Origin of the sequence: Hydrocarboniphaga effusa AP103 (assembly GCF_000271305.1) — a bacterium.
Lineage (GTDB): Bacteria > Pseudomonadota > Gammaproteobacteria > Nevskiales > Nevskiaceae > Hydrocarboniphaga > Hydrocarboniphaga effusa.
The window spans coordinates 849486-907156 of record NZ_AKGD01000001.1 but is presented as its reverse complement, the minus strand read 5'-3'; the positions used below and the strand labels follow the sequence as shown (position 1 = coordinate 907156).

The following is a 57671-nucleotide window of genomic DNA, read 5'->3' as shown; positions in this document are numbered from 1 at the left end:
GAGATCAACCACGCCTATCGCGATTCGATCTGCGCGCTCGATCCGTTTCTGCTGCTCGCAGCCGACCGGCTTGCGCAGGCGCCCGCGGACCTGCACGTCTTCGATCAGGCGGAAGTCGAAAGCTGGGACCAGAGCCGGCGAACCCGGCCGTACTGGGAATTCATGCGGCGCCAGGGTTATTGCGAGAGCGCCGCATCCGTGCACGAAGTGGGCGACGGTCTTTGGCTGGTGCTCGGGCTCATGCGACAGGGTCGCGAGCGCGCGCATCTTTCGGCTCAGCCGGTGCGCGATTCGACGCGACGCCTGTTCCGGCGAACGGCTTCCGCGATCGTGCGCTCCGCGTTCCCGCCGCAAACCAGTGTGCGCCCCGATGTGGCCTTGACCGGGCGCGAGCAGGACGTCGTCGATGCGCTGTGCTGTGGCCGCAGCAACAAGCAGATCGCGGCTCAGCTGAGGCTCTCCGAGTTCACCGTCGAAAACCATTTGCGTCGCATCTACCGCAAGCACGCGGTGCGCAACCGAACCTCGCTGATGGCCGTGCTCGGCTCGCGATCGCCTCAGGCCGCGCCGAGCTGAGACTTGATGAGCCGCTTGAGCAGCTTGCCGTTGGGCATGCGCGGCAGGGCTTCATCGAACACGAAGCGGCGAGGGCACTTGAAGCCGGCGAGCTGATCGCGGCAGAACTGCGCGAGTTCCTGCTTGAGCGCTTCGCTCGCAGCCGAAGGATCGCGCAGCTGCACGACCGCGACGACTTCTTCTCCGAACTCCGCATGCGGAACGCCGACCACGGCCACGTCCATCACGCTCGGATGCGTGACGAGCAGGTTTTCGATCTCCTGCGGGTAGATGTTCACACCACCGGAGATGATCATGAAAGCCTGGCGATCGGTGAGGAACAGATAGCCGTCCGCATCGACGTAGCCGATGTCTCCGAGCGTGCTCCAGCCGTGGCGGTTATAGGCCGCGCGGGTCTTCTCGGGATCCTTGTGATAGTGGAAATCCGGCATGCCCGAGAAGTAGACGTCGCCGATCTCGCCGGCGGGCAGTTCGTTTCCGTCCGCATCGCAGATATGCAACTGGCCGAGCACCGCGCGACCGACCGAGCCGGGCTTGGCGATCCAGTCTTCGGGGCCCAGCGCGGTGACGCCGTTGCTCTCGCTGCCACCGTAGTACTCGTGAATGACCGGCCCCCACCAGCGCAGCATGTCGCGCTTGACCTCGGGCGGGCATGGAGCGGCGGCATGAACGGCGACGCGCAGGCTCGCAAAATCGTGGCCTTCACGATCTTCGGGCTGCAGCTTGAGCATGCGCACGAACATCGTCGGCACGAACTGCGCATGCGTGACCCGGTGTTCGCGGATCAGCTGCAGCACGCGCACCGGATCGAACTTGCGCATCACCACCAGCGCGCCGCCACTGCGTTGCACCGCGAGACACCAGTTCAATGGCGCCGCGTGATACTGCGGGGCCGGCGACAGATAAACGGTGTCGGGTCCGACGCCGTAGGCCGTGCGGATGTAGGCCTCGACGGGCGCCGGCGTGCCGAGCGGCGGAAACAGCATCTTGCGCTTGATGCCCTTGGGCTTTCCGGTCGTGCCCGAGGAGTAGTACATGATGAGGCCTTCGGTCTCATCGAACCGCGCAGCGACCGGCGCCGGCCCATGCATGGCCTCGACGATCGACTGCCAAATTGCGTTGTCGCCGACGCTGACCCTGAGCGCACAGCCGGTATTCGCGCAGACCTCGTCGGCGAGTGCGTCGAGCGCTTCGGAACTCACGAGCAGCTTCGAATCGGAGTCGTCGATGATGTGCCGGACTTCGTCGCGCTTGAGATGCCAGTTGATCGGCGTCAGGTAGAGGCCGTAGCGCAGCGCGGCCCAGACGACGACGAAATACTCGGGCCGGTTCTCCATGACGATCGAGACGACGTCGCCGCGTTGCAGGCCGAGCGCCATGAAGTGATTCGCGAGCGCGATCGAGCCGCGATCGAGTGCGCGAAAGCTCAGCGCCTCGCCGTCGTCCATGACGACCGCCGGGGCTTCGGGCTTCGCGAGGGCGTGATCGTGAATGTGCATGGACGTGATCCGATCCAGACTCAGGGAATCATCAGGGAATCAGCACGGCCTTGATGCAGTCGCCGCGATGCTGCGCGGCCACCGCCTCGTTGATGCGCGAGAGCGGAAAGGTCTGGATCACCCGATCGAGCGGGAAGCGCTGCTCGCGATAGTGGTGGATGAGCTCCGGAATCAGCTCGTCGGGGTCGCTGTCGCCTTCGAGAATCGCCTTGATGGTCCAGCCGCCGATGACTGCCGCGGTCAAGTTGAGCGCGATGCTGGTGTCGGGCGTCGCGGCCGCGACGACGCCGAGCGTGCCGTGCAGGGCCAGAGCGCCCAGCGCGGTTTCGATCACGGGCCCGATACCCGTGCTGTCGAAGGCATAGCGAACGCCGGCCGCTGCGATTTCGCGAATGCGCGCCGCGGTGTCCTCATGGATCGGATCGATCGCATGCGTGGCGCCGAGTTCGAGCGCGAGCTTGCGACGCGCGGCCTGCGGCTCGACGACGATGATGGTCTTGCAGCGCTGGATCGCTGCGCCCATCACGGCCGCGATGCCGACGGCCCCGCAACCGAAGATCGCGACCGACGAACCCGCCTCGCAGGCCAGCGACCGCATGATCGCGCCGGCCCCGGTCTGGAAGCCGCAGCCGAGCGGCCCCAGCAGTTCGAGCGCGACCTCGTCCGTCACCTTGACCACGTTGCGCTCGAGCGCGAGCGCATGCGTCGCGAACGAGGACTGGCCGAAGAACCGTCCCGAAACGCTTTGCCCGCCGATGCGCATGCCGGAGCTGCCGTCCGCGCGAACACCCGGAAAATTGAGTGCGACGAACGAATGGCAGTAGCTGGGCTCGCGGTGTTCGCAGCGCTCGCAATGGCCGCAGGACAAAAAGCTCAGCACCACGCGATCACCGGCCTTGACCTTGCGAACCCGAGCACCGACGCGCTCGACGACGCCCGAAGCCTCATGCCCCAGCACGGCCGGAAGCGGAACCGGAATGTGCTGGTCGCGTGCGATCAGATCGGTGTGGCAGATGCCGACACCGGCGATGCGCACGAGCACTTCGTCGTCGCGCGGATCGTCGAGTTCCACCGGCTCGATCGTGAAGTCGGCGTTCGCTGCGCGCGCGACGGCGGCGGTGATTTTCATTTTGTTGTTCTCCTCTCGCGGCGGCTCAGTTCAGCGCGATGACGACCGACTTGGTTTCGAGATAGGCATCGAAGACCTCGGCTCCGTTCTCGCGGCCGATGCCGGATTTCTTCATGCCGCCGAACGGAAACGACGGATCGGCCAGCAACATGCAGTTGACGAACACGGTCCCGGCTTCGAGCCGGGCCGACGCATGATGGGCGATGCGCAAATCACGCGTCCAGACGTGGGCGGCCAAGCCGTAGACGCTGTCGTTGGCCATCGCGATGGCCTCGTCGACGTCGTCGAAAGCCGTCACCGCGAGCACCGGGCCGAACACTTCTTCGCGTGCGATCTCGGCTTCGGGCGGTACGTCGCGCAGGATCGTCGGTGCGTAGTAGTGACCGTGCTCGGGCGCCGCACCGCGCGGCCCGGCTTCGGCGATGCCCGAGGCACGCGCGCGGCTGACCAGGCCATCGACCTTGTCGCGCTGGCGCGCGCTGATCAGCGGGCCGAGCGCGCTGTCGCGCGACCAGCTCGGGCCGAGTTTCAGCGTGCCGGCGACCTCGGCGAGCCCCTGCAGCACGGCTTCGTATTGCGAGCGATGCACATAGAGCCGCGTGCCCGCGTAGCAGACCTGGCCGGAGTTGAAGAAGCAGGCCATCGCCGCTTCGGGAATCGCGCGTGCCAGATCGGCATCGGCGCAGATGATCGAGGGCGATTTGCCGCCGAGTTCGAGCGTCACGCGCTTGAGCTCGGGCACCGAGGAGCGAAGGATCGCCTGCCCGGTGGCGGTCGAGCCCGTGAACGCGATCTTCGCCACGTCCGGATGCGTGACCAGCGCGGCGCCGGTGCTCGCTCCATCGCCGAGCACCACGTTGAGCACGCCGGGCGGAAAGCCGACCTGCAGCGCGAGTTCGGCCAGGCGCAGTGCGGTCAGCGGCGTTTCGGGCGCCGGCTTGAGCACCACCGTGCAGCCGGCCGCGAGTGCGGGCGCGATCTTGAACAGGCTCAGGATCAGCGGGAAATTCCACGGCGTGATCGCGGCGACCACGCCGACCGGCTCGCGTCGCACGTAGGCGTGATGCGGAATCGTCGCCGCGGCCAGCGAGCCCGCGCGGCCGTGCAGCTTGGTCGGCCAGCCCGCGTAGGTGCGCAGCCAGGCGCAGGCGCCCGGAATGTCGACCGTCTCGGTCAGCGCGATCGGGCGTCCGGTGTCGAGCGCTTCGAGCGCGGCCATGCGCGGCGCATCGGCCTCGATCGCATCGGCGAGCTTGTGCAGCAGGCGCTCCCGCGCGAGCGGTGCGAGCTGGCGCCAGGCCGGGGCGCGGAACGCGGCCTTGGCGGCGGCGACGGCGGCATCGACCTCGGCCGCCGAAGCGATCGGAATCTCGCCATAGGGCCGCGCGCTGCACGGGTCTTCGACCGCCAGCGCGCCCTCGCCACGCATGACGACGTGACCGCCGATGCGATGCCCGAGGACGGGTCGTTCGATCTGCTCCCAACTCATGGCGCATGCTCCAGGCGACGATGTCCGGATGCTAGGCGCCGAAGGGCCGCATGACGATGGACGGAAATCCGTCATCCGTGGACCGTCGTCGGCATCGAAGCCGCATTGAAATCACAGCTTCTTCGCCGATGGCGTAATGTCGCGCGACAAGACAATACGCCCCGCACCATGTCGAACCCTTCGAGCCCGCCCGCCGGCTCCGCTCGCCTGCAATCGCCCACGTTCCGCCAAGCCTTGCTGGTCTGGCTCAAGATCGGCTTCATCAATTTCGGCGGCCCGGCCGGGCAGATCGCGCTGATGCATCGCATCGTCGTCGAGGAGAAGCGCTGGGTTTCCGAGACGCGTTTCCTGCATGCGCTGAACTACTGCATGTTGCTGCCCGGGCCGGAGGCCCAGCAGCTTGCGACCTACATCGGCTGGCTGCTGCACAAGACCGCGGGCGGGCTCGCCGCGGGCCTGCTGTTCGTGCTGCCCGGTTTCGTGCTGATGACGCTGATCGCCATCGCCTACGTGAGCTTCGGCGAGCTGGGCTGGATGCAGGGCCTGCTGCTCGGCATGCAGGCGGCGACGCTCGCGATCGTCGTCGAGGCGGTGTTCCGGGTCGGGCGCAAGGCGCTCAAGCATCGGGCCCTGTACGGGCTGGCGCTCGCCGCCTTTGTCGCGATCTTTGCGTTCGGTGTTCCGTTTCCGCTGATCATCCTCGCCGCCGGTGCGCTCGGCCTGCTCGCGGCGCGCTACGCGCCGAAGGTGGTCCTGTCGGCCGGGCGTGCCCATGACGACGAGGACGAAGATCTGGTCACGCCGCGGGCCGCGACGCCGTGGACGCTGCGGGTGCTGCTCTCCGGTGTGCTGCTCTGGTTGCTGCCGGTCGCGCTGCTGCTGATCGTGCTCGGAGCGCGCAACGTCTACACGCAGGAGGCCTTGTTCTTCAGCAAGATGGCCGTGGTGACGTTCGGCGGCGCGTATGCCGTGCTGGCCTATGTGACGCAGCAGGCGGTCGAACGCTACGGCTGGTTGCAGCCCGGCGAGATGGTCCACGGGCTCGCGCTCGCCGAAACCACGCCGGGGCCGCTGATCCTCGTGCTGACCTACGTCGGCTTTCTGGGGGCTTATCGCAACCCGGGCTCGATCGATCCGCTGCTGGCCGGCGTGCTGGGTGGCAGCCTGTCGACCTGGGTCACCTTCGTGCCGTGTTTCCTGTGGATCTTCCTCGGCGCCCCGCACATCGAGCGCCTGCGCTGCAACGTCTGGATGAACGCCGCGCTGACCGCGATCACCGCCGCCGTCGTCGGCGTGATCCTCAACCTGTCGATCTGGTTCTCGCTGCACGTGCTGTTCGGCGAGGTCGGACGTTACACGCAGTTCGGCCTGCAGCTGCCGGTTCCGGACGTCGCCACGATCGAGCTGCCGGCGCTGGCCTTGAGCGCCGGCGCGATGATCGCGCTGCTCGTGCTGCGCGTGAACCTGCTGCTGACGCTGGCGGTCTGCGCAGGAATCGGCTTGGCGCTGGAAGTGGGGGGCTGGAGCTGAGGCTTTCACCGCAGGTTTGCTCCGCGCAGCTACTGCCGATCGGCTCCTCGATGGGCGCGAGTCCCCCTGAACCTGCAAGCGTGCACTCTTGAGTTGCATGGGCGTGGGTCACCACCTGCGCCGTTGAATCTCCACAGGTTCAGCCGCGCACTCATTTGCTGCATGCATGAAGGTCCAGGCTAGAGAACAGCGGCTGTAGATCTGCTCGCGTACAGCTGCGGAACTGCAATGCCACAGGTCTTGAGCTGCAAGCGTGCAGCTTGGTGGTGCGTCGGTGCAGCTTTCACTTTCAAGCGAGCACCGGAGAAGTGCGCTGATGAAGGTTATGGGCTTCGCGGGTGCAGGCGTGGGGCTATTCCCGGGAATTCACCATCGCCGCGAGCTGTTCAGCGCGCTCGCGCTTGCGCGAGGTCTTCCGCAAGACCGGCGCCCGGCGCCAGGCCGAACTCGTCCGCCTGGTCGAAAGATTGCCGGTAGGCCGGCCGGCCTGAGCCTGCCGCAGGGCAGGCCCCCACCCCCGGCCAGCCCCATAACTACCCGTACGGGTGGCGTCCAGGCACCGGGCGCAAACGTGTAATCCCTCCACACAACATGAAGATCGTCTCGCGTCCGGGCCTCGCGCCCGAGCTCGGAGTGCGATCCAGGCGCCCTCGGCGGAGGGCAGGTGGAGGAGAGCAGTGAGCAGAATCGACCTCAGGGATTCTTGCGCCCGTCGTTCTCGCGGATGCACCCACTTGCCTGCCGCGAGCCCATCCGTGGGCTCTTCCGCGAGTGCCGTGGCGGCGCCCTGACGCGCTTCCCAACCGACCGAAAACCCGGACAGCGGCGCGCGCCGCGACCGACTGCAAATAGAGGAGCGCCATGTACTCCCTGCGTCAACGTCTCGCGATGTGGATCATTGGTCACCAGAAGACCAGCTGGGCGGTGTTCATCGTGATCACCGCGTTCTTTGCGGTGGGGCTGAGGAATGTCGAGCTCAAGACGATCTTCTCGGACCTGCTGCCGAAGGACGATCCGTTCGTGCAGGTGTTCAAGGATCACCCGAACTTCGGCAACCCGCTGACCGTGACCCTGATGGTCAAGCGCAAGAACGGCGACATCTTCAATGCCGAGACCCTGAACAAGGTCTGGCAGATGACGCGCGACATCGACCTGGCGCCGGGCGTCGACCACGACCAGATCCTGTCGATCGCGACCGAGAAGGCGCGCTATGCCGAGGCGACGCCCTACGGTATCGACATGCGGCCGCTGATGGGTGATTCGGTGCCCAAGACGCAGGAAGACATCGATGCCTTCCGCAACAACCTCGACAAATCGCCGAACGCGCGCACCTTCCTGGTCTCGCAGGACCAGAGCAGCACGCTGATCAACGCCACCTTCATCGAATCGCGGCTCGACTACGGCGAAGCGTTCCAGTACGTGCAGAACCTCGTTAACAAGAACCGCGACGCCGACCACGACATCTACCTGGCGGGCCAGCCGGCGCTGACAGGCTGGGTCTACGAATACGAAAGCCAGATGATCGGCATCTTCGCGGTCACGCTGAGCCTGCTCGTGATCGCATTGACGCTGTACATGCGCAACGTGGTCGGCGTGGTGACGCCGATCGTGACGAGCCTGGTGGCGGCGGTGTGGGGTTTCGGATTCGTCGGCTGGCTCAAGTCGCCGATCGAACCGCTGCTGATGATCGTGCCGCTGCTGCTGGTGGCGCGCAGCTTTTCCCACTGCGTGCAGTTCACCGAGCGGTACTACGAAATCTACGCGCACGTGCGCGACAAGCAGAAGGCAGCCGAGATCACCATGGGCGTGATGATGGCGCCGTCGGTGCTCGGCATCTTCACCGACATCGTCGGCATCTTCCTGATCGCGCTGGCGCCGATTCCGGCGATGGAGCGCTTCGCGCTGTTCTGCGGCTTCTGGGCGATCTGGCTGATCCCGACCGGCGTGGTGCTGATCTCGCTGCTGCTGGCGGCGCTGCCGGCACCGAAGAATATCGAGAAGCTGGTGGGTGCCGAAGCGGCGCAGACGCCGTTCAACCGCGGGTTCAAGAAGCTGCTCGAATCGATCGCCAACGTCACCTACGGCAAGCGCGGCAAGGTCACCGCGGTGATCGTGGCGGTGTGCGGAGCGGCGGCGATCATCACCGGCCTGCAGATCAAGATCGGCAACCCGGTGGAGGGCAGCAACCTGCTCTGGGACGATTCGGAATACAACGAAGCGGTGCGCCAGATCAACGGCAATTTCCCGGGTGTGAACACACTGGAGATCGTGCTCGAAGCCAAGGACCAGCGAAACCCGGATCGCGTCGGCCGCCAGGCCGAGACGATCATGACGATGCTGCAGCTGCAGAACATCATGGAGAACGGCGGCGAGCCGCCGCGCGCGACGCTGTCGTTCGCGGATTATTTGATGGAAGGCAACCGCCTGTTCTCGGGCGGCAACCCGAAGTGGCTGCCGCTGGACCCGACCAATGAAATGGTCGGAGCGGCCTCGATCGCGGTGATGCTCGGCTCGAGCCCGAAAGCGTTCTCGCACGTCATCAACTTCGACATCCAGAACGGCACCGTCTCGCTCTGGTACAAGGACAACAAGCAGGAGACGGTCGATTCGGCGCTCGCCGCAGCCAAGAAAGCGGTCGAAACCGTCGGCGCCGATCACGACGCGTTCACGGTGCGCCTGGGCACCGGCACCATCGCGCTGCAGCAGGCGATGAACGACGTGGTCGAGCGCTACCACTGGGTCATCATCGGCCTGCTGAATTTCACGATCCTGCTGGGCTGCAGCTACGCATACAAATCGATCGTGGCCGGCCTGATCCTGCTGGTGCCGGTGAACCTGTCGAACTTCGTGCTGCTGTCCTCGATGCATTTGATGGGCATCGGCCTGGACATCAACTCGCTGATGGTGGCGTCGATCGGCGTCGGCGTGGGCATCGACTACGGCATCTACCTGCTGAGCCGCATCTGCGAGGAGTATCACGCGCAGGGCCGCGACATCGGACGCGCGAACACGGCGGCGCTGAGCACGACGGGCAAGGCGATCATGTTCACGGCGTCGATCATGCTGCTGGGGATCACGCCCTGGTACTTCCTGTCGGACCTGAAGTTTTTGGCCGACATGGGCCTGCTGCTCGACCTGCTGATGCTGATCAACATGGTGCTGGCGCTGGTGGTGCTGCCGCTGCTGGTCTGGCTGATCAATCCGCGCTTCCTGCGGCGCGAAGACCTGCTGGTGGGCGAAGGCGTCGATCTGTCGCAGTACACGGCCAGCCATGGCGCAGGTCACGGTAATTCGTTGGCCGGCGCAACCTGAAGTCCTACTCGTTTCAATCAACCATGAAAGCGGCAGGGCGAGTCGCTACGGCGATGGGCTATCCGCACCAGAGGAGATGACCGATGCATATCCGCAAGTTCGATTTCAACTACAGCCGCCGCATGTTCCTCGAGAAGACCATGATGGGAGCTGCGACGGCCGGCGTACTCGCGCCGATGTGGCCGGAGCTGGCGCACTCGGCCGATGTGTCGAAGGCCTATCCGGACGAGCTGCTGTCGATCGAGATGTACACCAAGGGCAAGATCAAGCCCGGTGACGTGCTGACGGCCGACAACGTCGATGCGGTGAAGGATCTGCTCGATCCGGTGGCGTACAAGCAGGTCAAGACGATGGGACGTCGCATCAACATCGTCGAGTCGACGCGCGACGTGACCAAGCTGTTTCCGGCGAAGTATCTCGAAGCGACCCTGAAGAACAAGGGCAAGGCCAAGTTCGGAGAGGACGGCAACGTCTACAACGCCGACGGCAAGCCGTGGATCGGCGGCAGCCCGTTCCCGGATGCCAAGGAAGCCAACGAATTCACCGCGAATCTCACGCTGAGCTGGGGCCGCCACGACTATTCGCAGTACGCGGTGCGCGACTGGGACATCGGTCCCGACGGTGAAGTCTCCTACCAGTACGACTTCGTCTGGGCCGAGCTCAATGCGACCGCGCGCGTCGACGGCACGACCTGGAACAACCGTGCCGACCTGCTGCGCCTGCAGTCGGTCTGGTTCACCTCGCCGAACGACGTGAAGGGCAGCTCGTTCCTCAACACCTGGTACTACGACCAGCGCAAGTTCCCCGACCTGATCGGCTATCTGCCCGCGTTCAAGCGCGTGCGCCAGTTCCCGACCAACCAGCGCTTCGAGCCGCTGGTGCCGGGCATCACGCTGTTCCTGTCGGACGCCTGGGCGGCCGGCGACCCGATGCAGACCTGGGGCAACTACAAGATCGTCGGTCGTGGCCCGATGCTCGGTGCCATCGGCAACAAGAACTTCATGGGCGGCTCGCATCCGAACTACGAGCGTCCCGTTCACGGTGGACCGAAGGGCAAGACCTTCCATGACACCTACATGGAACTGATCCCCGAGTGCGTGATCATCGAAGCCGAGCCGACGGGTTATCCGCGTGCGCCGGTCGGCAAGAAGCGCACCTGGATCGATGTGCGCAACGGCATGTACGTCGCGTACGTGACCTACGATCGCCGCGGTGAAATCTGGAAGTCGTTCGAACCGCATTACGCGCAGTACAGCAACGACAAGCTGACGATCAAGGATGTCGACGGCAAGCCGGCGTGGTCGTGGGTCAGCGTTTGTTGGCCCTGATGATGATCTTGTTTTCGAAACGATCATCTCCACGATCGACTACGCCGACGAACTCGGCATCCGCCTGGGTTATCAGTTCTGATGAGGATCGGATGCCCGCTTCAGTAAAGAATCTCTCGTTGTACTTCTTGTAGTCTGGCTCCTGCCGGCATGGCTCCTCCAGCTTGCCGGCAGTTTTTTTTGGAGGCACCGTTTCAAGGAGTCACGAGATGCACCCGATACGCTTCGATCGCGGCTACAGCCGTCGTCACTTCATCGGACAGATGGGGCGCGGTGTGCTCGCGACCGGGGTGCTCGCGCCGCTGGCCGACGTGCTCGCGGCGACGGGCTCGATCGAGAAGGCGTATCCGGACGAGTTGCTGTCGATCGAGAACTACACCAAAGGAAAGCTCAAGGTCGGCGATTTCATCACGGCCGACAACGTCGAGAGCGTCAAGGAGCTGCTGACGCCGATCGTCTACACGCAGGTCGCCAAGATGGGCCGCAAGCTCAAGCTCGCCGCAACCACCACCGACATCATGCGGCTGAGCCCTTGGGAATATCTCGAGGCGACGTTCTCGAACAAGGGCAAGGCGCGCTTCGACGAGCGCGGCAATGTCGTCACCGACCAGGGCAAGCCCTGGATCGGCGGCAATCCGTTTCCGGATCCGAAATCCGCGATCGAACTGTTCGCCGGGCTCACGCTGAGCTGGGGCCGTCACGACGCTTCGTTCTACACCACGCGCGAATACGACATCTCCGAACGCGGCGAACTGCAGTACGAGTACGAATCGGGCTGGGCCGAGATGTCGCCGGTCGCGCGCACGGTGCTCGATCCCAAGCCCTACTGGCCCGAGCAGATCGACAAGCTGCGCTTCCAGTGCGCCTTCTTCACGGCCCCGAATTCGGTGCGCGGCACTTCGTTTCCTCAACATCTGGGCTTACGATCAGCACACGTTCCCGGAGCTCTACGGCTACGTGCCGGAGTTCAAGCGCGTGCGCCAGTTTCCGACCGATCAACGCTTCGAACCGCTGGTGCCGGGCTCCGCGTTCTACCTGTCCGATGCCTGGGCCGCGGGCGATCCGCTCTACACCTGGGGCGAGTACCAGATCGTCAGCCGCGGGCCGATGCTCGGCGCGGTGTCGGGCGGCTGGAACGCGGCGCATCCGAACTGGCAGCACACCACGCATGGCGGACCCAAGGGCCTCACGTTCTGGGATACCACCGTCGAACTCGTGCCCGAAGCGATCGTCGTCGAAGCCAAGCCGGTGAAGTTTCCGCGTGCGCCGGTGGGTAAGAAGCGCGTCTGGTTCGATGCGCGCACCCAACTGCCGTTGGCGATGGTCTCGTTCGATCGTCGTGGCGAAGCCTTCCGCTCGTTCGACGGTGCATTCGCACTCTACGAATCGGGCAACCAGCGCGTGATGGACGGCCAGCATCCGCTGTGGAGCTGGGGGCACGTGCACGCCTTCGATCTGCAGAGCGGGCGCATGACGCGACTCGAACAGGTGCGCACGATCGCGGGCGGCCATCAATCCAGCGCGAACGATCCGCAGATCTACGATCGCTACCTGACGCGATCCGCGCTCATGCGGCTGGGCAAGTAGTGACCTATGTCGAGGCGGCGATGGGATCGCATGGTGGCTCGCGCAACTTCGTGCTCGGAGCGAAGCCGGCCGTCGATGCCGCCGCGCGTTACGGCATTGCGATCTCGATCGCCCTGCATCTGGCGCTGCTGATCGTGTTCGCGCTCCTGCTGAGTTCCGGGCCGATCGAAATGCGCAGGCCACCGACGCGGATGATTCGTGCCGAACTCATCGCACCGGTCGCGCGCCAGGCGCAGCCGGCCAGCAGTGCGCCGGCGCCGGCTGCACCCGCAGCGCCCGAGCTTGCGCAAAAGCCGACACCGACACCCAAGCCGAAGCCCAGGCCGGCGCCGCCGAAGGCCCAGCCGCCCGCGCCTGCGCAAAAGGCGCAAAGCGATCGGTCGCCTGCGACGCAAGCCGCATCGCCGGTTGCCAAGGAACAGCAGGGCATCGAACCCGAAAGCGCCGAGAACCAGCTGCTCGGCCGTTTGCGCACGAACTGGCTCGCGCCGCCACGCACGGCCGCGAGTTTCAGTTGCCGCCTGCGCATCGACTACCGGCCCGGCGGCATGATCAGCAAGGTCACGGTGCAGCAGGGTTGCGGCGAGCCGGGCCTGGGCGATTCGATCGAACGCGCGGTGTGGAAATCGCAGCCGCTGCCGTTGGCGCCCGACGCGCCGCCGAGCGGCAGCATCGAACTGGATTTCAGCCCATGACGGCTCGTGCATGGCTGCAATGGGGCTTGGCGCTCTGCGCTGTCGCGTTCGCCGAAGCCGCATCGGCGCAGCACGAAGCCTGCGTACCGACGCGTGTCGATCCGACGCCGCCCGGCGCGCCCGTGGCGTTTCGCGATTGCCCCGACACGCCGGTGCTGGTGACGATTCCGGCCGGACGTTTCCGCATGGGCGATCTGCTCGACAACGGCGCGTCCTACGAAAAGCCTGTGCATGAAGTGAGCGTGCGGCGCTACGCGCTCGGACGCTACGAAATCACGCGCGCCGAATGGGCCGCTTGCGCGCTCGCCAAAGGCTGCGACGAACTCCCGGCGGGCGCTGCGGATCCGCAGCTGCCGGTGACCGACGTGAGCTGGGACCAGGCGCAACGCTACGTCGCCTGGCTCACGCAACGCACGCATCAGCCGTATCGGCTGCCGAGCGAAGCCGAGTGGGAATACGCGGTGCGTGCGGGCAGCGAGACGCAGTACAGCTGGGGCAACGTCGTCGAATTCGCCTGCCAGAACGCGAACGGCTTCGATCGCGCCGGCCGCAAGGCGCATCCGCAATGGGACTGGCAGATCGAATGCGACGACGGCTACGGCGAAGCCGCGCCGGTCGGCCGCTACGCGCCGAACGCCTGGGGTCTGCACGACATGCTCGGCAACGTCTGGGAATGGGTCGCCGACTGCTGGCACGCCGATTACACGGGCGCTCCGGCCGATGGCCGTGCCTGGGTCGAGGACGGCTGCGCCAAGCGCGTCAATCGTGGCGGCGGCTGGGGCAATCACCCGCGCTCGCTGCGCGTTTCGAATCGCGATGGAGATCCCGCCGGCTCGCGCAGCGACGGCCTTGGCTTTCGCGTCGCGCGCGATCTACCTTGAGGGAGCGAAGCCGTGCGCAAACTGTTCACCGTCTTGATGCTGTTGCTGCCGATCGAGCTGCAAGCTGCCGGAAGCTTTCAACCGACCGAACGGCAGCTGCGCTACACGCTCGACATCGACGCCCAGCAGCAATGGCGCAACGACAAGCAGTGGAGCAAATCCACGAGCCGGCAGCGCTACGAGATCGCGACACGACTGCGCTCGGACGGGCGGCTCTACTCCGACAACCTGCTCGATCCGGACACCGAGCAGCGCACGCGCATCAAGAGCGAGTACTACATCTACCAGGGCCTGCTCAAGCTCAGGAGTGAATACGGCGGCCGCCTGCCGAGTCTCGCCGAACTCGGAACCCGGGCGCCGACCAAGCCGCCGCAGGCCGACGGACGTTGCATGGAAGCCATGAGCTGCGGCGCCGAAACCGCCGAGCGCTACGCGGCGCTGACGGCGATGCAGCACAACACGGCCGAGGAGCTCGAAGCCTTCATCGCCTCGTACGACGAACCCGGCGGACGCTATCGCTATTTCCGCGGTTATCCGGGCTGCCCGAACACGCTCAAGCTCACGCATGCGGCGCACTTCGAAGGCGAGCAGGCCTTCGATCGCGAGAAAAAGAAGCTGCAGCCGTTCACGCTCGACTGGAAGGCAGAATCGCGCGGCAACGCCATCGAGCAGCGTGCGCTCTGCGAGCACTACGTGGTGGTCGTCGACGAGCAGACCAAGGCGGTCTACGTCGAGAACCTGTTCATCCCGTCCGCGCGCGGAAGCTCGGTGCTGACCGTCTCGGGCAAGTCCGAGAGCCGCGAGGCCGATCTGCCGGTGCCGAGCGAGGTGCTGGCCTGGACGCAGGAGCAGATCGGCCTGAGCCGCGATCGCGTCAGCAAGCAGGCCAGCCTGCGCATCACCCGGCCGCTCGACGGCAACGCCACCGTGCTCGGCGCCTTCGACGGCGTCGCCAAGGTGAAGCTCGATTGGGCGTTCGAACCTGCGAATTAGCTTCGAAAGCGAGGCTGGAAAACTACCCGACAGGGTAGCGAAGGGCCGGTAAGCCGTCGCTAATCTGGTGCCATATCAAGGGCGCGCCGAAGCCGCGCGCCGATCATCCGTGCAGCGACGACAGAGGAGAGAAGTCATGGCCAGAGCCTCGGCGGATGCCGGCCTCGCGCTGCGTCCCCATCCGCTTCCCCCATTCGAAACCGAAGCGGTGGAACTCGAGGCGCTGGCGACCGGCCGATGAACCGACTGCTCGATCGACTCGATGTGCCGGCGCCGCTGCTCTGGATCGACGCCGACGATTACTGCGAACGGCTGCTCGCAAACGGCCGGGCGCCGTGGACCGATGCGGCCGCGTGGCTGGCTTGGCAGCGCAAGGGACAAGGCTTGCTGCGCAGCGATGTGGTGGCCTTGCCGGTGGCGCGCGTGATCGACGCCTGGCTCGCGGCGCAGCCCACCGTGCGCTCGACCATGGGGCTCAAGAATCGCCTGCTGCTGCCCTTGCGCACGCTGCTCGCGAACGAGGCCTTGCGCGTGCACCTGGTCGAAATGATCGGCGGCCTGCGGTCGAGCCAGGCCAGCACGCCGGTGGTGCTCGTGCTGCCGTCTCCGCGCGCCTGGGTGGCGATCGCCTACCGGCAGGCTTTTGCGGACGAACCCGAGCCCGAAGTCGGTGCGGACGACGCGGACTCCGCGGCCGTCTACATCGCCGATTTTCTGCGCGCCTTCGGCGAAGCCGGGCTCGATGGCGTGCTGCTCGTCGAATCGGCCGAAACCGTGCCGGCCAGCGATGACGATCTGTCCTGCTACGGCGCCGTGTTCAATCTCGCGGCGCATTACCGGTGGGCTTGCGGTATCGAGCTGCCGAAGACCGGCGACTTCGATGCCTCCGCGCTCGATTTCGTCATCAGCGACGAGCCGCAGACCGGCGCCCGGCGTCATGGGCATCGCATCGCCTGGCAATCGGAAACCGCCCGGGCCGTGCATTTCAGCTTCATCACCGTGCCTGCGGACGGCGAGCCCGAGCAGGTGCTCGAGCGCCTGCGTCGCTTGCGCGAAAGCGCCTGAGGCATGGCCAAGCACGACGACGTCTGCGCCATGCGCGAGAAAGGAAGACCGGAATGACCCAAACGATGGAAGCGGGCGGCGTGCGCGAAGGCGAGCTGCTGTGGACGCCGCGCCCCGAATATGCGGCGGCCTCGAACGTGGCGAAGTTCGTCGATTGGCTGCGCAGTGAAAAGGGCGTGGAACTCGCGGACTACAACGAGCTGCATCGTTGGTCGGTGAGCGACATCGAAGGCTTCTGGTCTTCGATCTGGGCCTATTTCGACGTTCAATCGGATACCCCGTACACGAGCGTGATCGATCGCAAGGTCATGCCGGGCGCGCGCTGGTTCGACGGCAGCCGCGTGAACTACGCCGAGCATCTGCTGCGCCACGAAGGCGACGGCCGGAAGACGGCGTTCCATCATCTGTCGGAGACGCGCGAGCTCGCCCAGATGAGCTGGGGCGAGCTGGGCGACAAGGTCCGCATCGTGGCGACGCAGTTGCGCGCGCTCGGCATCCGGCCGGGTGACCGCATCGTCTCGTATATGCCGAACGTCCCCGAGACCGCGATCGCGGCGATGGCGACGATCGCGATCGGCGCGGTGTGGTCGTCGGCGGCGCCGGAGTTCGGCGTCAAGACGGTGATCGAGCGCTTCTCGCAGATCGAGCCGAAGCTGCTGTTCGTCGCCGATGGCTATCGCTTCGCGGGCAAGGATTTTTCGCGCGAGCAGGAGACGCAGGAGATCGTGAGCCGCCTGCCGACGCTCGAGCACGTCGTCTGGCTGCCGTACCTGAATCCCGAGGCGAAATCCCCGGTGAAGGCCAGGCCCTGGAGCGAGCTGCTCGATCATCCTGCGGTTCCGCGCGAGTCATTCCGGTTCGAGCGTGTGCCTTGCGATCACCCGATCTGGGTGGTCTTCAGCTCGGGCACCACGGGCCTGCCGAAGGCGATCGTGCACAGCCATGTCGGCGTGCTGCTAGAGCACCTCAAGCTCATGCATTTCCACATCAATCTGAAGCCCGGCTCGGTCATGTTCTTCTACACGACCACCGGCTGGATGATGTGGAACCTGCTGCTCGCCGCGCTGCTGACGGGTGCGTCTGCGGTGCTCTACGACGGCAGCCCGATGCATCCAGGCCCCGATTTTCTCTGGCAGCTCGCGGCCAGGACGCGATGTACGAGCTTCGGTGCGAGCCCGACCTTCGTGCAGATGATGGAGAAGGCCGGACTACGGCCCGGGGAAAGTCACGATCTGTCCGCGCTCGAAGGCGTGCTCGTGAGCGGATCGCCGTCGACGCCCGAAACCTTCGCCTGGTTCTATCGCCACGTGAAGCAGGATCTGTGGGTGACCTCGCAATCGGGCGGCACCGAAATCTGCAGCGGCTTCGTCGGGGCGGCGCCGACGCTGCCGGTGTATGCGGGTGAAATCCAGACGCGCATGCTCGGCATGGACGTGCGCGCGCTGTCCGACGACGGCAAGGAAGTGATCGATGAAGTCGGCGAGCTCTGCGTGAAGAGCCCGTTTCCTTCGATGCCGATCTACTTCCTCAAGGACGAAGGCGGCAAGCGCTATCAGGAGTCTTATTTCGAGGTGTTTCCGGGAATCTGGAGGCACGGTGATTTCATCAAGATCAACTCGCGTGGCGGTTGCTACATCTACGGGCGCTCGGATTCGACCTTGAACCGTTTCGGCGTGCGCATCGGCACGGCGGAAATCTATCGCTGCGTGGAGCAGTTGCCGGAAATCGCGGACAGCCTGGTGGTCTGCGTGGAGTTGCCGGGCGGCAAGTTCTTCATGCCGATGTTCGTGAAGCTCAATCCGGGTTCGCAGCTCGACGGCAAGCTCGAATCGGAGATCGCCAGGCGCCTGCGCAACGATTGCAGTCCGCGGCATGTGCCGGATCGCGTGTATGCGGTGGAGGCGATTCCATACACGCTGACGGGCAAGAAGATGGAGGTGCCGGTTCGCAAGCTGCTGGTGGGCATGCCGTTGGAGAAGGCGGCGAGTCGGGATGCGATGATGAATCCGGCGGCGATCGATTGGTATGTGAAGTTCGCGCAGGAGTCTGCTGATTATTCCTGGCGGGTTGCGTGATGGTTTCTGCGGATTCAGCTCGTCGCTGCGAAAGTTCGACCTCGCCGGTCGGGCCTTACTTTCTTTGCTCGTGCAAAGAAAGTAAGCAAAGAAAGCACGCCCCGAAGTCCGCGTCCGTTCGTCGCATGGCGACGAACGGATCCCCGCTTGGAGCGCCGTGCTCGGGGTCGCGCCGACGCGACATCCTGTCGCGACGTCGCTCAGCCGGACGTCCTGTCCGGCTGCCCCACTGCGCGCGCCGCCCCAACCGGCGCTCCCAGGGGTTTGAACATCTACAGCGACATCTAACGGCTCGCTTCGCCTCGCCGCAAAACAACGCAAAGCGAAGCGAGCGTTGTGCCGTTGCTTTGGCTTGTGACGTCGGGCCCCTTGTGGCGCACCGAGCAGCGCAGCGCGCGCAGGGGTCGGCGGGCAGGAGCCCGCCGAGTTTCGTCGCGACAGGGATGTCGCGTCGAAACTTCTGCCCCGAGCACGTGAGCAGCGCAAGGGACTTTCGCGCAGCGAAAGTGCGCCATCAGGGTGTGCTTTCTCTTGGTTACGGATCGATGCACAAGCAAAGAGAAGTAACTCGGCCCACAGGCCGAAAGAAAACTCTCAAAGCCTCGCTTCGGTTCATTAAGTGCCCAGGCGTAGCGCGTTGAAAAACCAAAAACCACCCGAGGAGAACCCCATGCAATCCCCAGAAAAGATTTTCCGCCTCGACGGCAAGGTGGCCTTCATCAGCGGCGCCGCACGCGGCCTGGGCGCGCACGTCGCGCGCACGCTCGCGGCCGCCGGTGCCTCGGTGTTCCTGACCGACGTGCTCTCGGCCGAAGTCGAGCAGACCGCCAAGAGCATTCGCGACGCGGGCGGAAAAGCGGCGGCGATGGTTCATGACGTCACGCAGGAAGCGCAGTGGGAAGCCGCCATGGCGCAGGTGGTCTCGCAGTTCGGCGGGCTCGACGTGCTCGTCAACAACGCGGGCGTCGAAGACATGGCCTTCTTCGCCGAAGGTAGCCTCGAAAGCTTCAAGCGCATCCAGGACATCAACGTCAACGGCACGTTCCTGGGCCTCAAGCATGCGATCCGGGTGATGCGCCCGGACGGTGCGAGCGGGCGCGGCGGGGCCATCGTCAACCTGTCTTCGCTCGCTGCGATGATCGGCGTGACCGGGCTAGGTGCCTATTGCGCGTCGAAGGGCGCGGTGCGTTCGCTGACCAAGTCGGCCGCGATCGAATGCGCGCAGCTCGGTTACGGCATTCGCGTCAATTCGATACACCCGGGCGTGATCAAGACCGCGATGGGCAATCACCTGCTGGAAGGCTTCGTGCGGCTCGGCATGGTGCCCGATGTCGCCACCGCCGAAGGCGCGATGCTGCAGTTGCATCCGCTCGGCCTCGGCACGCCCGACGACGTCGCCAACGCGGTGCTGTATCTCGCCTCGCCGGCTTCCCGCTGGACCACCGGCGCGGAGATCGTGCTCGATGGCGGCGCCAATGCGCAATGACGGAGTAGCTCGATGAAACGTGTGGAAGGAAAAGTGTGCGTGGTGACCGGCGGCGCGCGCGGCCTGGGTTTGGCGGCCGCCGAAGCGCTGATCGCCGAAGGCGCGCGCGTGGTGATCACCGATCTCGATCGGGCGGCCGGCGAACAGGCCGCGGCCAGGCTCGGCGCCAATGCGGTCTTCATGTCGCAGAACGTCACCGACGCCGCGCAGTGGGAGACCGTGCTCGATGCGACGATCGCGCGCTTCGGCTCGCTCGACGTGCTCGTCAACAATGCGGGTATCGCCGATATCGTCGACGTGGAGCAGATCTCGCTCGCGACCTGGCAGCGCACGCTCGACATCAATCTGAGCGGCGTGTTTCTGGGGACGCAGGCGGCGATCGCGCGCATGAAGAAGGATCGCCGCGGCTCGATCGTCAATATCGCGTCGATCGAAGGCATTCTCGGCGAGGCCGTGCTGCCGGCTTACAACGCGGCCAAGGGCGGCGTGCGTATTTTCACGCGCTCGGCCGCGATCCACTGTGCGCGCAGCGGCACCGGCATTCGCGTCAATGCGGTCTGCCCGGGCTTTGCGGATACGCAGATGGTCAGCGGAGCGCTTGCGACGCTGACGCCCGATGCGGCGCAGGCCTTCGCCCAAAAGACGCTCGAACGCATTCCGATGGGCCGCTTCGCGCTGCCCTCGGAAATCGCGGCGGCGGTGTTGTTCCTCGCTTCCGATGAATCCAGTTACGTGACGGGCTCCGATCTCGTCGTCGACGGCGGCATGACCGCTTGATGTGCAACCCCTTGTAGGAGAGAAAAAATGAGCAAGAAGCCCGTCGTCATCTACGGTGTCACCGGTTATACCGGCCGTCTCGTCGCCGAGTACCTGCGCGAATACCGCATGCCCTTCATCGCGGCGGGCCGCGACGCGAAGCGCATCAAGGAAGTGATGGACAAGGTTCCCGGCATCGAGACCGCCGAGTACGACATCGTCGAAGTGGAGCACACCACCGAGGCGCTGACCAAGCTGTTCACGGGTGCCAAGGTGGTGCTCAACATGGTCGGCCCGTTCATGGAGCTCGGACCGGAGGCGGTCGAAGCCAGCCTCGCGGCGGGCTGCCACTACACCGACACCAACGGCGAGCAGAACTGGATGATGCACGCCGAGGAAACCTGGGGCGCGAAGTTCGCCGAGAAGAACCTGCTGCTCGCGCCGGGCATCGCGCAGATGTACACCACCGGCGAGATCGCGGCGCAGCTGTGCCTGGAGCATCCGGGCCTCGATACGCTCGACATCCTGGTGCTGTGGAAGGGCTTCCCGACCTATGCGTCCACGCAGACGATCTTCAGCATCCTGACCGCGAACTTCTATTACCTCGAAAGCAAGAAGTACGTGCAGTGGGCGCCGACCGCGAAATCCGAAGTGATGGTGCCGGGCCAGCACGAGACGGCGATGGCGCTGCCCTGGGGCGGCACCGCGCATCCGGTCTGGTTCAAGAACGATCCGCGCGTCAACAACTGCAAGGCCCAGGGCGGTGTGTTCGCGCGCCCGGTGATGGACGGCGTGGTGCAGATCACCGGCGTGATCGAAGAACAGATCAAGAAGCTGCCGAAGGCCGAGCAGAAGAAGGCCCTGTCCGACATGGCCGCGAGCCTGCAGGCCGGCATGCCGCCGCGCGAGAACCCGCGCGAGAACATCTCGGTGGATTCGGTGCACGCGAGCGGTCCGCTCGGTCGCGCGCATTGTGTGATCCACGGCACCTGCAACTACAAGCAGACCGGCCTGCTGCAGGCCTACGCGGCTTATCACCTCGTGCAGGCTCCGCCGAAGCGCTACGGCTTCGCGTCGGGCTGCCAGGCCTTCGGCCATCGCGAGCTGCTCGGCGTGCTGCAGAACTTCGGCCTGGTCAGCGAGCCGGTGATGACCCTGAGCGGCAACGTTGCCAAGCGCTGACGGCGAGCGCTGGTTCGACTCCGCGCGGACGCTCATGGTCCACGAAGGCGAACTGCTGTGGACGCCGCGTCCCGAGTACGCGGCGGCCTCCAACGTGGCGCAGTACATGGACTGGCTGCGCCGCGAACGAGGCTTGCGCTTCGCGGACTATCACGATCTGCAACGCTGGTCGGTCACCGACATCGAAGGCTTCTGGTCTTCGATCTGGACCTACTTCGACGTGCAATCGGAGACGCCGTACACGAGCGTGATCGATCGCAAGGTCATGCCGGGTGCGCGCTGGTTCGAGGGCAGCCGCGTGAATTACGCGGAGCACCTGCTTCGGCACGAAGGTGATGTCACCAGGAGCGCCAACCGAACGGTGTTCCATCATCTGTCCGAGACGCGCGAGCTTGCCCAGATGAGCTGGGGCGAGCTCGGCAACCAGGTACGCGTGCTCGCGACGCAGTTGCGCGCGATGGGCATACAGCCGGGCGATCGCATCGTCTCGTACATGCCCAACATTCCCGAGACCGCGATCGCGATGATGGCGACGGTCGCGATCGGCGCCGTGTGGTCGTCGGCGGCGCCGGAGTTCGGCGTCAAGACGGTGATCGAGCGCTTCTCGCAAATCGAACCGAAGCTGTTGTTCGTCGCCGATGGCTATCGCTTCGGCGGCAAGGATTTTTCGCGCGAGCAGGAGGCGCAGGAGATCGTCAGCCGCCTGCCCACGCTCAAGCAGGTCGTCTGGCTGCCGTATCTGCACGCAGACGCCAAGCGCCCCGCGAAGGCGCGGCTCTGGAGCGAGCTGCTCGATCAGCCGGCGATTCCGCGCGACGCTTTCCGCTACGAGCGCGTGCCTTGCGATCATCCGATCTGGGTGGTTTTCAGCTCGGGTACCACGGGCCTGCCGAAGGCGATCGTGCATAGCCACGTCGGCGTGCTCGTCGAGCACCTCAAGCTCATGCACTTTCACATCAACCTCAAGCCCGAATCGGTCATGTTCTTCTACACGACCACGGGCTGGATGATGTGGAACCTGGTCATCGCCACCCTGCTGACCGGCAGCGCGAGCGTGCTCTACGACGGCAGCGCCACGCACCCGTCGCCAGACCGGCTCTGGAGGCTTGCCGACGTCACGCGTTGCACGAGTTTCGGCGCGAGCCCGACGCTCGTGCAGATCATGGACAAGGAAGGCCTGCGCCCCGGTCGCGAGCACGATCTGTCCGCGCTCGAAGGCATACTCGTGGCCGGCTCGTCGGCCACGCCGGAAGTCTTCGAATGGCTGTATCGCCACGTGAAGCGTGATCTCTGGGTGACCTCGCAATCGGGCGGAACCGAAATCTGCAGCGGCTTCGTCGGCGCCACGCCGACGCTGCCGGTTTACGCAGGCGAAATCCAGGCGCGCATGCTCGGCATGGACGTGCAGGCCTGGAACGAAGAGGGCAGGCGCGTCGTCGACGAAGTCGGCGAACTCATGCTCGGCACGCCATCGCCTTCGATGCCCTTGTACTTCTGGAACGATCGCAGCGGCGCGCGTTATCTCGAAGCCTACTTCGAGCGCCATCGCCACGTCTGGCGGCATGGCGACTACATCAAGTTCAACGAGCGCGGCGGCTGCTACATCTACGGGCGTTCGGATTCTTCGCTCAATCGCTACGGCGTGCGCATCGGCACCGCGGAGATCTATCGTTGCGTCGAACAGCTGCCCGAGATCGTCGACAGCCTCATCGTCTGCCTCGAGCTCGCGGGCGGGCGCTTCTTCATGCCGATGTTCGTCGAGCTGCGCACGGGCTGCGAACTCGACGAACGCCTGCGCGAACGCATCGGCGAGCTGCTGCGCCGCCAATGCAGTCCGCGCCACGTGCCCGACCAGATTTACCAGGTCGAGGGCGTGCCGTACACGCTGACCGGCAAGAAGATGGAACTGCCGGTGCGCAAGATCCTGATGGGAACTCCAATCGACAAGGCCATGAGCCGCGACGCGATGATGAATCCGTCCACGCTCGACTGGTATCTCGATTTCACGCGCGAGCAGCGGGAGATGCTGACGGGCTGAGCCGGCATCTCCCGCTGCATCGCCAAGCCCTAGAGGTGCCGGTAGACCAGCCGCTCGAACTCGTCGCACATGCTGCGAACCTTGGCATCCCAGAACGGCATGATCTGCGTCGCGATCACCACGGTGACGCCGGTCTTGCGATCGATCCAGTAATAGACGTTCGGCAGGCCGGCCCAGGCCAGGGTGCCCGGAGCGCGGCCTTCGGGCGTCGCCTGTACGTTGAGCACGAAGCCCAGGCCCCACTTGAGATCGACGCCGGGATGAAGATCGCAGTCGTTCGACAGCATCGGCATGAAGGTCTTGATCTGGTTGGGCACCGAAATGTCACCGATGTGGTTCATGCCCATCAGCTCGACCGTGGTCGCCGCGAGGATGCGGTTGCCGTCGAGCACGCCGCCGTTGAGGATCGCCCGGCAGAATCGCAGGTAATCCGGCACGCGTCCGGACAGCGCGTGGCCGCCCATGTCGACTTCCGCATCGGGCGGAATGCCGAACGGAATGGCGGTCAGCGAACCGTCCGGCAGGCGCGCGTGCATGGCGGCCGCGCGCGAGAGCTGTTCTTCATTGGCCTGGAACGTCACGTCGCCCATACCCAGCGGAGCGAAGATGTTTTTCGCGAAGTAATCGCGCAGGCGCAGGCCGCTGGCGGCCTCGACCATGCGTCCGGCCCAGTCGATGCCGATCGAGTATTCCCAGGCGGTACCCGGGTCACGGACCAGCGAGCGGTTCATCGTCGCGTGGGTGCCGCTGACGACATTCGGAGTGCCCGTGCTTTCCTGTTCGCGGATGACGCCCTCATTGAAGAATTCGTAGGCGAAGCCGCTCGTATGCGTGAGCAGATTACGCAGCGTCACCGGTGATTTCGGGGCGCGCAGGATCGGCGAGCCATCGGCGTTCCAGCCCGTGCGCACCTGGATCTTGCCGATCTCGGGCAGCAGCTTGGCGGCGGGTGCATCGAGGTCGAGCTTGCCCTGCTCGACGAGTTGCATCGCCGCCGTCGTGGTGACCGCCTTGCTCAGCGAAGCGAACCAGACGAAGGTGTCCATGCTCATCGGCGTGCTGCCGCCCACTGCGCGCATGCCGCATGCGCGCTCGTAGATCACGCCATCGCGATCGGCCACCGTGGCGATCACGCCAGGCAGGTCTGCGTTTCCGACGGCCGATTCCAGCAGCGCGTCGAGGGCATTGTTCAAGCTCATCGGGTTTCTCCTCGTTTGTTTTTTGCAATGACGTCGTTATCGAAGCGCGGGTCTTGCGCTCAGCTCACTTCGAAGCCTTCGTAGTCCTTTTGCTTCACCTTGTCGCAGGCCTCGATGTACGCGGGCAGGCCGCCGATGTACGAGAGCAACCGGAAATGCTTGCCCTCGATGTTGCTGCCCGTGTACCAGGACTTGGTTTTGGCGACGAGTGTCTGATTGGCTATTTCGTCGTGGTGAGCCAGCCAGCGCTGCTCGGCCTCGGCCGTCGGCTCGATCACCGCGCGATCGTTCTTGTGCAGGTAGTCGATGCACTCGGTGATCCATTGCACTTGATGCTGCAGGCAGGTCGGTGCGTTGCAGAACGCCGCGATCGGCGCGTACGGCGCGCTGGTGGTGAACAGGTTCGGGAAGCCGTGAATCTGCAGGCCCATCGTCGTGCGCACTTCCTTCTTCCATTCCTCGCGCAGCGATACGCCGTCGCGGCCGCGAAAATCGATCGCTAGGAATCCGCCGGTGCCGGCATCGAAACCCGTCGCCAGGATGATGACGTCCAGTTCGATCTCACCGGCCGAGGTGCGGATGCCTTTCTCGGTGATGCACTCGATGGGCGTCGCACGCAGGTCGACGAGATCGACGTTGGGGCGATTGAAGGTCATGAAGTAGCCGTTTTCGAGTGGTACGCGGCGCGTGCCGAAGCCGTGATCCTTCGGTGTGAGAATTTCGGCGACCTTGGGGTCCTTGACGCGCTCGCGAATCTTCTCCCGCACGAACTCCGACACTTCGTGGTTCGCGGCCGGATCGAAGAAGACCTCGGCGAAGCCGGCCACCCACAGCCTTAGCGTGCCGTCGGCCCACAGGGCCTCGAGAATCTCGCGACGCTCATCCGCCGGGATCGAGAAGAACGGACGCGTCTGACCCGGAATATCGAAGCCGATGAAAGTGGTCCAGATGGCCTTGCGCGTTTCCGGATACTTCGCGCGAATCGCCGCGCGATCCGCATCGTCGTAGCGAGGGTTGATCATCGGCACGGCATAGTTCGCGGTGCGTTGGAACACCGTCAGATGTGCCACTTCCGGCGCGATGGTCTGGACGACCTGGATGCCGGTGGCGCCGGTGCCGATCACGCCGACACGCTTGGCCTTGAGATCGACGCCTTCGCGTGGCCAGCGCGCGGTATGCACGAGGCGGCCCTTGAAGCTTTCCTGTCCCTTGAACATCGGCACCAGCGGTGCGCTCAAAGGACCCATCGCGGTGATGACGAACTGGGTGTTCAGCGTCAGGCCGGTATCGGTCTTCACGTTCCAGCGACGCGTGCTGTCGTCCCAGGTCGCCGATTCGACACGCGTGTTGAAGCTGATGTCCTTGCGCAGATCGAAGCGGTCGGCCACGTAGTTGAAGTAGCGCTCCGACTCCTGCTGATCGGGATAGCGCTGCTGCCAGTTCCATTCTTCGAGCAACTCGTCGGAGAACCAGTATTGATAAACGTTCGATGGCGAATCGGTGCGCGCACCCGGATAGCTGTTCCAGTACCAGGTGCCACCGACGCCGGCAGCCGCATCGACGACGCGTACGCGAAGGCCGAGCTTGCGCAGCGACCACAGTTGATAGAGGCCAGCGAAACCTGCACCGATGATCACGGCATCCAGAGGCTGTTGATCGAGCGTGGCGATGTTGTTCATGAAGCTCTCCTCGCACTATTTATAGTGTTGCGAGAGTAATCACTTGCGCCGCATCTAACTTGCCATTGCGCGCAAGAGAGATGGCATCATGCGCAAGCTCTTTTCGTCTTCGGGTAAGTCATGGCCGGTTCTCTCATTCGAAGCGTGATACTTGCCGGCGCTGCGGAACTGATCCGCGAACATCGCGCGCGGCCCGTGCAGATCGCGCGGCGGGTCGGTCTGCCCGTAGCAGCATTGAGCGACCCCGATCTGTTGGTGTCGGGCACTGCGGTCCTGCATTTCTTCGAAGCGGCTGCCGAAGCTTGCAGGCTCCGAACCTGGGGTTTGTCGATGGCGCAAGGCGCGCGGCTGGCAACCGTGATCGGCCCGCTGTGGGTTCTGCTTCGCAATGCCCGGACGGTCGGCCAGCTCTGCGGCGAACTCGCCGATAACTTCGATCTCTACACCAACGTTGCGATGGTCGGCGTCGAACGAGTCAACCAGGGCGCCCTGGTGAGCTGGACCACCACCACCGCCCAGCACGAAAGCGAGCTGCAGATGGCCGAGTTCGCGCTGAGCGTCATCGTCAGCGAAGTGCGCGGACACATGCCTCGCGGCTGGATGCCCGCAGCGGCGCTGTTCCGGCATGCCAGGCCGGCGGGCTCGCTCGCCTTGCACAAGGCGGTCTTCGGCAGCGACCTGCGGTTCAACCAGGACCGCAACGCCCTGCTGCTCGACGAGGCGACGCTGGACACGCCGATCAAATCGCGCAGCGCTGCCGGCCGTGCCCTCGTCAGCCGCGTGATTCGCCTGGAAGAAGGCCACCGCGAAAAGCATGTCGCACGCGATGTGGAAGCCGTCGTGCGCTCGCTGATGCCGTATACCTCCTGCACCATCGGAGAGATCAGCCGGGCGCTCGATCTGGCCTCGCGCACGCTGCAGTTGCGGCTGCAGCAGGAGGGCACCAGCTTCACGCAGATCCACGATGCGGTGCGGGCCGACCTGGCCTCCAAATACCTGCGCTACTCGGATCTCAACGCCGCGCAGATCGCCGAGATCCTCGGCTACGCCACACCGACTTCGTTCAGCCGTTCGTTCCGGCGCTGGAACGGCCAGAGCCTGCGCGAGCAGCGACGCCAGGCTTCGGAGCCTTGATCTGCGTTGCGCTGCTCGGGCTCAGACCAAGCCCATCCTGCGGGCCGTATTGATCGCCTGCAGGCGACTGCCCGCGTCGAGCTTGGAGTAGATGTTCTTCAGGTGGAACTTCACCGTGTTCTCGGACACGAACAGGCGGTTCGCCATCTCCTTGTTCGAAGCTCCGCGAGCGAGGAACGAGAGAATGTTGCGCTCGCTGTCGGTCAGCGAGTCGGCGGCGACGAGCTTGCCGGGAACCACCGCAGGCGCGGTGAGCCCGCCCACGCGCCCGAGCAGCCGCGAGGCGAAACGATGCAATCCGGCGTCGGCCGCCGCGCTGTGGTTCGCCGGGTCCTGCAGCGAAGGATAGATTTCGCCGAGCAATTCCTTGAGCCGATCGCCCTCTTCGAGGAAGCAGCGAATGAAGCCGAGCGGCTCGGCGAGCTGCAGGGCGCGGCGCAGCGAGCGCGAGGCCGGCTTGCTGTTGCCTCGGCGCTGATAGGCCAGCGCTTCGAGCACCAGCAGCTTGATCAGGCGGCGCACGCGCCCCTGGCGCTGCGCGGAAGCGAGTTCGTTCGCGAGCAGGCCCAGCGCCGCATCGGCTTCGCCGCGATGGATCGCCAGGCGGATGCGGCTGATGGTTTCATCTTCGCTGTCCTGCGAGAACAGGAGGGTGCCTTCGGGCAGGCTGAAACCGGGGTTCTTGGCGATGCGACTCGCGATGAGCTGCGCGCGATCGACTTCGCCGCGCAGCAGGTAGCGACGCACGCGCTCCCACTCGACGGCATAGAGCAGGCGCGGCCAGCCGGCGAGATGCGCAATGCTCTCGGCTTCGTCGAGCAACTCGCTCGCCTTGCTTGAATGGCCGAGCGCTTCGTGTGCCCGCGCGATCGAGCGATATGCGGTGATGACGAAATCGGGCAGCACGCCATCGCGAATGATGTCGTGATACTGCGTGAACAGCGCCACCACGGCGGCCAGATCGTCGGCGTCGTAGAGCGCCATCAGATAACAGGAAACCAGCGCCGCCGACGACACCGACTGATCCGAGCTCTCGTGCTCGGCCAGGCCGGCACGGAAGCGTTCCATCGCCTCCAGCAGTTCGCCCTGCACGAGCAGGTTCACGCCGATCACGCCCTGCGTATAGCCGCCGCTGAAGCGGGCCTGGCCTTTCTCGTTGTAGGCGCGCGCGAGCACCAGCACCTCGCGCGCGGCTTCGTAGTCGCCGGCCGCGGACGAGCAGAAGGCGCGCACGTTGCAGGCGGCGCCGAGCTCGAAGGCGTGAAAGGCGTCCGGGTCCTGCGCGCGCACCGGAATCTTGTGCACGAGGTCGAAAGCGCCCGGCACGTCGTCGACGACCAGCGCGAGCATGCTGCGCACCACCGCGCTGCGCGACTTGGTTTCTTCGTTGCTCGATTGCGCCTCGGCCGCATCGAGCAGATCGACCAGCGGTTGCAGCTTGCGGCGCCGGCGCAGAAAACCGAGCGCCCACGACACCTTGATGACGAGGTCGGGATGCTGGCCGACTTCGTCGAGCGGCAGGCGGTCGTACCAGCGCTCGACCGTGAACAGATGGCCCTCGGCGACCAGGCGCATGCTCCACAGATTCATCACCGACGCGGCGAACGCGAACTCGCCGGCTTCGACGGCGTGATGCATGGCCTCTTCGTGCAGGCCGTGCGCGTGATACCAATGCGCCGCACGAACGTGCAGCTCGCGCAGCTGCTGCGGATCGCTCTGGCGCAGCTGCTCCTGCAAAAAGCCCGAGAACAGGGTGTGATAGCGGAACCAGCGCAGATCGGAATCGAGGTTGCGCAGGAACAGGCCGCTGCGTTCGAGGAACAGCAGGATCGATTGCGAATCCTGCCAGCCGAGCAGGGCATCGCAGAGCGGGGCCGAAAGCCGCGTCAGCAGCGAGGTGCGCAGCAGGAAGCTGCGCACGCGCGGAGTCTGCAGATCGAGCACGTTGTCGGCGAGGTATTCGGCGAGCTCGCGCGGACGATAAGCGGACAGGTCACCGAGCGATTGGCGCAGCGCCGGGTTGGCCAGGCTCAGGCGATACAGCTGCAAGGCCGCGGGCCAGCCCTCGGTCTGGCGATGGATGGCTTCGATCTCGTCGTCGCGAATCGCCAGGTCACGCGCATCGGCGAAGAACTGCGCGGCTTCCTGTTGCGTGAACTGCAATTGCTCGGCGTGCAGCAGGCGCGCATGGCCGCGCACGAGCAGGCGCGAAAGCCCGAGTTCGGGCATCGCCCGCGAGCCGATGAAAACCGTGATCGGCTCGGGCAGGCGCTCGATCAGTTCGCGGAAGAAACCGAGAATCGCGGGGTTCGAGAGCGCCTGGAATTCGTCGAAGAACAACGCCACCGGCGCGTCGAGCCGCAGCAGTCGGGCGGTGACCATTTCGGCGAGCCGGCGCCGTGCCTGATGCGCCGAGCCCTGCGCGTCGGTATAGGCCTCGACGGTGTTGCAGACCTGGCGCAGCAGCGCATCGAGGTGATGCGTGAAGCGGCGCATGTCATTGTCGGCTTCGTCGAAGCTGAGCCAGCCGGTGATGCGGCCCTGCGATTCGCAGGTGGACTTGGCTTGCTGCAGCAGCGTCGACTTGCCGTGTCCGGCCGGTGCGTGAAACACCACGGCCCGAAGAGCGGGGTCGACCAGAATCGGGGCGAGCACCTGCTGCCGTTGCACCGCTCCGCGATAGCTCGGTGGTGCAAACAGCTTGTGCGAATCGATTTGCGCCCAGGGCCTGTCCCCGTCGGGTCTGCTCGTCGTCATTCACTTCTCCTCGCCGCATCCATCGCTCAAGTGGCAACGGTTTTTTGCTTGAGGCGATTGGCTCCGCGTCGAAGGCGAAGCATCCGTGCGCATGCTCAAGCTTTTTAATGACTGCTTTTCTCGGCCCGTTGAACGGGCCGGTTATCAAAGATACTTCAAAAAGTGTGAAATGCGCACGGATGCGGAGATTTCCTACATGTTCCGGTATTGTCTTTTTGCGGTGCAGCAAAACGGATTGCCGCCATCCCGTATCGCTCACGCGCTTCGGTGATTTCCACGAAGCCTGGCTAGGCTGCGCATCGTAAGGTGGCGGGAGCCACGAAGGACCAAGATGAGCACGACTTTGCGCAACAGCCTGGATGAGCTCGAGACCCCGGCGCTGATCCTCGATCGTCGGCGGCTCGACGCCAATCTGCTGCGCATGCGCGAACACGTCGCCCGGCTCGGGGTTTCGCTGCGGCCGCACATGAAGACGGCCAAGAGCGCCGAGGTGGCCCGGCGTGCGCTTCCGCAGGGCGGCGGCATCACCGTGTCGACCTTGCGCGAGGCCGAGTATTTCTTCGGGCATGGCTACCACGATCTGTTCTACGCGGTCGGCGCGAGCCCGCAGAAGCTTGACCGGGCCGCTGCGCTGATGCGTCGTGGCGCGCGCCTGCTGCTCGCGCTCGATCAGCCCGAGGCCGCGCGCGCGATCGCCGAACGCGGCTCGGCGCTTGGACTGGCCTTCGAGGTCATGATCGAGATCGATTGCGGCGACGGACGCTGCGGCCTGGATGCGCAATCGAGCGCACTGCTCGAGGTCGCCGCCGAACTGCGCGATGGCGCGACGCTGGCCGGTGTGTTCACGCATGGCGGCCATTCGTACACGGGCCGCTCGCCCGACGAACTCGCCGCGGTGGCCGAGCAGGAGCGCCGCGCGGTGACGGCGGCGGCTTCGCGTTTGCGCTCGACGGGCTACGACTGCGCCATCGTCAGCATGGGCTCGACGCCTTCGGTCACGCATGCGCGCGATCTGTCCGGCGTCACCGAAGTGCGCGCCGGCATCTACATGTTCGGCGACGCGTTCCAGGCCGGCGTCGGCTCCTGCTCGGCCGGCGACATCGCCGTGAGCGTGCTCGCGACGGTGATCGGGCAGTATCCACAGCGTGGCGAACTCATCGTCGATGCCGGCGCGCTCGCGCTGAGCAAGGACATCAGCACGAATCGTTTCGACGACGAACGCAACGTCGGCTACGGGCTCGTGAGCGGCGATGAAGGGCTTTACGTGGCGCGGGTTTCGCAGGAGCACGGCGTGATCCGGCGCCGCGGCGGCGAGCTCGATTTTTCGCGGCATCCGGTCGGCAGCCGGCTGCGCATCCAGCCGAATCACGCCTGCATCACCGCCGCGGCCTACGATCGCTATCACGTAGTCGACGGAGATTCGCCCGCCGTCGAGGCCGAGTGGGATCGCGTCAACGGCTGGTGAGGTTTCGGCGATTCCCCAAAAAAACCAAAGCGAGAATCCGATGTCACGCACCATCTTCACGGCCGATGCGCCGAAGCCCGCCGGTCATTACAGCCAGGGTGTCGTCGAGAGCGGCTGGCTGTTCGTCTCGGGCCAGTTGCCGATCGATCCGGCGACCGGCAAGTTCGTTCCCGGCACGATCGAGGAGCAGACGCGCCGGGTGCTCGACAACCTGGCGGCCGTCGTCGTCGCGGCCGGTGGCAGCCTGCGCGACGTCGCCAAGGTGACGCTGTATTTTTCCGACATCGCGCATTGGCCGGCGATCAACGCGGTCTATGCCGAATTCTTCGGCGATCACAAACCGGCACGCTCGGCGGTGCCGACGCAGAAGCTGCACTACGGGGCCGACATCGAAGCCGAGGCGATCGCATTCGTGAAGGGCTGAGCGCTGCCCCGGGAAGGCGTACCCTGAGCGCAGAGCAGACTTCGCATCGTCTTCGGGAGCCGTGTATGAGCCGTCCGCCTTTTCCTCCGTACGATCTCGACGCGGCCCGCATCAAGGCGCGCAAGGCCGAGGACGCTTGGAATACGCGCGATCCCGACGTGGTGGTCGGCGCCTATACCGCCGATTCGCGCTGGCGCAACCGCAGCGAGTTCCCGCGCGGGCACGAGCAGATTCGGGCGTTTCTCGTGCGCAAGTGGCAGCGCGAGCTCGACTACCGCCTGATCAAGGAAGTCTGGACCTGCCAGGACAACCGCATCGCCGTGCGCTTCGCCTACGAGTGGCATGACGCACAAGGGCAGTGGTATCGCAGCTACGGCAACGAGAACTGGGAGTTCGACGAGCAGGGCCTGATGCGCTCGCGCCACGCGAGCATCAACGATCTCGCCATCGCCGGCTCGGAGCGCCTGTTCCACTGGCCGCTCGGAAGGCGGCCGGACGAGCATCCGTCGCTGAGCGATCTGGGGCTGTAGGTTCCGCCGGATCAGGGCGACGAAACGAAAAAAGCCGATGAGGCTGACTCATCGGCTTTCGTCGTTCGACAAATTGGCGGGCTCGGAGAGATTCGAACTCCCGACCACCTGGTTCGTAGCCAGGTACTCTATCCAGCTGAGCTACGAGCCCGCACGTAAAACCTAAAACGTCGCCACTATGAAACTGGCGGAGAGTGAGGGATTCGAACCCTCGATAAGGCTATAAACCCTATACGCCCTTAGCAGGGGCGCGCCTTCGTCCACTCGGCCAACTCTCCGAATGCCGAGGCACTTTCAGTGTCCGCCGCCGGCGTGGGGCGCGCATTGTATCGAGCATGCCAATGAGTCACAAGCATTTTTCATCGTGTCGGGGCGAAAAGTTCGCGCCGACACGATGAATCCGCCGTCAGCCGTTGACGACCGCTGGAAGCGCCTCGTTCTCACGGCGAATGCGCTCGAAGATTTCTTCGCGATGCACCGGAGTGTCCTTTGGCGCCTTGATGCCGATGCGAACCTGATTTCCCTTCACGCCCAATACGGTAATGGCGACATCGTCGCCGATCATCACCGTTTCACCGACCCGCCTAGTCAAGATCAACATGCCTGTTCTCCAGTGTCGGGGATAGCTTTTGTCAGAATACGCTTACCCGACAGTGGTAAGGAAATACTAAGCTTGGCCCCGTACTGGATGCAGGAAATGCTTATTTCTTTTCGAGTCCGAAAGCGCTGTGCAGGGTGCGCACGGCCAGCTCCAGGTACTTGTCCTCGATCACGACCGAGATCTTGATCTCGGAGGTCGAGATCATGCGGATGTTGATGCTCTCCGCGGCCAGCGCCTTGAACATCTGGCTCGCGATGCCCGCATGGCTGCGCATGCCGACGCCGACGAGCGAGACCTTGACGATGTCGAGCGCGCTGCGAACGCCCTTGGCGCCAAGCTCCTCGGCGAGCTTCTTGACGACGTCGTGAGCGCGGTCGTAGTCAGTCTTGTTGACGGTGAAGGTGAAGTCGGTCGAGCCGTCGGCGCCGACGTTCTGCACGATCATGTCGACTTCGATATTGGCGTCGCCGACCGGGCCGAGAATGGCGGCGGCGATGCCGGGACGGTCGGGCACGCCGGCGATGGTGAGCTGGGCTTCGTCGCGGTTGAATGCGATGCCGGAGATGAGTGCGTCTTCCACGGATGCTCCTGTTGAACCGTCTTCTGAATCTTCGAGCGTGATGAGGGTGCCGGGGCCGTCGACGAAGGTCGACACCACGCGCAGCGGAACCTTGTACTTGCCGGCGAATTCCACGGACCGGATCTGCAGCACCTTCGAACCGAGGCTCGCCATTTCGAGCATTTCTTCGAAGGTGATCCTGTCGAGCCGGCGAGCCTTGGGCTCGACGCGCGGATCGGTGGTGTAGACGCCGTCGACGTCGGTGTAGATCTGGCACTCGTCGGCCTTCAGCGCGGCCGCGAGCGCGACGCCCGTGGTGTCCGAGCCGCCGCGTCCGAGCGTGGTGATCGAGTTGGTTTCGTCGATGCCCTGGAAGCCCGCGACCACCGGCACGATGCCGGCCTTGCAGTCGGCGAGCAGGCGCGTGCCGTCGATGTCCTGGATGCGCGCCTTCATGTACGCGCTGTCGGTGCGCAGCGGAATCTGCCAGCCCGTGTACGAGCGGCTCGGCACGCCGGCTTTTTCCAGGGCCAGCGCGAGCAATCCGATGGTGACCTGTTCGCCGGTCGAGGCGATCTGGTCGTATTCGCGCTGGTTGCCGCGCGGGTTGATCGACTTGGCGAGCTTGAGCAGGCGATCGGTTTCGCCGGACATGGCCGAGACCACGACCACGACCTGATGCCCTTTCGCGCGCCAGCTCGCAACCTTGTTGGCGACGTGTTCGATGCGCTCGACCGAGCCCATCGAGGTGCCGCCGTATTTCTGGACGATGAGTGCCATTGTTTTCTTGAGGGTCCTGCAAGAGATGACGCTTTTAGCAGCGTCGGATGAAAGCGGGTTTGGCGGTTTTGCGGCTCGACAGCCGAGCGTTTGGGCTCAGCTGCCGAGCTTGCTAATGAGCGCCGGCTCGATCGCGGCGAGCGCGGCGTCGAGATTCTCGGGCTGCGTACCGCCGGCCTGCGCCATGTCGGGACGCCCGCCGCCCTTGCCGCCGACCAGTTGGGCCGCGACGTTGACGAGTTCGCCGGCCTTCACCTTGCCGGTGAGATCGGCGGTCACGCCCGCGATCAGGCTGACCTTGCCGCCGGAGGCGGTGCCGAGCACGACGATGCCCGAGCCGAGCTTGTTCTTGAGCTGGTCGAGCAGCGTGCGCAGATCGCCGGCTTCGACGCCGTCGAGCTTGGACACCAGCACTTTCACGCCCGCGATGTCCTTGGCCTGCGAAACGAGGTCCGAACCCGCTGCCGAAGCGAGCTTGCCCTTGAGCGCGGCAAGTTCCTTCTCGAGCTGCCGGCTGCGATCGAGCACCTGCTCGATCTTGTCGGCCAGGTCGTCGCGGCCGGCGCGCACCAGATCGGCCGCCTGCTTGAATTTGCTCTCGAGATTGCCGACGTAGGCGAGGGCGTTTTCGCCGGTGATCGCCTCGATGCGGCGAACGCCGGCGGCGACGCCGCCTTCGCTGACGATCTTGAACAGGCCGATGTCGCCGGTGCGCGTCACGTGCGTGCCGCCGCAGAGTTCGGTCGAGAAATCACCCATCGCGAGCACGCGAACTTCGTCGCCGTACTTCTCGCCGAACAGCGCCATCGCGCCGCTCTCGATCGCCGCGTCGTAGCCCATCAGCGTCGCCGCGACCGGCACGTTGGCGAGCACGGCCTTGTTGACGCGGTGTTCGATCTGCTTGATCTCGTCGGCCGTCAGCGCGGCGCCGTGGCTGAAGTCGAAACGCGTGCGCTGCTCGTCGACCAGCGAGCCCTTCTGGGCCACGTGCGTACCGAGCACTTCGCGCAGCGCGCGATGCAGCAGGTGGGTGGCCGAGTGATTGCGCTGCGTCGCAGCGCGCAGGGCCTCGTCGACCGCTGCGCTGACGCGCGCGCCGATCTTGAGCGAGCCCGATTCGAGCTTGCCGCGATGGCCGAAGCCGCCGTTGCCGACCTTGATCGTATCGGTGACGACGAACTTCGCATCGCCGGCCGTCAGCGTGCCGCGATCGCCGACCTGGCCGCCGCCTTCGGCGTAGAACGGCGTGTGATCGAGCACGATCACGGCTTCGTCGCCCGCATCGAGCGACGCGACCGGCTTGCCGTCGCGATAGATCGCGCTGATGTTCGCGGCTTCGTGCGTGAGCGCGTCGTAGCCGTGGAAGCTGCTCGCTTCTCCGGTGTGCTTGAGCTCTTCGGCTCCGCCGAACTTGCTCGCCGCGCGCGCTCGCTCGCGCTGCGCCTGCATTTCGCGCTCGTAGCCGGCTTCGTCGATCGCGAGCTCGCGTTCACGCGCGATGTCGGCGGTCAGGTCGAGCGGAAAGCCGTAGGTGTCGTAGAGCTTGAACACCACGTCGCCCGGAATGGTCTTCTCGCTGCCGAGCTTGGCGATCGCCTCGTCGAGCAGCTTCATGCCCTTGTCGAGCGTGATCGCGAAGCTGTCTTCCTCGGCCTTGATGGTCTTTTCGAGCAAAGCCTGCTTTTCGCGCAGCTCCGGGTAGGCTTCGCCCATGACCTCGGCGAGCGGCGCGACGAGCTTGTAGAAGAACGCCTCGTCCAGACCGAGCTTGTAACCGTGGCGGATCGCGCGGCGCATGATGCGGCGCAGGACGTAGCCACGGCCTTCGTTGGACGGCATCACGCCGTCGCAGATCAAAAACGACGTCGCGCGAATGTGATCGGCGATGACCTTGAGCGAGGCCGACGATTTCGGATCGACGTTCGCGAGCTTCGCCACCGCGGCGATCAGCGCGACGAAGATGTCGATGTCGTAGTTGTTGTGCACGCCCTGCAGCACGGCGCTGATGCGCTCCAGGCCCATGCCGGTGTCGACGCTCGGCTTGGGCAGCGGCGTCATCGTGCCGTCCTTGGAGCGCTCGTACTGCATGAACACCACGTTCCAGATTTCGATCCAGCGATCGCCGTCTTCCTCGGGCGAACCGGGCATGCCGCCCCAGATGCCCTTGGAGCCGTCCGGATCGTGGTCGTAGAAGATTTCGGTGCAGGGACCACACGGCCCCGTATCGCCCATGCTCCAGAAATTGTCGGAGGCGTAGCGCGCGCCCTTGTTGTCGCCGATGCGGATGATGCGCTCCACCGGCACGCCGATCTCGTCGCGCCAGATCGCGTAGGCCTCGTCGTCTTCCTGGTAGACCGTCACGCAGAGGCGCTGCGGGTCCAGGCCGAGCCAGTCCTTGCCGGTGATGAATTCCCAGGCGTAGTGGATCGCGTCCTTCTTGAAGTAATCGCCGAAGCTGAAGTTGCCCAGCATTTCGAAGAAGGTGTGGTGACGCGCGGTGTAGCCGACGTTTTCGAGGTCGTTGTGCTTGCCGCCGGCGCGTACGCAGCGTTGCGAGCTGGTGGCGCGCGTGTACGGGCGCTTCTCGCGGCCCGTGAACACGTCCTTGAACTGCACCATGCCCGCATTGGTGAACAGCAGGGTCGGGTCGTTGCCCGGAACGAGCGGCGACGAAGGCACCACGGTGTGGTCCTTCTGCGCGAAGAACGCCAGATATTTCGCGCGGAGTTCGTTGCTATTCACGATGCGGACCAGCCCGAAGAAAAGGGCGGCATGATAGGCCAAACCACCTAAATGCGGCTAGGCAAGCCCCGGTAGGCTGCTGCGCTCGGTATCTCGGGCGAGGGCGGTGCTCGAAATCCTCCCGTGCTCATGCACGCTCGGTCGAAGGCTTGCTGCCGAGCGACATCGAGTCACCTCGGCGCCCGGGGCCATCGGCCTGGGCTCCGCTCTCGTCCGCCCCGGCTTCGCTCGCGACGCTTACTCGGGGCTTCCCGAGGGGTTGCCCTTTTCGGCGGCCTCCCGCTGCTCCGCCCGCCGAGCGACGTGCCAACCCATGCCGGCGGCCGCCAGCAGTACACCGGCCGCGATCAGCAGGGTCGTGCCGATGAACGGGAACACCGGATCGGAGCCGACCGAGGCCGAGTAGACCGCGCCGAAGAACAGTGGCGACAACACGCCGGCGATCGCGCCGACGCTGTTGTTGGCGCCCTGCAGCTGGCCCTGCTCGGACTCGGAGACGCGCTGGGTCATCAGCGACTGGAGTGTCGGCATCGCGATGCCCCAGAGCGCGTTCGGCAGCATCGCGAGCACGAAGCTCAGGCTCGTCGGGGCCAGACCCATGCAGGCCAGGCCGATCGCACCGAACACCAGGCCGACGATCATGGTGTTGCGATCGCCCAGGCGCTTCACCGCCGGGCCGGTCAACACGCCCTGCACGAACATGTCGAGCGCCCCGACGAAGGCCAGCAGCGCCCCGACTTCCCAGGCGCTCCAGTCGTAGCGATGGCTCGCGTAGAGCACGAACACGGCCGAAAACACGTGATGCGAGAAAAACAGCAGGAAGTTGACGCCGGCCAGGCCGGTCAGCTCCGGGTGCGAGCGCAGCAGGGTCAGCGCGCCGAACGGGTTCGCGCGCTGCCACGAGAAGCGCATGCGCTTTTCGGGCGCGAGCGACTCGGGCAGCACCAGCCATCCGTACATGAACGCCAGCCCGCTGAGCGCCGCCGCGGCCCAGAACGGCGCGCGCGGCGAGAATTCGCCGAGCACGCCGCCGAGCAGCGGGCCGAGCACGAAGCCGCCGCTGAACGCCGCGCCGATCAGGCCATAGCCACGGGCGCGCTGCTCGGGTGGGGTGATGTCGGCCATGTAGGCGAACACGGTGGTGAAGCTCGACGAGGTGATGCCGGTGACGATGCGGCCGACCGCCAGCCACCAGAGGTTCGGGGCGAGCGCCATCAGCACGTAGTCCGCGGCCAGGCCGACGGTCGACAGCAGGATCACCGGCCGACGGCCGTAGCGGTCCGACAGCGAGCCGATCACCGGCGAGGCGATGAACTGCATGCCCGCCCACAGCGCGACGAAGACCCCGTTGAGCCAGCCCGCGCGCTCGGTGGAGCCGCTGAAGTCCTCGATCAGCGCGGGCAGCACCGGAATGATGATGCCCATCGCGATGATGTCGAGCGCGGCGGTGATCAGAATGAAGGCGATGGCCGCCTTGCGGCCATGGAAGGTGCCGGGCACGGGATTCTCCGTTCTCGCTTGCAGCGGGTTTTGCTTTCTACCGGCCCGCCGTGACGGCCGTCTTGCTGCTTTGCGCTGGGGAGATCAATCGTCGAAGGCGTCTTCGGCGCCCTGGATCGCGGCGCGGATGTGTTCGCTGCCGAAGCCGCGCTGGGCCAGCGTCCGCCACTGCTTCTGCTTCTCGTCGATCGTCGCGGGCGGCGCGCCGAAACGGCGGGCCTGGGTTTCGATCGCGAGCTGGGTCCAGTCGCAATCGGCGGTGTCGAGCGCCTCGCGGATCAAATGGTCCGGCAGGCCCGCCATCGCCAGTTCGGCGCGAATGCGCAAGGGCCCGTAACCCTGGCCGATGCGGCTACGCACGAGTGTTTCGGCGTAGCGCGGATCGCTCTGCCAGCCCGATTCGGCGAGCGAGGCGATGACGCTGTCGGCGGTTTCCGACTCCGCGCCGCCGGCCTTGAGCTTGTGCGACAGCTGGCGCGCCGAATGCTCGCGCCGCCCGAGCAGCCGCAGCGCCTTGGCGCGTGCGGCCTCCGGGCTCAAGGGCTCGTCAGGCTTCCGCCTTCTCACGCTTGCCGGGCAACAGTTTGGCGCGCAGCGTGGCCTCGATCTCGGCCGCCGCTTCGGGGTGCTCGCGCAGGTAGCCCTTGGCGTTGTCCTTGCCCTGGCCGATCTTCTCGCCCTTGTAGGCGTACCAGGCGCCGGACTTCTCGACCAGCTTGTGCTCGACGCCGAGGTCGATCAGCTCGCCTTCGCGGCTGATGCCTTCGCCATACATGATCTCGAACACCACCTGCTTGAACGGCGGCGCGAGCTTGTTCTTGACGACCTTGACGCGGGTTTCGTTGCCGACCACCTCGTCGCCCTTCTTGATCGCGCCGATACGGCGGATGTCGAGGCGCATGGAGGCGTAGAACTTCAGCGCGTTGCCGCCGGTGGTGGTTTCGGGCGACTGGCCCGGCATCATCACGCCGATCTTCATGCGCAGCTGGTTGATGAAGATGATCAGCGTCTTGCTGCGGTTGATGCTGCCGGTGAGCTTGCGCAGCGCCTGGCTCATGAGTCGGGCCTGCACGCCGACGGCGGCGTCGCCCATCTCGCCTTCGATTTCGCTCTTCGGCACCAGGGCGGCGACCGAGTCGATGACGATCACGTCGACCGCGTTGCTGCGCACCAGCATGTCGGCGATCTCGAGCGCCTGTTCGCCGGTGTCGGGCTGCGAGATCAGCAGGTCGCCCACCTGCACGCCGAGGCGCTCGGCATAGGTGACGTCGAGCGCGTGCTCGGCGTCGATATAGGCGCAGGTTCCGCCGATCTTCTGGGCCTGGGCGGTGACGTGCAGGGCGAAGGTGGTTTTACCCGACGATTCCGGGCCGTAGATCTCGACCACGCGACCGCGCGGAACGCCGCCGATGCCCAGTGCGGCGTCGAGCGTGATCGATCCCGTGGAGATCACTTCGATCTCGGGGCGCTCGTTGGCGCCCATGCGCATGATGGTGCCCTTGCCGAACTGCTTGTCGATCTGGCCCAGCGCGGCTTCGAGGGCTTTTCTGCGATTTTCGTCCATAAACTCCAGTCCCAAAGGCGCCCGCGATGCGGGGCCGTAATTCACGATTGCACGATGTCGGGGAGAGGCCAGGCGCCGCTCATGAAGGCTGCTCGGGGACGCTGGCTGAGCCTCAATTGTCCCATAGATCGCGTTGCGGAGCGTGATCGGGGCCGCCGTTCAAGGGCCAGCGGCCGAGCAATTCATAGGCGAGTGAGGAGCCTCTCTCATTCGGATCGCCCTGCCGGCTGCGCAGCAGCACGAAGTCCCGCACCGCCCAGGTGAGCGGCGGCACCGGGCGCTCGGGTAGATCGCGCCGGGCGTTGTAAACCAGCGTCAGGTGCGGCGTGAGCGGGTTCGAGAACATTGGAACGCCGTGCTGCTTTAGAACGTCGCGCAGCTCGCGCCAGAGCAGCGTGAGCCCCGGCGGCGTCTGCGTGCAGCCGAGCCACCACGGAATGCGCTCCTGGTTCGGAAAGCTGCCGGCCTGGTCGATGCGCAATTCGAACGGGGCCGCACGCACTTGCGCGGCGGCCGTCCTGGTTTTGTCCATCCAGGCGGCTTCGTGCTCCGGCTTGGCCTTCACCGCATGTAAGGTCAGGTGATAGCGGGCGGCTTCGAACCAGGCCCCCGGCGTCGGGTGCTGCCGCCGGATCAGCTCAGCGCGGTCGGCGAGTCCGGCGCGCGTGAGCTCGTCGGGCCATAAGGAGAAGAACAAGGTCACCGGGCAGCGCTCAGCCTCGCAGGCGATTTAGCAGGCCGCTGAGCGCCTGGGTGGCCGCCGCTTCGCGTATGGCCTCGCGATCACCCTGGAAAACCCGGCGCAGCGCGGTGGTCGGTCGGCCTCGCCCGGCCCAGCCGAACCAGACGGTGCCGACCGGCTTGTCCGGGCTGCCCCCACCCGGGCCGGCGATGCCGCTCACCGACAGCGTCCAATCCACCGGCGCGCGTCGCAGCAGGCCTTCGGCCATCGCGCGCACGCAGGCCTCGCTGACCGCCCCGTGACGTTCGAATACATCGCCGGTAACGCCAAGTAACTCCGACTTCGCCTCGTTGGTATAGGTCACCAGCCCGCGGTCGAACCAGGCCGAGCTGCCGGCCCGATCGGTCAGCAGTTTGGCGACGAGCCCGCCGGTGCAAGATTCGGCCGTCGCCATCTTCGTATTGAATCGAATTAGCTGCTGTGCAAGTTGCTCGACGAGCTGATAGTTTTCCACCTGCGTCATCCCAATCTGGTTGTGGTTCCGGTTTGCGGTCCCGGTGTGGTACGAATGGCCCAATGGAGGAGAGGCGGTCGGTACGGACAAGGTCGATGGCTTACGTTTTGCTACGGAGCCGGCCTATCACGTTACGTCGTGTATCAGGGCATCTTAGGGAGTGTTGAAAAGATGATGCCCCGGTCAAGCGTAATCCCTAATTGATCGATTGGAGAGGTCGAGGCATGGCGAATCGCCTATCGCTTCACGACCATCGTAGGCCCGCGTTTGCGTCGCAGGTGCGGGTTCGCCCCGCAACGCGTCGGCGTAACAACTTGCGTCAGGCGCGAGTGTGGGTCGATGGTTCAGAACCTGAAGTACAAATTCACAGCAGCGATGCCGTTTCCCAGGCGCTACACGGCATTCTGCACAGCGCCACCGACTTGCTCGGCGCTCGTCGTGGTTTCCTGTTGACCTGCAACGACGCCGGCGTGCTCGAAGTGGCCTGCGCCCGCGAAATCCGTCCGGTCGAAGTCATGGACCTCGTGCTTGCCCAGGCGGCGCTGGTGGTTCGCACGGTCTTGCGCGAGCGCCAGCCGGTGGCCGCTGATGCGCTTGGCCGCGCCTTCCGCGTCGAGGGCGATGCGCCCGATTCGCGGCGTGCGGCGATCTTCTGCATGCCGCTCGATCTCGGTCAGCATCGCTCGGGCCTGTTCTGCGCTCTGCGCGACGGTACGCGTCCGGCCGTGATCGGCCAGCTCGATCTCGAGATTCTCGATGGTCTGTGCGACCAGGCCTCGCTCGTGATCGGCGCTTCTTCGGCCTGCACCGCGTTGGCTCAGCTCGAGGCCTGCCTCTGCCTGCAGGACGAACCGCGTCGACCGGCGCCCTGCTGAGCGGGGCCGCATGGAACGACCCGTTCCGCCGCTGGCCTCCGCTCTCGGTGCGATCTCGGAAGCCAATCCCGAGGACTACCGAGAGGCGGTGCTGCGTCAGGTGCGGGCGCTCACCGAGGACAACCAGCGGCTGTTCCAATCGGCCTTGCGCAGCGAAAAGCGCTTTCGCATGCTCGCCAAGGCGGTCTGGAAAGTGCAGGAGGACGAACGTCGCCGGCTCGCGCGCGAGCTGCACGACGACATCGGCCAGACGCTCACCGCCCTCGCCAACCAGCTCCAGCGCATCTCCGACGATGCGCAGGCTCAGGACAACGTCGGGCTCAAGAATCGCCTCGCCGATGCGCTCGACATCACCCGCGGGGCGCTGCGTGACACGCGCGAGCTCTCGCGCCTGCTGCGCCCGACCCTGCTCGACGATCTGGGCCTCGAAGTGGCGCTGCAATGGCTCGTCCGCACGCTGTCGGAGCGCAGCGGGCTGCCGATGGAATGCAGCTCCGCGCTCGGCGAGCAGCGTTTGACGGCCGATCTCGAGACGCTGGTGTTCCGCGTCACCCAGGAAGCGCTGACCAACGTGATCCGTCACAGCGCCGCATCCGAGGTCCAGGTACGACTCATGCGTGTCGGTAACCTGCTGAGGTTGCAGGTCAGCGACGACGGCCGCGGTTTCGACCCGGCCGATCTCAACAATCCGGACAAGGCTGGCGACAGCATCGGCGTGCGCGGCATGCGCGATCGCGCCGAATTGTTCGGCGGCAAACTCGAACTCAAATCGGCACCGGGGCAGGGCACGCGCGTGACGTTGATCGTGCCAGTGGAACCCGGTGACGAACTCATCGCTGCCCCCAAGGCGCAAGGTTAGGAATTAATGGCGATTCGCCTGCTGGTCGCGGACGATCACACCATCGTGCGCCAGGGCCTGGTGTCGATGCTCGAAGAAACCGGCGAATGCGAGGTGGTCGCTCAGGCCGCCGACGGCGCCGAAGCCGTCGAACTCGCGATGAAGACGCATCCCGACGTGGTCGTGACCGATCTGTCGATGCCGCGCCTGTCGGGCCTCGAAGTGGTCAAGCGCGTGCGCGAGAAGCTCGTCAACACCAAGGCGCTCGTGCTGACCGTGCACGAGGAAGAGGAGTACATCCTGCCGATCATTCGTGCGGGCGCCTCGGGTTTTCTGAACAAGGACACTTCGGTCGCCGACCTGATGACGGCGATCAAGACGATCCATTCGGGCCAGGCATACTTCGGCCCGCGCGCGGCCAAGGCGCTGGCCGATCAGCATCAGCGTCCGCGCGAAGTCGGGCTCGATCCCTACGACACGCTGACCGCGCGCGAGCGCGAGACGTTTCATCTGGTCGTCGAAGGCAAGACCACCAAGGAAATCGCGCAGATTCTCGATATCGGCGTGAAGACCGCCGAGAACCATCGCGCTCGCATGATGGAAAAGCTCGGGCTGCGCAACACCGCCGAAGTGGTGCGCTACGCGGCTCGCAAAGGCCTGCTTTCCTGACAGCGACGACGGGCATACGCCGCAGTGAATGGGGTGCTCGGCTGTCTGCTCGTCTATATCGCTTCGCAGCTGCTGTTCGCGTTCTGGTTTTCACGGCGCATCAGCACCGAATCCGATTACCTGCTCGCCGGGCGCAGCCTCGGCCCCTGGCTCGGCACCTTCAGCGTATTCGCCACCTGGTACGGCGCGGAAACCTGCATCGGTGCGGCCGGCGAAGCGTATTCGCACGGCATTTCGGGCGTGCTCGCCGATCCGTTCGGCTACGCCATCGGCATCATCGTGTTCGGCCTGTTCTTCGCTGCGAGCCTCTGGCGTCGCGGATTGGTGACGATGGCGGATCTGTTCCGCCGGCGTTACGGCATCGGGGTCGAGCGGCTCGCCGCGCTGGTGATGATTCCCTCGTCGGTGATGTGGGCCGCGGCGCAGGTTCGCGCGCTGGGACAAGTGCTCGCTTCGACGAGCGACATCGGCCTGCTCGCCGCGATCACGATGGCCGCCGCGGTGGTCGTCGTCTACACGGCGGTCGGCGGCATGTGGGCCGATGCGGTCACCGATCTCGTGCAGGGCCTCGTGCTGATCGCGGGTATCGTCGCCTTGTTCGCGGTGTTCGTCGCGGTCGGAGGTTTCGACGGCCTCGCGACGCAGCCGATCGAGCGCTTCGATCCGCTGCACGATCGCAGCCCGCTCGATGCCCTCGAAACGCTCGCGATTCCGATCTTCTCGACCATCGCCGCTCAGGAGCTGCTCTCGCGCGTGCTGTCGGTGCGCAACGACCAGCTGTCCGCGCGCGTGACGGTCGGCGCGGGCTTTCTGTACTTGCTGCTCGGAGCGCTGCCGATGGTGATCGGACTCGGCGCTGCGGCTTTCATCGGCGAAGACCGCGATCCCGAGCAGACGCTGTCGCTTTTCGCGCAGCAGCAGTTGCCGTTGCCGCTCTATGTTCTGTTTCTCGGTGCGCTGGTGTCGGCGATCCTGTCGACGCTGTCGGGCGCGCTGCTGGTTGCCGGCTCTCTGTTCGCGCACAACGTGATTTCGCCGCTGTTTCCGCAATGGAGCGAACGCAATCGACTGCGCTACGACCGCGCGGCCGTGGTGCTGTTCGGCATCGTCGCGTACGCGATCGCGCTCGGTAGCGACAGCATTTATGGACTCGTGCAGGAGTCGGCGGCGACCGGAACCGCGGGCATTCTCGTGCTGTTGCTGTTCGCGATGTGGAGTTCGCGTTTCGGCGTGGCGGCGAGCGCTTATGCGGCACTCATCGTCGGCACCGGCATGTACCAGATCGGTTCGCGCATGGCGGACATGGAATCGCCGTATCTGCTGTCGCTCGCTTCGGCGCTGGTCGCCTACGTGATCGCGGCGCTGATCTGGAAACCGCGCGGCGAAGCCACCGCCGAAACCTCAGCGGCCTGAGACGGCATCCGCCACCAGGTCGGGCGTGAGCACCTGCGGAAGTACCCTGGGCTCTGCGCCTTTCACCGACACCAGATACAGCGGAACGCCGCTGCGTTCGTAGCGCGCGAGCGCGGCGGTGATTTCGGGGTCGGCACGCGTCCAGTCGGCCACCAGCGCGACCACTTCGTTCTTCTCGAAGGCTTCGACGGCTTTCGCCGAATGCAGGGCGATGCGCTCGTTGACCTTGCAGGTCAGGCACCAGTCGGCGGTGAAGTCGACGAACACCGTCTTGCCTTGGGCGCGCAGCTCGGCCAGGCGCGCGTCGGAGTAGGGCTCCCAGCCGACCGCGGGTTCGGATTTCGTCGATGCACTCGGCGTGCGCACCATCGGATGGAACAGCACGGCGACCGCGCCGATCACCGCGATCAGGCCGACCAGATGCGCCAGGCGCTTCTGCGATTGCCCGATCAGCCAAAGCCCGAACGCAAGCGTCACCAGGCCGACGAGCGCCAGCGCCATGCCGCTGCGATCGGTCAATCCACCGAGCACCCACAGCAGCCAGACCGCGGTCAGGTACAGCGGAAACGCGAGCAATTGCTTGAGCGTTTCCATCCACGCGCCCGGACGCGGCAGCCAAGCGGCGAGCGCCGGCACGAAGCCGAGCAGCAAGAATGGAAACGCCAGGCCCAGCGCGAGCGCGACGAACACCGTGAGCGAGGCGATCGCCGGCTGCGTGAGCGCGAAGCCCAGCGCGCTGCCCATGAACGGCGCCGTGCAGGGGCTTGCGACCACCACCGCGAGCACGCCCGTGAAGAACGAGCCCGACAGTCCGGGCTTGGTCGCCAGGTTCTGCCCCGCGCCCATCCAGCGCGTGCCGAACTGCACGAGCCCCGACAGCGAAAGCCCGAGCGCGACCATCACGTAGACGAGCAGGCCGACGAACAAGGGCGATTGCAGCTGAAAGCCCCAGCCGAGCGCCGCGCCGCCCGCGCGCAGGCCGATCAGCACGCCAGCGACGAGCAGAAAGCTCGCGACGACGCCGGCCGTGTAGGACAGCGCATGGCGACGATGCTCGGCCGCCGCCTCGCCCTGCACCTTCATGACCGACAGCGCCTTGAGCGACAGCACCGGGAACACGCAGGGCATCAGGTTCAGGATCAGGCCGCCGATGAAGGCGAAGCCGAGCGCGAACCAGAAGCCCCGCGCCGACGCGCTGCCACTGGTGCCCGCCGGCGTTTCGGCGGAAGCCGCGACCGGCGCCACCGTGCCGGGCCCGGCGGTGAATTCGTAGGCGCTCGCCGACTCGCCGTCGCCGAGCACGAGGATGCCCTGCACCGATTCGGGCGCCTGTACGAAGTACGAGGACAGCGGTCGCGCGAGGCTCAGGCTGCGGCCGCTCCAGGCATTGCGGACCTGTGCGGTGTGCGCGACGAGATCGGTCGCGTACGGATAGAAGCGCGCCTGTTCGCTGCTGCCGGGCAGCGCATCGAAGGCCAGCCGGAACTCTTCGGCGTCGATCTGGAACCGCGACTGGAACTCCGCGGGCTTCGGTAGATGGGCGATCGTGCGATCGAATGCAGCCTGCCATTGCGGATCGGCTTGCGCTTGCTCGGTAACCGGCAGATCGAGCGTCACCTCGGCCTTGCCTGGAATGCAGACATCCGCGCAGACCAGCCATTCGGCGCGCGCCTTGAGCGCGGCCGGCGAGGGCGAGCCCGCGGCCACGCTCAGCGAAAACGGCAGCAGCGTGTCCTCGCCATAGCCGTAGTTGGTCAGGTCGCCGAGCGTGTGCTCCTCCGGAAACGGCCATTGGATTTCGCCGGCGCTGAGACCGTCGGGCAGCGACGGCCAGACGAGCTTGGTCGGCAGGCCGGAGTCGCCCGGGTTGCGCCAGTACACGTGCCAGCCCTTCTCGGGCTTGATGCGCAGGGCCAGGCGATTGTCGCCCGCGACCAGCGCGCGGTTCTGCGCGACGAGTTCGACCTCGACATGGTCGGCCGCCACCGGCGCCGCGGCCGCGAAAGACCAAGCGAGTTCGGACAACAGCAGCCCGGACAACAGGCCGATGCGGCAAAGCAGGGTTTTGTTCATTCGAATCCAGCCAGCGGATGTCGGGGCGCTGCGTGTTCAGACGACGGCGCCAGGAGTGCGCGCATGATAGCCGCAAGATTTTTCGCCCTGGTTTTCCATGAGCTTGCCTCGTCTGGCCTTCTCGCTGCTGGTGTGGGTTCTCGGCAGCAATCTGCTGAATTCTGCGCAGGCCTCCGACTCGATGCGCTGCGGCTCGCGCCTGGTCACGGTCGAGGCGCGGGCGGCCGAGCTGCTCGCCGTTTGCGGCGAACCCGCCTATCGCGACGTCTGGGGGCAGCCGGTCGATCCGGCCTCGGATTTCGTCGCCGAGGTCGAGGAATGGACCTACGACTTCGGTCCTTCGCAGTTGCTGCGCATCGTGCGACTGCGCAATGCGCGCGTGGTCGCCATCGATGCGGAAGGCTATGGCTTCCCGCCTCATGCCGCGAACGGTTCCCGCTGCGGCCCCGAGGTGATCGCGACCGGTCTATCGAAATACCGTTTGCTCAAACTCTGCGGAGCGCCGCTCACGCGCAGCGTGCAAAGCGGATTTCGCGCGGCGTATCCCAGCATCGACCCGCGTTACCGGCCCGGCCTCTATTCGGCGGTGTTTCGCGAGGAGTGGGTCTACGATTTCGGGCCACGCTACTTCATGCGCGTGCTCACGATCGAAAACGGGCGCGTGGTCGCGGTCGAAAACAGCGCCCGAGGCAGCGGACCGTGATCGACTGCCGATTTGAACGCCGGCCGCCGGGCGAGGTCCGTAAATCCGACACGATGCTTGCGTAGCATCGACAGTATGGGATCACAACGGACCCAAGAAGAGCCACGGAGGGCGCTGGTGAAGGTGAAGAAGGCGGCGAGAAAGCCCGGATTCGATGTCGCGCTGTTCGGAGCGACCGGTTTCACCGGCCAGCTCACGGCGGAATATCTCGCCAGGCGCGCAGGCCCCAAGCCGCGCTGGGCGATCGCCGGGCGCAATCTGCGCAAGCTCGAGGTGCTGCGCGACAAGCTCGCCCGGCTCGATCCAGCCTACGCCGAGATTCCGATGATGCATGCCGACACCAGCGACCCCGAATCGATGCGTGCGCTCGCGCGCTCGACGCGAGTCGTCATCAGCGCGGTCGGTCCTTACATCCGCTACGGCGAGCCGCTGGTGGCCGCCTGCGCCGAGATCGGCACCGATTACGTCGACCTCACCGGCGAGCCCGAGTTCGTCGATCGCATGTGGATGCGCTATCACGAGCAGGCGCGGGCGAGCGGGGCGCGCATCGTCAACTGCTGCGGCTTCGATTCGATTCCGCATGATCTCGGCGCGTACTACACGGTCATGCAGTTGCCCGAAGGCGTGCCGATCAAGATCGAGGCCTACGTGCGCGCGGCCGGCAAGCTGTCGGGTGGAACGCTGAGCACGGCGGCGATCGCGATGTCGCGCTGGCGCGAATACGCCCGGCTGCGCGCCGAGCGCGAACGCGAGGAAGGCCGGCCGGTCGACCGGCGCATCAGCCGGCTCAATGGTGGCGTGCGCTACGACAAGCGTCTGCAGAGTTGGGTATTGCCGGTGCCGACCATCGATCCGCTGGTGGTGCTGCGCTCGGCCGCGGCCGACGAACGCTATGGCAGCGCGTTCCATTACGGCCACTACCTGCAGCTCAAGAACCTGCCGATGCTCGCCGGCGTGGTCGGCGGCATGGGGGCGCTCGCGCTGGCCTCGCAGATCGCCCCCGTGCGCCGGCGCATCGTCGCGCTCGGCAATCGCGGCGTCGGGCCTTCGGAAGCCGAGCGCGCCGAAGGCTGGTTCTCGGTGCGCTTCGCCGGCTGCGGCGGTGGGCAGAAGGTCTACACCGAAGTCAGCGGTGGCGATCCGGGCTACGGTGAAACCGCCAAGATGCTCGCCGAATCGGCCTTGAGCCTGGCGTTCGATCGTCTGCCTGCGCGGCCCGGCGTGCAGACGCCCGCGCATGCGATGGGCGAGCCGCTGATCAAGCGGTTACAGTCCGCCGGCATTCAGTTCAAGACCATCGAGTCCTTTCTATGAGCAAGCTGTGGCTGAGCCTGTCCGCGTTGTTCGGTCTGTCGGGCGTCGTGCTCGGCGCCTTCGGTGCGCATGCGCTCAAGGCGCGGCTGTCGCTCGAATCGCTGGCGATCTGGAAGACCGGCGTCGAATACCAGTTCTATCACGCGTTCGCGCTCGCACTGGTCGGCCTGCTGATCCGCCAGCTCGGCGCGGGGCGCCTGCTCGATGTCGCCGGCGCCTGCTTCGCCACCGGCGTGCTGGTCTTCTCGGGCAGCCTCTATGCGCTCGTGCTCAGCGATGTCCGTGTGCTCGGGGCCATCACGCCGATCGGCGGGCTGCTGTTCATCGTCGGCTGGGCTCTGCTGCTCATTGCCGTATTACGCGCTCCGGCCTGAGCCGGGGTTCTTCGCGTCGCTCAGCCGGGTGACTTGAGCGATTGCACGATCGAGGCCGCGAGCCGGTCCGACATCTGCGCGGCTGCGGTGGTGACGGTCTGCTCTGCGGCCGATTGCGCCGCGGCCACCGCGGCTCCGAGCACGGCTTCGCGCAGCTGTTCGATCTGCGTGAGCTGCTGTTTGAGCGTCTGCCGCATCTCCTGGCGCAGGCGCTCGATCTCGGCCTCGAAGCGGGCTTCGATCGCAGCGACGCGCGCTTCGAGTCTGCCGTCCGTCGAGGTCGCGGCGCTCGGCGACGGCTCGGCATGGATCGGGTTGCGGACCTCGGGCATCGGTATTTCGGGCAAGGCCGGGACGAGCAAGGGCGGTGTTTCGAGTGCGAACGAAGAGCCTTCCTGCGCTGATGCATCCGTGCCTGGCGGCGAGACCCGCGCCATATCCGCTTCCATCGCGGCGATCGAAACGCTCGGTGCCTGAGCCTGTGGCCGAAACGCTTCGGGCTCATCGCTCAGGAATGCGGGCGGCGGTGGCGGTGTGTCGTAGCTCACTTCTTCGACGTTCGGCGCTGGAGTGCCGAGCAGCGAGGTGAGCTGGTCGAAGGTCACGGGTTTTTCGAGCACTGCGGCTGCGCCCTGCGCGAGCGCCGAATCGATGAAGCCGCTCGCCTCGTCGGTCACGCAGACGATGACGGGCACGTTCGCGGAGGCGGGTTGCGCCGCGAGCGCGTTGAGCAGATCGGCGGGTTCGACGTCGGGCAGCCGATAGTCGGCGAAGATCAGATCGGGCTTCTTGCTCTGCAGGAAGCGCAGCGCATCTTCCATCGTCGCAGCGGCATGCGATTGCCATTGCAGCCTGTCCAAATAGCGGCTCAGCACGAAACGGGACGAGGTGGAGTCGTCGATGATCAGCGCCGTTGGTTGGCTCATGGAAGTCCGTGAAGTGAGGGCTAGAACCGCCGCTCACTCTACGCTGTCGCGAAGCGCCGGTCATAGGAGAAAATAGACGCATGCAGATAGGTTCCCACTCCATTGATCCTCCGGTGATTCTGGCCCCGATGGCCGGCGTCACCGATCGTCCGTTCCGCTCGCTGTGCCGCCAACTCGGCGCAGGCCTCGTCGTCTCGGAGATGACGACTTCCGATCCGACGCTCTGGAACTCCGAAAAATCGCGACTGCGTCGTGACCACGCCGGGGAGTCCGAGCCGATCAGCGTCCAGATCGCCGGCTACGATCCGCAACTGATGGCCGAGGCTGCGCGGCTCAATGTCGAGCAGGGCGCGCAGATCATCGACATCAACATGGGCTGTCCCGCGAAGAAGGTCTGCAAGGTCGATGCGGGATCGGCGCTCATGCGGGACGAAAAGCTCGTCGAAGCGATTCTGCATGCAGTGGTTTCTGCGGTGCCGACGCCGGTGACCCTGAAGATCCGCACCGGCTGGGCGAGGGCGCATCGCAACGGCATCCGGATCGCACGCATCGCGCAGGACTGCGGCATCGCTGCCCTGAGCGTTCATGGGCGCACGCGTGAAGACCAGTACGAAGGCGAGGCCGAATACGAAACCATCGCGGCGATTCGCCAGGTGCTGTCGATTCCATTGATCGCCAACGGTGACATCGATACGCCCGAGAAGGCGGCCGAAGTCATGCGGGAGACCGGAGCGGACGCGGTGATGATCGGACGCGCGGCCTTGGGGCGTCCGTGGATCTTCCGCGAAATTTCACATTACCTTGCAACCGGCGAGCGCTTGGCATCGCCATCGCGATTCGAAGTGCGGCGCTGCCTGCTCGAACACGTCGATGCGCTGCATGCCTTCTATGGCGAGCGTCGCGGCGTGCGCGTCGCACGCAAGCACATTCAGTGGTATTGCCAGGCCGGCGGTGTCGAGGCCGAGGCACTCGCCGCTTTCTGGGCATCGATCAACCGGGTCGACGACGCGCGTGAGCAGCGCGAGCGTGTCGATGCTTTCTTCAGTGAGAGCCCGGAAAGATACGCGGCCTGAAGCGCGTTTCTCGCGCAATAAAAAAGGGCGCGTCGTTAACCGACGCGCCCGACTAGAAGCCCACCTCAAGCAGCAGCAGCAACCTTCTTGGCGCGCTTGACGGCTTTCTTGGCAACCTTCTTCACGCTCTTGGCGACCTTCTTCGCGGTCTTCTTGACCGACGACTTCTTGGCAACCTTCTTGGCAGCGCCCTTCTTGGCGGCGACTTTCTTGGTCGCCTTCTTCACGGCCTTCTTCGCAGCGCCCTTCCTGGCGGCGACTTTCTTGGTCGCCTTCTTCACGGCCTTCTTGGAAGCGACTTTCTTGGTCGCTTTCTTCGCCGCCTTCTTGGCGGCCTTCTTCGCAACTGCCATAACAACCTCCTTGGTACTCAAAGAAGCGTGCGCGAACACGACAATCGTGGTCGTCAGCGCGCCACGGCCCATAGTGTCATCAGCAATTGCAAAGCACAAGATGTAGTGGCTCGTCGAATGTCAATAGCCATGTCTCTCGATAACGTGATTCAAGCTTGAACAAGCCGTTCAGCAATGACTTTGAGCACTTGTCGATTGAAGACCAAACCCATGTGACTGCCGTGTACTTCGACGCTTTCGGTGTGTTCGGCTTCGGTCTCCAGCGCGCAGGACCACGTCACGATTCCATCGCGGCGCGTGTAGATCGCGGTGCACGGAACCGGCGGTGGAATGCGACGCTTGATGAAGCCTTCGATGTCGGTCTTGACCGGTTTTCCGCGATTGGCGATGCGAAACAGCGTGACCATGTTGTTGGCGTCCGGATGTCCGTTGATCGGACTGCCGAGCGTGATCACGCGCTTGATCAGCTGCGGTTGATGCCGGGCGATCTCGCGCGCGAACACGCCACCGAGGCTCCAACCGACCAGCGTGATCGGCGCGTCGTAGTGCTCGTTCAACTGCTCGAGCCGTCTGACGAGACCGGTCTTGATCTTCGATCGCATGCCGAGATTGGTGCCGAAATCCCAACCATAGGCATTGAAGCCGAGCTTGATCAGCGCGCTACGCAAAGGCAGCGTCGCCATGTCGTTGGTACCGAAGCCCGGGATGATCATCACCGGCTGGCCGGTGCCCTGCGGAATGCCGCGCAGCTTCGGCCCGATGAAAGTGAAGCGCGCGGCTTCGAGCAGGGCACGGGCTTCGAGTGCGAGCAAGCCCGGCGGCGGTGCAGCAACGTGAGGCAGCTCGTGATCCGACATGTCAGGGCCTTCTACGTGGGTGCGTGAGTGGCGAGTGTAGAGAGTTCGTTGCGCAAAGGCTCGCGTCCACGTTTGTGAAAGCTTGTGGATTTGACGACTCGCCGCTAGACTCCGCCGCCAATCCCATTGCCGCAACGCATTCGCTCCCTTTCGCAATGAACCAGATTCAGAAGCTCATCCTCGTCGTCGTACAGGTCGTCGTTGCCGGCGCGCCGTAGGGGATTGCTTCTTGCTGTAACCAAACCCCCGCCGGCGCAAATCGGCGGGGGTTTTTCGTTGTGTGCTTCATCCCTCTCGCCGGTTTCGCTCCAGCGGGGTTCCCACCCAAGAGAACCTCGACATGAAACTCAAGATGACCGGCGCCCAACTGATCGTGCAATTGCTCGAAGCCCAGGATGTCGAGCTCGTAACGGGCATTCCGGGCGGCGCCCTGCTGCCGCTCTACGAAGCGCTCGGCGGCGATACGCGCATTCGCCACGTGCTTGCGCGGCACGAGCAAGGAGCGGGCTTCATCGCGCAGGGCCTGGCTCGCGTGAGCGGCCGAGCGGCCGTGTGCCTCGGCACGTCCGGTCCCGGCGCGACCAACCTCGTGACCGCGATCGCCGATGCCAAGCTCGATTCGGTTCCGCTGGTCTGCATCACCGGACAGGTGCCGCAGCACTTGATCGGCACCGACGCGTTCCAGGAGGTGAAGACCACGCACATCGTCGAGACGATCACCAAGGCCAACTTCATGGTGCGTTCGGCCGCCGAACTCATCGACCTGATTCCCGAGGCGTTTCGCATCGCCGAGACCGGACGTCCGGGGCCGGTGCTCATCGACGTGCCGAAGGACGTGCAGCGCGAGACCATCGAAGTCGATACGACGCGCTTGCCACGGCGTGCCGCGCGTATCGCCGAGGCACCCGACGCGATCGCGATCACGATGGCGGCCGAGCTCATCGCACAGGCGCGCAAGCCGGTGCTGTACCTGGGCGGCGGCGTGATCAAGAGCGGTGGCTGGATGGCGGCTCGCGAGCTCGCCGAGCGCGCGAGCCTGCCGACGACGACCACGCTGATGGCCCTCGGCGCATTGCCGAGCGACCACGCGCTGAACATCGGCATGCTCGGTATGCATGGAGCGCACAGTGCCAACCGCATCATCGACGAGTGCGACCTGCTGATCGCGGTAGGCGCGCGCTTCGACGATCGGGCCACCGGGCGTGTCGACGCCTTCGCCCCGCATGCGCGCGTGATTCACATCGATGCCGATCGCCGCGAATTCGGCAAGATCCGCAAGCCCGCGCTCGCGATCGAGGCCGATGCGCGACTGGCGCTCGAAGCCCTGCGTGACGCGGTGCGTGCCGATGCGCGACCGCAGTGGCTCGCGCGCACGCGGCAGATTCAGGGCGAGCATCCCTGCGAATGGCATGAGCAGCACGAGGTTCGCTCTCCATATGGCCTGATCCGGACGGTGGCGAAACTCGCGGGCGAAGACGCGGTGATCACGACCGACGTGGGCCAGCATCAGATGTGGGTGGCGCAGGCGTATCCGTTTCAGCGCCCCGATCGATGGCTCACTTCGGGCGGACTCGGCACCATGGGTTTCGGCTTGCCCGCGGCGATCGGCGCGGCGCTCATGCAGCCCGATGTGCCCGTGGTCTGTTTCACCGGAGACGGCAGCCTGCTCATGAACGTGCAGGAGTTCGCGACGCTGGCCGATCTGCAATGCAACGTGAAGATCGTGCTGCTCGACAACGCCTCGCTCGGCATGGTGCGCCAGCAGCAGCACCTGTTTCACCGGCGACGCTACGTGGCATCGAGTTTCGAGCGGCCGACCGAGTTCTGCTCGGTGGCGCGCGCCTTCGGCATCCCGGCGCTCGATCTCGGCGCGAGCAGCGATGCGCTCGCGATCCTCGAAGAAGCGTTTGCGACGCCGGGTCCGGCGCTCATTCGCGTGCCGGTCCACGCCGACCGGCAGGTGATGCCGATGGTGGCTCCGGGCTGTTCGAACGTGGAGCTCGTTTACGTGGCGGCCAAGCGCGAGGTGGTGCAATGAGCTCGCTCGACCTTTCGCAGGACGCGGCGCTGCGCTGGCCGGCTTCGTTGCCCGAGCCCGAAGCGCTCGGCTTCGGTCTTTACATGGCCCCGTTCGCGGTCAGTGCCACGCATGAGGCGGGCGAGGGCTGGTCCAAACCCGAAGTGCTGCCGCGCGCGGCGCTCGGGCTCGAACTCGCATCGGGTGCCTTGCAGTACGGGCTTTCGGCCTTCGAAGGCGCGAAGGCGTATCGAGCGCCCGATGGCACGCTGCATCTGTTTCGTCCGCGCGAGCACATTGCCCGCCTGCGGCGCAGCGCGGCCCGCTTGTGCCTGCCCGACGTCGACGAAGCGGCGGTCATGAAGATGCTGCAGCGTGCGGTCGAAGTGCATCGCGATTGGGTGCCGCCTGCGGGCCGCGGCGCCTTGTATCTGCGGCCGACGCTGTTCGCCTGCGAAGAGGGCCTGGGTTTGCGCGCCGCGAGCCGGCATCGTCTCGTGGTGCTTGCGAGCCCGGCTTCGAATCCGCTGTGCGCTCCGAAGCGTTTGTGGGCCGAGCGCGAGCTCATCCGCGCGGCAGACGGCGGACTCGGTGCGGCGAAAACGGCTGCCAATTACGCTGCGAGCCTGTTCGGTGCGCAGCGTGCGCGCCAGCGCGGTTTCGATGACGCGCTCTGGCTCGATGCGCGCGAGCATCGCTATCTCGGCGAGGCCGGTGCGGCGAACCTGTTCGTCGCGCTCGACGATCGCGTGCTCACGCCGGCGCTCGACGGCAGCATCCTCGCGGGCATCACGCGCGATTCGGTGATTGCGCTGCTGCGCGAGGCCGGGCATCGCGTCGAGGAGACCTTCATCTCGCTCGACGACTTGCAGGGATGGCAGCAGTCCGCGCGATTGCGCGACGTGTTCGGTGTCGGCACTGCGGTGAGGCTGTTTCCAGTGGCCGAGATCACCTGGGGCGAAGCCGGCGTACGGCCACCGCCTGCCGCCTTGTCGGCCTGGCTCGCGCATCGGCTCGCCGAGGTGCAGGAGGGTGTGAGCGCCGATTGGCCGCAGTGGCGGCTGGCCTGCTGATGTGCGCCTGAAAAAGCGCGGGCTCGGATCGCTCCCGGTGGATCGCATCACCTGCAAGGCCTGCCGGCGCAGGTTCGGCTCAGATCGACGGCCCGTCGATACTGAAGAGGTCGAAGCGGCCGAGTGAATTTTCGAGTCCGTCGAGCGTCTGCACCTGTTTGCAGAGGCCTTCTGCGCGGCGTTCGAGGACATCGGCGCGGACCTGGATCTGCTGCGTGACCTGCTGTTCGACCTGCGCGGCGCGCGCTTCGAGCCTGGACGGTGCGAACAGCGCGAGCGACAGCATGCTGCCGGCGCCGCCGAGCGCCTGCTCGGCGAGCTCGTCGACGAGTTCGTCCACCGAGGCGTCGATCTCGCGATCGAAATCGGGGCCGAACGAATCGGCCGAGAGCAGTCGGCCGTCGAAGCGCTCGGCGAAGCGTCGCTGCAGATCCTGCATGCGCGCCCGGGTGTCGGCGGCCAGCGGCTTGCCGGTCAGCGTGGTCACCGCGAGGGTCGCGCCTTCGAGTCCGATCTGCACGCCTTCGAGCGCCACGCTCGTGGCTTCCTGCGTGAAGCGACGCAGGTCGCGTGCGTAATGCTGCAGTCGTCGCTGTTCACTCGGCGTGAGCGAAACCGACTCGCCGTCGACCCGAAGCCGCCCGGGCTCGATGCGCACGCGTTCCTGGTTGGATTCCAGCAGGCTCAGACCGTCGGCATCGCTCCGGACGTCGTAATGCAGCTTGTAATCGCAGACCTGGGTGTGCTCGCGGGCCATCGCCGCGCAGCTGGTCGCCGAAAGCAGGGTGGAGAGGGTGAGGGCGAGGATGCTGCGCATCGTGAGGACTCCTGTAGGGATTGTTCCTCATGCGATGGCAAGCGCTGTTCCAATATGCTGATGCTTCTGAATCAGCTACTTACGATTCTAATTGGCACGAATTGGTGTCTGCATCGCCATCTTGTGGTGGGTTGCGCTGGTTTGTGGCGAAGTGCGCTCATGAATGCTTGAGACCTATTGGAGGAGCCGGTAGCAGGATGGACATCGCCATCATCGGGGCCAACGGCGATGTCGGCCGGGCACTCGCGGTCCAGATCATCTCGCGGCAGCTGCTGACCCCGCGCCAGCGACTGCAGCTCGTCGGCCGGCGCGAGGGCGGCAGCGCCAGTGCCCTTCACGGGCTGCGAGCCGATCTGCACGACGCCTTCGCCGAAATCACGCCCGAGATCGACGTGGCGCTGTCGCCCGAGGACGTCGCCGCCGACCTGATCCTGTTCTGCGCAGGCCGCACGGCGCCGACTTCGAGCACGCAGATGATCAGCCGCCACGATCTGGCGCTGGCCAATCGCGAGGTCTTCGAGTCGTACGCGAGTTCGCTGGCCCGG

General features: G+C 65.5%; 47 protein-coding genes, 2 tRNA genes and 1 pseudogene (2 of these 50 cut by a window edge). 29 read left to right on the top strand and 21 right to left on the bottom strand.

Features of this window, described 5'->3' with window-relative positions:
- On the top strand, nucleotides 1-576 hold the 3' portion of the coding sequence (locus tag WQQ_RS24685) for a helix-turn-helix transcriptional regulator (protein WP_007183788.1). The gene continues 144 nt to the left of window position 1, outside the view; only the last 576 of its 720 coding nucleotides appear in the window; the start codon falls outside the window, past its left edge; it ends in the stop codon at nucleotides 574-576.
- Here WQQ_RS24685 and WQQ_RS04025 read toward each other — a convergent pair.
- From WQQ_RS04025 to WQQ_RS04015, 3 genes are read right to left on the bottom strand one after another with little or no spacing between them, the layout of a single operon-like run.
- Nucleotides 558-2075 carry an acyl-CoA synthetase gene (locus WQQ_RS04025; protein WP_007183787.1) on the bottom strand — a complete coding sequence of 506 codons (1518 nt, stop codon included), beginning with the start codon at nucleotides 2073-2075 and terminating at the stop codon, nucleotides 558-560. The two genes, WQQ_RS24685 and WQQ_RS04025, sit on opposite strands and share 19 nt — an antisense overlap.
- 31 nt (nucleotides 2076-2106) lie before the next feature.
- The gene (locus tag WQQ_RS04020; RefSeq protein WP_007183786.1) at nucleotides 2107-3204 is read right to left on the bottom strand and encodes an NAD(P)-dependent alcohol dehydrogenase; all 1098 of its coding nucleotides are present in this window, start codon (nucleotides 3202-3204) and stop codon (nucleotides 2107-2109) included.
- A gap of 25 nt (nucleotides 3205-3229) precedes the next feature.
- Complete coding sequence (locus tag WQQ_RS04015; protein ID WP_007183785.1) at nucleotides 3230-4693, bottom strand: aldehyde dehydrogenase family protein; 1464 nt, start codon at nucleotides 4691-4693, stop codon at nucleotides 3230-3232.
- 168 nt (nucleotides 4694-4861) lie between these two features.
- Between WQQ_RS04015 and chrA the strand changes: the two genes are divergently transcribed.
- From chrA to WQQ_RS03950, 13 genes and pseudogenes are all read left to right on the top strand, one after another.
- On the top strand, nucleotides 4862-6223 hold the full coding sequence (gene chrA / locus WQQ_RS04010) for a chromate efflux transporter (RefSeq protein WP_007183784.1): 1362 nt from the start codon (nucleotides 4862-4864) through the stop codon (nucleotides 6221-6223).
- An 861-nt stretch (nucleotides 6224-7084) separates the two neighbouring features.
- Nucleotides 7085-9535, top strand: coding sequence for an efflux RND transporter permease subunit (locus WQQ_RS04005; protein ID WP_007183782.1), 2451 nt, complete (start codon nucleotides 7085-7087; stop codon nucleotides 9533-9535).
- Between the two features lie 83 nt (nucleotides 9536-9618).
- On the top strand, nucleotides 9619-10863 hold the full coding sequence (locus WQQ_RS04000; RefSeq protein ID WP_007183780.1) for a DUF1329 domain-containing protein: 1245 nt from the start codon (nucleotides 9619-9621) through the stop codon (nucleotides 10861-10863).
- A 209-nt stretch (nucleotides 10864-11072) separates the two neighbouring features.
- Nucleotides 11073-12450, top strand: a pseudogene (locus WQQ_RS25190) (DUF1329 domain-containing protein).
- A gap of 20 nt (nucleotides 12451-12470) precedes the next feature.
- Nucleotides 12471-13145, top strand: coding sequence for a TonB C-terminal domain-containing protein (locus WQQ_RS03990; RefSeq protein WP_157534496.1), 675 nt, complete (start codon nucleotides 12471-12473; stop codon nucleotides 13143-13145).
- A complete protein-coding gene (locus tag WQQ_RS03985; protein ID WP_007183775.1) occupies nucleotides 13142-14026 on the top strand; it encodes a formylglycine-generating enzyme family protein in 885 nt (294 codons plus the stop codon). The genes WQQ_RS03990 and WQQ_RS03985 overlap by 4 nt, the downstream gene beginning before the upstream one ends.
- A 12-nt stretch (nucleotides 14027-14038) precedes the next feature.
- A complete protein-coding gene (locus WQQ_RS03980) occupies nucleotides 14039-15019 on the top strand; it encodes a hypothetical protein (RefSeq protein WP_007183774.1) in 981 nt (326 codons plus the stop codon).
- A 237-nt stretch (nucleotides 15020-15256) separates the two neighbouring features.
- The gene (locus WQQ_RS03975) at nucleotides 15257-16084 is read left to right on the top strand and encodes a hypothetical protein (protein ID WP_007183772.1); all 828 of its coding nucleotides are present in this window, start codon (nucleotides 15257-15259) and stop codon (nucleotides 16082-16084) included.
- A 53-nt stretch (nucleotides 16085-16137) separates the two neighbouring features.
- A complete protein-coding gene (locus WQQ_RS03970; RefSeq protein WP_007183771.1) occupies nucleotides 16138-18159 on the top strand; it encodes an acetoacetate--CoA ligase in 2022 nt (673 codons plus the stop codon).
- 670 nt (nucleotides 18160-18829) lie between these two features.
- A complete protein-coding gene (locus tag WQQ_RS03965; RefSeq protein ID WP_007183770.1) occupies nucleotides 18830-19645 on the top strand; it encodes an SDR family NAD(P)-dependent oxidoreductase in 816 nt (271 codons plus the stop codon).
- 12 nt (nucleotides 19646-19657) lie between these two features.
- Nucleotides 19658-20422: a glucose 1-dehydrogenase gene (locus tag WQQ_RS03960; protein ID WP_040452981.1), complete on the top strand. Its 765-nt coding sequence runs from the start codon at nucleotides 19658-19660 to the stop codon at nucleotides 20420-20422.
- 27 nt (nucleotides 20423-20449) lie between these two features.
- Nucleotides 20450-21583, top strand: a complete 1134-nt coding sequence (locus WQQ_RS03955) for a DUF5938 domain-containing protein (protein ID WP_007183768.1) — start codon at nucleotides 20450-20452, stop codon at nucleotides 21581-21583.
- A gap of 34 nt (nucleotides 21584-21617) precedes the next feature.
- Nucleotides 21618-23621: an acetoacetate--CoA ligase gene (locus WQQ_RS03950; protein WP_007183767.1), complete on the top strand. Its 2004-nt coding sequence runs from the start codon at nucleotides 21618-21620 to the stop codon at nucleotides 23619-23621.
- Between the two features lie 29 nt (nucleotides 23622-23650).
- Here the strand turns inward: WQQ_RS03950 and WQQ_RS03945 are convergent, their stop codons facing one another.
- Both WQQ_RS03945 and WQQ_RS03940 read right to left on the bottom strand, forming a co-directional pair.
- The gene (locus tag WQQ_RS03945; protein ID WP_007183766.1) at nucleotides 23651-24820 is read right to left on the bottom strand and encodes a serine hydrolase domain-containing protein; all 1170 of its coding nucleotides are present in this window, start codon (nucleotides 24818-24820) and stop codon (nucleotides 23651-23653) included.
- Between the two features lie 59 nt (nucleotides 24821-24879).
- Nucleotides 24880-26499, bottom strand: coding sequence for a flavin-containing monooxygenase (locus WQQ_RS03940; protein WP_007183765.1), 1620 nt, complete (start codon nucleotides 26497-26499; stop codon nucleotides 24880-24882).
- A 120-nt stretch (nucleotides 26500-26619) separates the two neighbouring features.
- On the opposite strand from WQQ_RS03940, the gene WQQ_RS03935 reads away from it, so the two are divergent.
- Complete coding sequence (locus tag WQQ_RS03935; RefSeq protein ID WP_040452978.1) at nucleotides 26620-27633, top strand: AraC family transcriptional regulator; 1014 nt, start codon at nucleotides 26620-26622, stop codon at nucleotides 27631-27633.
- 21 nt (nucleotides 27634-27654) lie between these two features.
- Here WQQ_RS03935 and WQQ_RS03930 read toward each other — a convergent pair whose 3' ends face one another.
- On the bottom strand, nucleotides 27655-30390 hold the full coding sequence (locus WQQ_RS03930; protein ID WP_007183762.1) for a winged helix-turn-helix domain-containing protein: 2736 nt from the start codon (nucleotides 30388-30390) through the stop codon (nucleotides 27655-27657).
- Nucleotides 30391-30721: 331 nt separating this feature from the next.
- Here WQQ_RS03930 and WQQ_RS03925 point away from each other — a divergent pair, with 331 nt between their 5' ends.
- From WQQ_RS03925 to WQQ_RS03915, 3 genes are all read left to right on the top strand, one after another.
- Complete coding sequence (locus WQQ_RS03925; RefSeq protein WP_007183761.1) at nucleotides 30722-31855, top strand: alanine racemase; 1134 nt, start codon at nucleotides 30722-30724, stop codon at nucleotides 31853-31855.
- A 40-nt stretch (nucleotides 31856-31895) separates the two neighbouring features.
- A complete protein-coding gene (locus tag WQQ_RS03920; protein ID WP_007183760.1) occupies nucleotides 31896-32279 on the top strand; it encodes a RidA family protein in 384 nt (127 codons plus the stop codon).
- Between the two features lie 65 nt (nucleotides 32280-32344).
- The gene (locus tag WQQ_RS03915; protein ID WP_007183759.1) at nucleotides 32345-32809 is read left to right on the top strand and encodes a nuclear transport factor 2 family protein; all 465 of its coding nucleotides are present in this window, start codon (nucleotides 32345-32347) and stop codon (nucleotides 32807-32809) included.
- 74 nt (nucleotides 32810-32883) lie between these two features.
- On the opposite strand, the gene WQQ_RS03910 is transcribed toward WQQ_RS03915, so the two are convergent.
- The 10 genes from WQQ_RS03910 to WQQ_RS03865 form a co-directional block, all read right to left on the bottom strand.
- A tRNA-Arg gene (locus WQQ_RS03910) sits at nucleotides 32884-32960 on the bottom strand.
- 34 nt (nucleotides 32961-32994) lie between these two features.
- Nucleotides 32995-33087: transfer RNA gene (locus WQQ_RS03905), tRNA-Ser, on the bottom strand.
- 128 nt (nucleotides 33088-33215) lie between these two features.
- Complete coding sequence (gene csrA / locus WQQ_RS03900; RefSeq protein WP_040452976.1) at nucleotides 33216-33410, bottom strand: carbon storage regulator CsrA; 195 nt, start codon at nucleotides 33408-33410, stop codon at nucleotides 33216-33218.
- A 100-nt stretch (nucleotides 33411-33510) separates the two neighbouring features.
- Nucleotides 33511-34749, bottom strand: coding sequence for an aspartate kinase (locus WQQ_RS03895; protein WP_007183757.1), 1239 nt, complete (start codon nucleotides 34747-34749; stop codon nucleotides 33511-33513).
- Between the two features lie 96 nt (nucleotides 34750-34845).
- Nucleotides 34846-37491, bottom strand: a complete 2646-nt coding sequence (gene alaS, locus WQQ_RS03890; RefSeq protein WP_040453536.1) for an alanine--tRNA ligase — start codon at nucleotides 37489-37491, stop codon at nucleotides 34846-34848.
- Nucleotides 37492-37728: 237 nt separating this feature from the next.
- Complete coding sequence (locus WQQ_RS03885; RefSeq protein WP_007183755.1) at nucleotides 37729-38991, bottom strand: TCR/Tet family MFS transporter; 1263 nt, start codon at nucleotides 38989-38991, stop codon at nucleotides 37729-37731.
- 84 nt (nucleotides 38992-39075) lie between these two features.
- Nucleotides 39076-39531: a regulatory protein RecX gene (locus WQQ_RS03880; protein ID WP_007183754.1), complete on the bottom strand. Its 456-nt coding sequence runs from the start codon at nucleotides 39529-39531 to the stop codon at nucleotides 39076-39078.
- A gap of 7 nt (nucleotides 39532-39538) precedes the next feature.
- Entirely contained in the window at nucleotides 39539-40555 is a 1017-nt protein-coding gene (recA, locus tag WQQ_RS03875) for a recombinase RecA (protein WP_007183753.1), read from the bottom strand.
- Nucleotides 40556-40667: 112 nt separating this feature from the next.
- Nucleotides 40668-41258: a 2'-5' RNA ligase family protein gene (locus tag WQQ_RS22825; protein ID WP_007183752.1), complete on the bottom strand. Its 591-nt coding sequence runs from the start codon at nucleotides 41256-41258 to the stop codon at nucleotides 40668-40670.
- A 10-nt stretch (nucleotides 41259-41268) separates the two neighbouring features.
- Entirely contained in the window at nucleotides 41269-41760 is a 492-nt protein-coding gene (locus WQQ_RS03865; protein WP_007183751.1) for a CinA family protein, read from the bottom strand.
- Nucleotides 41761-41975: 215 nt separating this feature from the next.
- On the opposite strand from WQQ_RS03865, the gene WQQ_RS03860 reads away from it, so the two are divergent.
- Genes WQQ_RS03860 through WQQ_RS03845 form a run of 4 tightly spaced genes read left to right on the top strand, consistent with a single transcriptional unit; the run spans nucleotide 41976 to nucleotide 45546 of the window.
- Nucleotides 41976-42626 carry a GAF domain-containing protein gene (locus tag WQQ_RS03860; RefSeq protein WP_366489009.1) on the top strand — a complete coding sequence of 217 codons (651 nt, stop codon included), beginning with the start codon at nucleotides 41976-41978 and terminating at the stop codon, nucleotides 42624-42626.
- Nucleotides 42627-42636: 10 nt separating this feature from the next.
- On the top strand, nucleotides 42637-43485 hold the full coding sequence (locus WQQ_RS03855; protein WP_007183749.1) for a sensor histidine kinase: 849 nt from the start codon (nucleotides 42637-42639) through the stop codon (nucleotides 43483-43485).
- Between the two features lie 6 nt (nucleotides 43486-43491).
- Nucleotides 43492-44133 (top strand): response regulator transcription factor, encoded by a 642-nt coding sequence (locus WQQ_RS03850; protein WP_007183748.1) that lies wholly within the window; start codon nucleotides 43492-43494, stop codon nucleotides 44131-44133.
- 33 nt (nucleotides 44134-44166) lie between these two features.
- Entirely contained in the window at nucleotides 44167-45546 is a 1380-nt protein-coding gene (locus tag WQQ_RS03845) for a high affinity choline transporter 1 (protein ID WP_007183747.1), read from the top strand.
- On the opposite strand, the gene WQQ_RS03840 is transcribed toward WQQ_RS03845, so the two are convergent.
- Nucleotides 45535-47619, bottom strand: a complete 2085-nt coding sequence (locus tag WQQ_RS03840; RefSeq protein ID WP_007183746.1) for a protein-disulfide reductase DsbD family protein — start codon at nucleotides 47617-47619, stop codon at nucleotides 45535-45537. The two genes, WQQ_RS03845 and WQQ_RS03840, sit on opposite strands and share 12 nt — an antisense overlap.
- A gap of 97 nt (nucleotides 47620-47716) precedes the next feature.
- Here WQQ_RS03840 and WQQ_RS22820 point away from each other — a divergent pair, with 97 nt between their 5' ends.
- The 3 genes from WQQ_RS22820 to WQQ_RS03825 all read left to right on the top strand — a co-directional run bounded on the left by WQQ_RS22820 (nucleotide 47717) and on the right by WQQ_RS03825 (nucleotide 50010).
- The gene (locus WQQ_RS22820; protein ID WP_050997560.1) at nucleotides 47717-48322 is read left to right on the top strand and encodes a DUF2845 domain-containing protein; all 606 of its coding nucleotides are present in this window, start codon (nucleotides 47717-47719) and stop codon (nucleotides 48320-48322) included.
- Nucleotides 48323-48439: 117 nt separating this feature from the next.
- Nucleotides 48440-49636 carry a saccharopine dehydrogenase family protein gene (locus tag WQQ_RS03830; RefSeq protein ID WP_007183743.1) on the top strand — a complete coding sequence of 399 codons (1197 nt, stop codon included), beginning with the start codon at nucleotides 48440-48442 and terminating at the stop codon, nucleotides 49634-49636.
- Nucleotides 49633-50010 carry a DUF423 domain-containing protein gene (locus tag WQQ_RS03825; protein WP_007183742.1) on the top strand — a complete coding sequence of 126 codons (378 nt, stop codon included), beginning with the start codon at nucleotides 49633-49635 and terminating at the stop codon, nucleotides 50008-50010. Before WQQ_RS03830 ends, WQQ_RS03825 begins: the two co-directional genes overlap by 4 nt.
- Before the next feature lie 20 nt (nucleotides 50011-50030).
- Here the strand turns inward: WQQ_RS03825 and WQQ_RS03820 are convergent, their stop codons facing one another.
- Entirely contained in the window at nucleotides 50031-50936 is a 906-nt protein-coding gene (locus WQQ_RS03820; protein WP_007183741.1) for a response regulator, read from the bottom strand.
- 80 nt (nucleotides 50937-51016) lie between these two features.
- Here WQQ_RS03820 and dusB point away from each other — a divergent pair, with 80 nt between their 5' ends.
- The gene (gene dusB / locus WQQ_RS03815) at nucleotides 51017-52009 is read left to right on the top strand and encodes a tRNA dihydrouridine synthase DusB (RefSeq protein WP_083844404.1); all 993 of its coding nucleotides are present in this window, start codon (nucleotides 51017-51019) and stop codon (nucleotides 52007-52009) included.
- Between the two features lie 65 nt (nucleotides 52010-52074).
- On the opposite strand, the gene WQQ_RS25385 is transcribed toward dusB, so the two are convergent.
- Nucleotides 52075-52362 (bottom strand): hypothetical protein, encoded by a 288-nt coding sequence (locus WQQ_RS25385; RefSeq protein ID WP_007183739.1) that lies wholly within the window; start codon nucleotides 52360-52362, stop codon nucleotides 52075-52077.
- Between the two features lie 149 nt (nucleotides 52363-52511).
- Complete coding sequence (locus WQQ_RS03805) at nucleotides 52512-53219, bottom strand: alpha/beta fold hydrolase (protein ID WP_007183738.1); 708 nt, start codon at nucleotides 53217-53219, stop codon at nucleotides 52512-52514.
- A gap of 340 nt (nucleotides 53220-53559) precedes the next feature.
- Here WQQ_RS03805 and ilvB point away from each other — a divergent pair, with 340 nt between their 5' ends.
- Together ilvB and ilvE are read left to right on the top strand one after the other, a co-directional pair.
- On the top strand, nucleotides 53560-55257 hold the full coding sequence (gene ilvB, locus WQQ_RS03795; protein ID WP_007183736.1) for a biosynthetic-type acetolactate synthase large subunit: 1698 nt from the start codon (nucleotides 53560-53562) through the stop codon (nucleotides 55255-55257).
- Nucleotides 55254-56309: a branched-chain-amino-acid transaminase gene (gene ilvE / locus WQQ_RS03790; protein WP_007183735.1), complete on the top strand. Its 1056-nt coding sequence runs from the start codon at nucleotides 55254-55256 to the stop codon at nucleotides 56307-56309. The genes ilvB and ilvE overlap by 4 nt, the downstream gene beginning before the upstream one ends.
- A gap of 79 nt (nucleotides 56310-56388) precedes the next feature.
- Here the strand turns inward: ilvE and WQQ_RS03785 are convergent, their stop codons facing one another.
- Nucleotides 56389-57126, bottom strand: coding sequence for a DUF2884 family protein (locus WQQ_RS03785; protein ID WP_007183734.1), 738 nt, complete (start codon nucleotides 57124-57126; stop codon nucleotides 56389-56391).
- 197 nt (nucleotides 57127-57323) lie between these two features.
- On the opposite strand from WQQ_RS03785, the gene WQQ_RS03780 reads away from it, so the two are divergent.
- Nucleotides 57324-57671, top strand: the 5' portion of a protein-coding gene (locus tag WQQ_RS03780; protein WP_007183733.1) for a lactate/malate family dehydrogenase. Its footprint extends 726 nt past the window's final position; only the first 348 of its 1074 coding nucleotides appear in the window; it begins with the start codon at nucleotides 57324-57326; its stop codon lies off the right edge, out of view.

Excerpts from the sequence above, each read along its gene's own strand:
- WQQ_RS04025 (WP_007183787.1), bottom strand. The coding sequence starts at position 2,075 with ATGCACATTCACGATCACGCCCTCGCGAAGCCCGAAGCCCCGGCGGTC.
- WQQ_RS04020 (WP_007183786.1), bottom strand. The coding sequence starts at position 3,204 with ATGAAAATCACCGCCGCCGTCGCGCGCGCAGCGAACGCCGACTTCACG.
- WQQ_RS04015 (WP_007183785.1), bottom strand. The coding sequence starts at position 4,693 with ATGAGTTGGGAGCAGATCGAACGACCCGTCCTCGGGCATCGCATCGGC.
- chrA (WP_007183784.1), top strand. The coding sequence starts at position 4,862 with ATGTCGAACCCTTCGAGCCCGCCCGCCGGCTCCGCTCGCCTGCAATCG.
- WQQ_RS04005 (WP_007183782.1), top strand. The coding sequence starts at position 7,085 with ATGTACTCCCTGCGTCAACGTCTCGCGATGTGGATCATTGGTCACCAG.
- WQQ_RS04000 (WP_007183780.1), top strand. The coding sequence starts at position 9,619 with ATGCATATCCGCAAGTTCGATTTCAACTACAGCCGCCGCATGTTCCTC.
- WQQ_RS03990 (WP_157534496.1), top strand. The coding sequence starts at position 12,471 with ATGGGATCGCATGGTGGCTCGCGCAACTTCGTGCTCGGAGCGAAGCCG.
- WQQ_RS03985 (WP_007183775.1), top strand. The coding sequence starts at position 13,142 with ATGACGGCTCGTGCATGGCTGCAATGGGGCTTGGCGCTCTGCGCTGTC.
- WQQ_RS03975 (WP_007183772.1), top strand. The coding sequence starts at position 15,257 with ATGAACCGACTGCTCGATCGACTCGATGTGCCGGCGCCGCTGCTCTGG.
- WQQ_RS03970 (WP_007183771.1), top strand. The coding sequence starts at position 16,138 with ATGACCCAAACGATGGAAGCGGGCGGCGTGCGCGAAGGCGAGCTGCTG.
- WQQ_RS03965 (WP_007183770.1), top strand. The coding sequence starts at position 18,830 with ATGCAATCCCCAGAAAAGATTTTCCGCCTCGACGGCAAGGTGGCCTTC.
- WQQ_RS03960 (WP_040452981.1), top strand. The coding sequence starts at position 19,658 with ATGAAACGTGTGGAAGGAAAAGTGTGCGTGGTGACCGGCGGCGCGCGC.
- WQQ_RS03955 (WP_007183768.1), top strand. The coding sequence starts at position 20,450 with ATGAGCAAGAAGCCCGTCGTCATCTACGGTGTCACCGGTTATACCGGC.
- WQQ_RS03950 (WP_007183767.1), top strand. The coding sequence starts at position 21,618 with ATGGTCCACGAAGGCGAACTGCTGTGGACGCCGCGTCCCGAGTACGCG.
- WQQ_RS03945 (WP_007183766.1), bottom strand. The coding sequence starts at position 24,820 with ATGAGCTTGAACAATGCCCTCGACGCGCTGCTGGAATCGGCCGTCGGA.
- WQQ_RS03940 (WP_007183765.1), bottom strand. The coding sequence starts at position 26,499 with ATGAACAACATCGCCACGCTCGATCAACAGCCTCTGGATGCCGTGATC.
- WQQ_RS03935 (WP_040452978.1), top strand. The coding sequence starts at position 26,620 with ATGGCCGGTTCTCTCATTCGAAGCGTGATACTTGCCGGCGCTGCGGAA.
- WQQ_RS03930 (WP_007183762.1), bottom strand. The coding sequence starts at position 30,390 with ATGACGACGAGCAGACCCGACGGGGACAGGCCCTGGGCGCAAATCGAT.
- WQQ_RS03925 (WP_007183761.1), top strand. The coding sequence starts at position 30,722 with ATGAGCACGACTTTGCGCAACAGCCTGGATGAGCTCGAGACCCCGGCG.
- WQQ_RS03920 (WP_007183760.1), top strand. The coding sequence starts at position 31,896 with ATGTCACGCACCATCTTCACGGCCGATGCGCCGAAGCCCGCCGGTCAT.
- WQQ_RS03915 (WP_007183759.1), top strand. The coding sequence starts at position 32,345 with ATGAGCCGTCCGCCTTTTCCTCCGTACGATCTCGACGCGGCCCGCATC.
- csrA (WP_040452976.1), bottom strand. The coding sequence starts at position 33,410 with ATGTTGATCTTGACTAGGCGGGTCGGTGAAACGGTGATGATCGGCGAC.
- WQQ_RS03895 (WP_007183757.1), bottom strand. The coding sequence starts at position 34,749 with ATGGCACTCATCGTCCAGAAATACGGCGGCACCTCGATGGGCTCGGTC.
- recA (WP_007183753.1), bottom strand. The coding sequence starts at position 40,555 with ATGGACGAAAATCGCAGAAAAGCCCTCGAAGCCGCGCTGGGCCAGATC.
- WQQ_RS03865 (WP_007183751.1), bottom strand. The coding sequence starts at position 41,760 with ATGACGCAGGTGGAAAACTATCAGCTCGTCGAGCAACTTGCACAGCAG.
- WQQ_RS03860 (WP_366489009.1), top strand. The coding sequence starts at position 41,976 with ATGGCGAATCGCCTATCGCTTCACGACCATCGTAGGCCCGCGTTTGCG.
- WQQ_RS03855 (WP_007183749.1), top strand. The coding sequence starts at position 42,637 with ATGGAACGACCCGTTCCGCCGCTGGCCTCCGCTCTCGGTGCGATCTCG.
- WQQ_RS03850 (WP_007183748.1), top strand. The coding sequence starts at position 43,492 with ATGGCGATTCGCCTGCTGGTCGCGGACGATCACACCATCGTGCGCCAG.
- WQQ_RS03840 (WP_007183746.1), bottom strand. The coding sequence starts at position 47,619 with ATGAACAAAACCCTGCTTTGCCGCATCGGCCTGTTGTCCGGGCTGCTG.
- WQQ_RS22820 (WP_050997560.1), top strand. The coding sequence starts at position 47,717 with ATGAGCTTGCCTCGTCTGGCCTTCTCGCTGCTGGTGTGGGTTCTCGGC.
- WQQ_RS03825 (WP_007183742.1), top strand. The coding sequence starts at position 49,633 with ATGAGCAAGCTGTGGCTGAGCCTGTCCGCGTTGTTCGGTCTGTCGGGC.
- WQQ_RS03820 (WP_007183741.1), bottom strand. The coding sequence starts at position 50,936 with ATGAGCCAACCAACGGCGCTGATCATCGACGACTCCACCTCGTCCCGT.
- dusB (WP_083844404.1), top strand. The coding sequence starts at position 51,017 with ATGCAGATAGGTTCCCACTCCATTGATCCTCCGGTGATTCTGGCCCCG.
- WQQ_RS25385 (WP_007183739.1), bottom strand. The coding sequence starts at position 52,362 with ATGGCAGTTGCGAAGAAGGCCGCCAAGAAGGCGGCGAAGAAAGCGACC.
- WQQ_RS03805 (WP_007183738.1), bottom strand. The coding sequence starts at position 53,219 with ATGTCGGATCACGAGCTGCCTCACGTTGCTGCACCGCCGCCGGGCTTG.
- ilvB (WP_007183736.1), top strand. The coding sequence starts at position 53,560 with ATGAAACTCAAGATGACCGGCGCCCAACTGATCGTGCAATTGCTCGAA.
- ilvE (WP_007183735.1), top strand. The coding sequence starts at position 55,254 with ATGAGCTCGCTCGACCTTTCGCAGGACGCGGCGCTGCGCTGGCCGGCT.
- WQQ_RS03785 (WP_007183734.1), bottom strand. The coding sequence starts at position 57,126 with ATGCGCAGCATCCTCGCCCTCACCCTCTCCACCCTGCTTTCGGCGACC.